Genomic DNA, 56888 nt, shown 5'->3' with positions numbered 1-56888 from the left:
GCTAGCCTGCCGGGGACGCCGGCCCGGCACTACCCTGCCGGATGACCCGGCACTGCTCGTCGCGCGGGCCTGGTGATCCTCGGCAGGACGCTGACGTGGCGCCGCCGGGCCGACTGAACTCGTTTGCGGCCCCCGCCGGGCCGATCGAGGATGGTCGCCGTGACCCGAGCGAAGATGCACGCCGACGAGGTGCTGACCGATGTCCACCTGGTCCGCCGGCTGCTGGCCGGGCAGTTCCCGCACTGGGCCGACCGACCGCTCCGCCTCGTTCCCTCGTACGGGACGGACCACGACATCTACCGGCTCGGCGACGACCTGGCGGTGCGGCTGCCCCGGATCGGCTGGGCCACGCGGCAGGCGGCCCGGGAGGCCGAGTGGCTGCCCCGGCTGGCCCCGCACCTGCCGCTCGCGCTGCCCGTGCCGGTGGCCATGGGCCGCCCCGCGGAGGGCTACCCCTTCGACTGGTCGGTCTGCGAGTGGCTGCCGGGCGAGAACGCCAGCACCGCCCGGTACGACCCGGACGCGGCGGCGGTCGACCTGGCCGCCTTCATCGCCGCGCTGCGGCGGATCGACACCACCGGCGCGTCCCCCCGGCCACCCCGCGCCCGGGGCGCCGACCTCGCCGAGCTGGACGACGGGGTCCGGGACGCGGTACGCCGGCTCGGCGACCGGGTCGACGGCGGCGCGGTGCTGCGGGCCTGGCAGGAGTCGCTGGATGCGCCGGCCTGGGACGGGCCGGGGGTCTGGCTGCACGGCGACCTGCTGCCCGGCAACCTGCTGGTGGTCGACGGCCGACTCTCGGCGGTCATCGACTTCGGCGGGTTGAACGTCGGGGACCCGGCCTGCGACCTCCAGCCGGCGTGGAACGTCTTCGCCGGCCCCAATCGCGCCCGGTTCCGGGCGGAACTGGCGGTGGACGACGCCTCCTGGCTGCGCGGCCGGGGCTGGGCGCTGCTCCAGGCGGTGATCGCCCTGCCCTACTACTGGGACACCAACCCGGGGATCGTGCGACAGACCTCCCACGCGCTGCGCGAGGTGCTGGCCGACGCGGCCGACGGTTACTGAGCGGCGTCCCGGTCGGCCGGGTCACCGTCGGCCGGGTCACCGTCGGTGTCCGGGAGGGTGGGCGCGTCGGTGGGGTAGAGGCCGGCGACGAAGCCGTACACCTGGTCCCCGGACCGGGGGATCTGGGCGAAGCGGCGGGCGAGCGCCTGCACCTCCGCCCAGAACGTCCGCACCTCCTCGAGGGGGATGCGCGCGTGGACGAGCGTGCACCGCAGGTCGTCGGTGGCGTGGGCCGGCGCGGCCTCGGCGGCCGCCTCGGCGAGGCCGTTGATGCGCGCCACGACCTGCTTGTCCTCGGGCCGGTTGAGCACGCCGACGTAGTAGGTGCGGGCGACCCGGCCGTAGAACCGCTCCTCGATCGCCCGCACCCGGCGGGTCCGCACCACCTGGAGCAGGCCGGCGTCGACCAGCAGGTTCACGTGGTAGGCCACGCTGCTCTTCGGGCGGTCGACCGCCCGGGCCATCTCGTTGACCGTGGCGGCGCGCTCCAGGAGCAGTTCCAGGAGGGTGGCGCGCAGCGGGTCGGCCAGCGCCCGCAACTGTTCGGGTGCGGTGACCACGAGCAGCTCGGCGAGGTCGTAGTCCGGGATCTGCTGATTGACCGACATTTCTCGACCGTTCTAGAATTCTGGATCATTCGATCGCTCTGGTTCGTTGACAGGAGTCTAGAGATGGCCGACATCGTTCTCTTCCACCACATCCAGGGGCTCACCGACGGCGTACGCGCCCTGGCCGACCAGTTGCGTGCCGGCGGGCACACCGTGCACACCCCCGACCTGTTCGACGGCGAGCGGCCGGCGACCATCGACGAGGGCGCCGCGCTGACCCGGCGCATCGGCGGCGAGGTGCTCGACGAGCGCGCCGACCGGGCCGTGGCCGACCTGCCGAAGGACCTCGTCTACGCCGGCGTCTCCTGGGGCGCCGCCACCGCGCAGCGGCTCGCCCAGACCCGGCCCGGCGCCCGTGGCGCCCTGCTCTACGAGTCCTGCCTGCCGGTCACCGGCGAATGGGCCGTCGGTCCGTGGCCCGAGGGCGTCCCGGTGCAGATCCACGGCATGGACAAGGACCCGTTCTTCGCCCTGGAGGGCGACATCGACTCCGCCCGCGAGCTGGTCGGGATCGTCGGACCCGAGCGGGGCGAGCTGTTCGTCTACCCGGGCGACGCACACCTGTTCACCGACAACTCCCTGCCGTCCTACGACGCGGACGCGACGGCGCTGGTGGTACGGCGTTCCCGCGACTTCCTCGACCGGCTGGCCTGAGCCCCTTCGGCCTTCCGGGTCTCATCACACCAGGAGGGCCGCGGCGACCGGCGTCTCCTGGTTCCTGACCGGCCTGCTCACCTGCTTCGTCACGCACGCGGGCATGCCGGTCGCCCCGCCCGCCGCACGGCGCCGGTAGGCGCTGGGCGATTCGCCCAGCAGTTCGGTGAAGCGGCTGCTGAAGGTGCCCAGCGACGAGCAGCCGACCGTGAAACAGACCTCGGTGACGCTGAGGTCGCCGCGACGCAGCAGCGCAGCCGCGCGCTCGATCCGCCGGGTCATCAGATAGGAGTACGGCGACTCGCCGTAGGCCAGCCGGAACTGGCGGCTGAGGTGCCCGGCCGACATGTTCACGTCGCGGGCGAGCGCCTCGACGTTCAGCGGCTCGGCGTACTCCCGGTCGATCCGGTCCCGGACGCGGCGCAGCCGGGCGAGGTCGTTCAGGCGCTGCGCGTGCGCGCGTGCGCGCCCCCACGAGGGGTGACACATGAGGGGAAGGTCCTTTCCTCGGTGCCCGAGGCGCCGGCCTTGACGGGCGGGACGGATGACCGGACGTGTCAGCGAAGTTCCTGGATGCGGACCAGGTTGCCGGCCGGGTCGCGGAAGGCGCAGTCGCGGATGCCGTACGGCTGCTCGGTCGGCTCCTGGACGACCTCGGCGTCGCTGGCCTGCACCTTCTCGAAGGTGTCGTCGAGGTTCCGGGTGGCCAGCAGGATCCAGCCGTAGGTGCCCTTGGCCATCATCTCGGCGATGGTGCGGCGCTCGTCGTCGGTGATCCCGGGATCGACGGCCGGCGGCGCCAGGAGGATGGACGTGTCGGGCTGGCCGGCGGGGCCGACCGTGATCCAGCGCATCTTGCCCTGGCCGACGTCGTTGCGGACCTCGAAGCCGAGGACGTCGCGGTAGAAGGCCAGCGACTCGTCGGGGTCGACATGCGGCAGGAAGCTCGTGTGGATGGTGATGTCCATGACGATCAGGCTAGGCACGGCGCCGTGCCCGGGCTTCTTGATTCCTGATCGATCCGCCCCGGTGTTTCGCGGACGAGCCGGCCGTGACGGCGAAACCGCCTTGCCCGCGGCACCGTCCGCTGCGACGCTTCGGCGGTGATCGACAAACCTGGCGTCGACGAGCGGCTGCTGGCGGCGGAAGTGGCGGCCGCCTGGGGCGTGGATGTCGCCGACCTCGTGTTCCTGCCGGTCGGGCTCGACGGCAACGCGTGGGCGTACCGGGTGGACACCTCCGACGGCGCGCGCTACTTCCTGAAGCTGCGCCGCGGCGAGTTCACCCGGTCGGCCGTCCTGCTGCCCGGCTTCCTCCGCGCGCAGGGCGTCCGCCAGGTCGTCGCGCCCATCGACCTGCCGGGCGGTGGAACCGGTCGCGAGTTCGGGGCTTACCAACTGCTGCTCTACCCGTTCCGCGACGGCGGCAGCCTGTGGAGCCGCGGCCTCACCGACCGCCAGTGGATCGAGTACGGCGAGTTCCTGCGCCGGCTGCACGCCGTCACGCCGAGCGCCGACATCGCCGCGGTCCTGCCGGTCGAGACCTACCGGTCGAGCGCGGGCGAGCGGCTACGGACCCTCGGCGGGGAGGCCGCGGCCAGCGAGGCCCTCGGCGCCTTCTGGGACCGGTACGGCGCCGCGCTGCACCGGCTGTCGGAAACGGTCGACGACCTCGCCTCCCGCGTGACGCGAGGTCGGCACGTCATCTGCCACGCCGACATCCATCCCGGCAACCTGATCGCCGACGGCGACGGGCCACTGCACGTGGTGGACTGGGACGCGCCGATCCTCGCGCCGCCCGAGCGGGACCTGATGTTCGTCCACAGCACGGACTTCGGCGATCATCCGATCGACGCGCGCCGCGCCGCGCTCTTCCGTCAAGGCTACGGGCCGGGGGAACCGGACCCGACCCTGCTGAGCTACTACCGCAGCGAACGGCACCTCGACGACGTCGCCGTGTTCCTCCGGAGCATCCTCGACCCCGGGGCCAGTCCGGAATCCCGGGCCAACGACCTGCACTGGTTGACGCGCATCGCCGAGACCGTCGCCGACCCCGGTTACGCGAACGGTGGAGCCCGGGCGACCTGACCGCCTCCCACGATCTCGGTCCCTATCCTCGGAACCGTGGCGGATGACGACGCGGAGCGGCTGACGCGGCGGCGGCTCAGCGTTCCGGCGCCAGGGCCGGTCGCGGCTGATCCGACGGCGCTCCGGCCGTGCGGCGCCACCAGCGGCGCGAGGCCAGCGCGGCCAGCCCGGCGCCGGCCGTGTTGAGCAGCACGTCATCCACAGAAGACACCCGGTCCAGCCGCAGGACGTACTGCGCGACCTCGACCAGGACCGAGCAGCCCGCCGCGAGCGCCAGGATCCGCGGCACCGACGCCAGCGCCGCGAACCGCAGCGGGGCGAGGAACCCCAGCGCCGCGAACACCAGCAGGTTGCCGACGATCTGGACCGTCACCGTCAGCGGCCCGGCCGCGAGGATCGTGAACAGATCCCGCAGCGGCACCAGGCTCACCCGACCGGGGACGGTGCCGGCCCCGTCGCCCGGCAACATGATCATCCATACCCACGGCACCGTGCCGTGGACGATGCCGACCTCGGCCAGCGACATCCGCCACGCCCCCGCGGCGCCCAGGACCCTCCGACGGCGGGCCAGAGCCCACACCGTCAGGGCGGCCAACGGCAGCGCGGCGACCGTGAGGAGCACGACGCCGTTGAAGGTGCCGAGCCAGCCGTGCCAGCCCCGGATCATGCCACCCCCGCTTCCGACCGACCGCCGCCTCGCCATCGGTCGGTGACAGCGGAACGGGAAACCGCAGGTGAGGAGTGAAGATGGTGGAGCCCAGGGGACTTGAACCCCTAACCCCTGCCTTGCAAAGGCAGTGCTCTGCCAGTTGAGCTAGGGCCCCGAGACGGGCGGAGTCGCCCGGTGTCGGCAGTCGGAGGAGGCGCGATCAGCGCAGGTCGGGCGCGGTGGTCGCCTCGTGCCAGAGAGCGCGCTCGTCGTTCGAGGCCTTGATCTTCTTGGCCACGACGGCGGCCGCGCCGACGACGCCGACCAGGATCAGGAGCTTCTTGAACATGGGCTTGACCCCTCGCGCTCGACTACCGTCGGACGATGTGCGGTGGGGCTAGCTGGAATCGAACCAGCGACCTCAGAGTTATCAGCTCTGCGCTCTAACCGACTGAGCTATAGCCCCGCGTAGCGACGAGCAAGGTTAACCCATCGCCGCCGTGGCTCCCAAATTGGGGGGCCGTGGCGGCGCGGCTTACCCGCGCCGCCTTCGAACCTACCCGGACACACGACGCCGGGGCGACCGCTTTACGCGGTGCCCCGGCGCCGTCGTCGGGGTTCAGTCGCGCTCGGCGAGCGTCAGCTCGATCCCGCCGACCAGGTCGGCGCAGACGTTGTAGACGAACGCGCCCAGCGTGGCCAGCGCGGTGAAGAGCACCACGTTGACCAGGCCGATCAGCGCAGAGCTGAGAATCACGCCCTTGGCGGTGATCCGGAAGCCGCCGCCGCCCTGCCCGCCGCCGGCGTTCACCAGGTCGGTCAGGCTGTCGTTGACGCTCTTGAACACGCCCATGGCGTCCAGAGCCAGGTAGAGCACCGAGGTGGCGACGACCACCACGATGAAGAGCACCACGGAGACCGCGAACGCGAACTTCATCACGGACCACGGGTCGATCCGCTTGAGGTTCAGCCGGGCCCGGCGCGGTCCGCGCGACGCGGCCGAGCTGACCGAGGTACGCGCGGCGCGTACCGCCTCACCCACGCGGGCGGCCCCGACGGCCGCCGCGCCGCTGATGCCCGGCGGCAGGCCGCCCCCGTTGGCGGGGCGGCCCGGGGTGCCGGGACGCGCGCCGTCCGGCGACGGCTTCGGCGCCGTGCCGAGGCCGGCGCCGACACGCGGCTGGGTACCGGTGGTGCCGGTGGACGGCCGGGCGGCCGCCGCCGGCTTGGCCGGCTGCGGGGCCGTGGCGGTCGTGGCGGGCTTCGCCGCGGCCGGGGCGGCCAGGCCGTCGGCCGACGTCGGGGCGTCGACCTTCGTCTCGGCCTGGTCGGACGGCCGCGAGTCCTCGCCGGGCTTTTCCGGTGGCGGTGCCATGCCGGGGGCCCGGGTGAACTTCGGGGCAGGCGCGTCGGCGGGGACGGTGGCCCGGCCCACGGCCGCGCGGCCGGTCGCTGGTGTACCGCCCTGCGCGGCCTCCTCGTCGACCGGGTTCGCCGAGGTCCCCTTGTTCCCCGACGCCGCCTGTGTCTCCGTCATCAACTAGTCCTGTTCGTCAGGCTCGTCGGCATTGCGAGCAATCGCCACGATAGTCACGCCGTCCGGGAGGTCCATCAGCTTGACCCCCATTGTGTTCCGGTCCCGCGTACGGCGTACAGGCTTCACCGGAGTCCGGATGACGCCACCGTTGCTGGTAATGGCGAACAGCTCGTCGTCCGGGCTGATCACCACAGCGCCGACCAGACCACCGCGTCGCTCGGTGATCTTCGCAGTCAGCACGCCCTTACCTCCCCGGCCCTGGACCGGGTATTCCTCGATCGGGGTACGTTTCGCGTATCCCCCGTTCGTCGCGACCAGCACGTCCATTTCCATGCCCTCGCGGACGACCTCCATCGCGAGCAGGACATCCTCCTCGCTGAACCGCATGCCGATCACACCCGAGGTGGCCCGGCCCATCGGGCGCAGCGCCTCGTCGCTGGCGTTGAAGCGGATCGCCTGGGCGTTCTTGGAGACCAGCAGCAGGTCGTCGGTCGGGGCGACGAGGGCAGCACCGACCAGCTCGTCCTCATCGCGCAGGTTGATCGCGATGACTCCGCCGGAACGGTTGGAGTCGAACTCCTCGAGCCGCGTCTTCTTCACCAGGCCGTTCTTCGTGGCCAGTACCAGGTAGGGCGCCACCTGGTAGTTCGGAATTTCGATGATCTGCGCGATCTGCTCGTCCGCTTGGAAGGCGAGCAGATTGGCCACGTGCTGGCCCTTGGCCACCCTACTGGCTTCGGGAAGCTCGTACGCCTTGGCCCGGTAGACCCGGCCCTTGTTCGTGAAGAACAGGATCCAGTCGTGGGTGGAGCATACGAAGAAGTGGCTGACGATGTCGTCCTGCCGCAGCGTCGCCCCGCTGACGCCCTTGCCGCCGCGCCGCTGGGAGCGGTAGAGGTCGACCTTGGTGCGCTTGGCGTACCCGGTGCGGGTGATCGTGACGACCACGTCCTCGCGGGCGATGAGGTCCTCCATCGAGACCTCGCCGTCGAACGGCACGATCTTGGTGCGCCGGTCGTCGCCCCACTTGGCCACGATCTCGCCCAGCTCCTCGGAGACGATCCGCCGCTGCCGCTCCGGCTTGGCCAGGATGTCCTTGAGGTCGGCGATCTCCAGCTCGAGCTTGGCCAGGTCGTCGAGGATGCGCTGGCGCTCCAGGGCGGCCAGCCGGCGCAGCTGCATGTCGAGGATCGCGGTCGCCTGGACCTCGTCGATCTCCAGCAGCCGGATGAGGCCCTGGCGGGCGTCCTCCACCGTGGGCGAGCGCCGGATCAGGGCGATCACCTCGTCGAGGGCGTCCAGCGCCTTGGCCAGACCGCGCAGGATGTGCGCCCGCTCCTCGGCCTTGCGCAGCCGGAACGCGGTCCGCCGGCGGATGACCTCGATCTGGTGCTCGACGTAGTAGCGGATGAACTGGGCCAGGTTGAGCGTGCGCGGCACGCCGTCGACCAGCGCCAGCATGTTGGCGCCGAAGGTCTCCTGGAGCTGGGTGTGCTTGTAGAGGTTGTTCAGCACCACCTTGGCGACCGCGTCGCGCTTGAGCACGAGCACGATCCGCATGCCGGTACGCCCGGAGGACTCGTCGCGGATGTCCGCGATCCCGGCGAGCTTGCCCTCCTTGATCAGCTCGGCGATGCGCTCGGCCAGGTTGTCCGGGTTGACCTGGTAGGGCAGCTCGCTGACCACCAGCGCCGGGCGGCCGCGCTTGTCCTCCTCGACCTCGACCACGGCGCGCATCCGGATCGAGCCGCGCCCGGTCCGGTAGGCGTCCTGGATGCCGGCCTGGCCGACGATCAGGCCGTGGGTCGGGAAGTCCGGGCCCTTGACGATCTCCAGCAGCGCCTCGAGGGTGGTGGCCTCGTCGGCCTCCGGGTGCTCCAGGCACCACTGCACGGCCGCGCCGATCTCGCGCAGGTTGTGCGGCGGGATCTTGGTGGCCATGCCGACCGCGATGCCCTCGGAGCCGTTGATCAGCAGGTTGGGGATGCGGGACGGCAGGATGGTGGGCTCCTTGGCCCGGCCGTCGTAGTTGTCCTGGAGGTCGACGGTGTCCTCGTCGATGTCCCGGAGCATCTCCATGGCCAGCGGGTCGAGCTTGCACTCGGTGTACCGCATGGCCGCGGCCGGGTCGTTGCCCGGCGAGCCGAAGTTGCCGTTGCCGTCGACCAGCGGGTAGCGCAGCGACCAGGGCTGCGCCATCCGGACCAGCGCGTCGTAGATGGCCGAGTCGCCGTGCGGGTGGAACTGGCCCATCACGTCACCGACGACGCGGGAGCACTTCACGTAGCCGCGGTCCGGCCGGTAGCCGGAGTCGAACATGGCGTAGAGGATCTTGCGGTGGACCGGCTTGAGCCCGTCCCGGACGTCCGGCAGGGCCCGCCCGACGATCACGCTCATCGCGTAGTCGAGGTACGAGCGCTGCATCTCGACCTCGAGCCCGACCGGCTCGATCCGGTCGTGCGCGACGACCGCGGCGAGTGTCTCCGGGGTCTCCGGCTCGTTCGGCGTGGACTCGGGAGTATCGGTCACTGTTAACCCTTATCAGACTCAGAGTCGTTTTCGTGCTGTGGATAACGGCTGTGGAAACCGGCCAAGCTGTGGATAACTCTGTGGACCGCCGGGCCGGCCGGTGGATGTCCGGCCAGCCCGGCGAGGCCCGTCAGATGTCGAGGAACCGCACGTCCTTGGCGTTGCGCTGGATGAACGACCGGCGGGCCTCCACGTCCTCACCCATCAACACGCTGAACAGCTCGTCGGCGGTTGCGGCGTCGTCGAGCGTCACCTGGCGGAGCGTACGGGTGGCCGGGTTCATCGTGGTCTCCCACAGCTCCGGGTAGTTCATCTCGCCGAGGCCCTTGAACCGCTGGATGTCGTCCGGCCTGGCGTTGGGCTTCTTCTGCTGGCGCAGCGCGATCAGCCCGTCCCGCTCCCGGTCCGAGTACGCGTACTGCGCGTCGTCGCCCTTCTTGTTCCACTTGATCTTGTAGAGCGGCGGGGCGGCCAGGTAGACGTGCCCCAGCTCGACCAGCGGGCGCATGAAGCGGAACAGCAGGGTGAGCAGCAGCGTCTGGATGTGCTGGCCGTCGACGTCCGCGTCGGCCATCAGCACGATCTTGTGGTAGCGCAGCTTCTCGATGTCGAAGTCGTCGTGGATGCCGGTGCCCAGCGCGGTGATCAGCGCCTGGACCTCGTTGTTCTTCAGCACCCGGTCGATCCGGGCCTTCTCCACGTTGAGGATCTTGCCGCGGATCGGCAGGATCGCCTGGGTACGCGGGTCACGCCCCTGCTTGGCCGAGCCGCCGGCGGAGTCACCCTCGACGATGAACACCTCGGACTCGCGCGGGTCGGTGGACTGGCAGTCGGCCAGCTTGCCCGGCATCGAGCCGGACTCCAGCAGCGACTTGCGCCGGGCCAGCTTGCGCGCCTGCTGGGCGGCGATCCGGGCCCGCGCCGCCTGGGACGCCTTCTGGATGATGGTCTTCGCCTCGGCCGGGTTCCGGTCGAACCAGTCGACCAGCCGGTCGTTGCAGACGCGCTGCACGAAGCTCTTCACCGGGGTGTTGCCCAGCTTCGTCTTCGTCTGGCCCTCGAACTGCGGGTTGGTCAGCTTGACCGAGATGATCGCGGCCAGGCCCTCGCGGATGTCCTCCCCGGAGAGCTTCTCGTCACCCTTGAGCAGCTTCTTCTCCGCGCCGTAGCGGTTGACCACGCTGGTCAGCGCGGCCCGGAAGCCCTCCTCGTGGGTGCCGCCCTCGTGGGTGTTGATGTTGTTGGCGAAGGTGTAGACCGACTCGCCGTACGACTCGTTCCACTGCATGGCGATCTCGACCGACATGCCCTCCTCCTCGGCGCCGAACTCGACCACCGTCTTGTGGATCGGGTTCTTGGAGGCGTTGAGGTGCCGGACGAAGTCGGCGATGCCGCCCTCGTAGTGGAAGGTCACCTCGCGCGGCTTGCCCTCCTCGGTCTCGGCGACCCGCTCGTCGAGCAGGTGGATGGTGAGGCCGCGGGTGAGGAAGGCCATCTCCTGGAGGCGCCGGTAGATGGTCTGGAAGTCGAAGTCGACGGTCTCGAAGACGTCGGCGTCGGGCCAGAAGGAGACCGCCGAGCCGGTCCGGTCGGTCGGCTCGCCCTTCTCCAGCGGGGTCGGCTTGGAGTTGTGGTACTCCTGGCGCCAGACGAAGCCGTCCTTGTGGATCTCCACGGCCATCTTGGTGGACAGCGCGTTCACCACCGAGACGCCGACGCCGTGCAGGCCGCCGGAGACCGCGTACGCCTTGCCGTCGAACTTGCCGCCCGCGTGCAGCACGGTCAGCGCGACCTCGACACCCGGCTTCTTCAGCTTGGGGTGGAGGTCGACCGGGAAGCCGCGCCCGTTGTCGGTGACCCGGACGCCACCGTCGGCCAGCAGCACCACGTCGATGGTGTCGCAGAAGCCGGCCAGCGCCTCGTCCACCGCGTTGTCGACGACCTCCCACACGAGGTGGTGCAGGCCGCGTTCACCGGTGGACCCGATGTACATACCGGGCCGCTTCCGGACCGCCTCCAGGCCCTCGAGAACGGTGATCGACTCGGCGCCGTACTTCTTGTTGTCCTCCGCTGCCACCCTCGGCCACTTTCTCGCACCGGCCGCGCCAGGGCGCGGGGCGCGGGTTCGGCGGACAGGACGCGACGTCGGCGCGCACGGACCGGTCCCCGGATGTCCAGGTCACGGATCGCGTACGCCGGTCGCCGCGGTTGCCCGCGGATCGCGATCGGCTCGACCCGATGCGGGACAATGATCAAGGGCCCTGGGGCCCTTGTCCGCCGCTCCGTGTCGGGTCTTTCGTCTCGCGGTCAATCTTACTCTGCGCAGCCGACCAAACCGCCACTCGGCACCCCTCTGGGGCGGCTGAGAATGCCGTAGCGGGCCGAATGGCGCTGTCCGCGACTCCCCCTACACGCAACGACCTGATCGAGGGCGCGGCCGGCACGGATCGGTACCGGCGGGTGACCGACCGGGGGTCGCGGCGGGACCTGCCGTGCCGTACCTTTTGCGGCGCCGCCGCCTGCGGTCTTGATCTTTCGGGGACGGAACCGGGACGATCGACCCGACCGGTCGGACAACGTGCTTGCTGAGAGGTGACGCCAGATGGGGCTGGACAACGTCGCGGTGCACTGGCCGCGGACCGGCCGCTTCTACGATCCGGTCGCGCCGGCCGAGTTCGTCGACTTCGGCGAGATCGTGGACATGCCACGCATCTCGGCACCGACCGCCGCGCTCGCCGAGCTGATCGCGAAGACCGGCACGGTGCGGGCGACCGCGTACACCGAGCTGGTCGACCTCATCCTCGGCCTGGAGAATGTGCTCTACGCCACGGAGAACTCGGCCGAGGACGAGGACCCGGTGATCGACCCGGACGGCTGCTCCTGGATCGCCGAGGGTGTGGAGAAGTTCGTGGCCCGGCACCGCCCGTTCGGCGAGGCGGTCACCTTCGAGTCGGTGAGCGAGGTGCTGCGCTCGCTGCTCGGCGACGGGCGCCTGGCCGAGCAGCAGCTCCGCTGGCTCGACAGCCGGCTCGACAAGCTGCGCGACGAGAGCGGCGAGCCGCCGCAGTGGAACTTCACCTGCGCCGAGCTGAGCGTGCTCGCCGCCTTCTACCGGCGCTGCGCCGAGCGTGGCTTCGCGGTCTACGCCGACGCCTGACCTGGCTGCCCGGCGGCCCCGGGCTCAGCTGTCGCGGCCCGGTTGGCCGCCGCGATCACCTCGGTGAGCACCGTGTGCAGGTGCCGCAGGTCCGCCAGCGGCAGGCCGAGCCGCTGCACGATCGCCGGGGGGATCCGCTCGGCCTGCTCCCGAAGGGCCTGCCCGCTGGCGGTGAGCGAGACGGCCAGGCTGCGCTCGTCCGAGGCGTCCCGCTCGCGTCGCACGTAGCCGGCCGCTTCGAGGCGCTTGAGCAGCGGCGACAGCGTGCCGGGGTCGAGCTGGAGCAGGCGGCTCAACTCCCGCACGGACAGCGGCGCGTGCTGCCAGAGCGCCAGCATGACCAGGTATTGCGGATGGGTGAGCCCCATCGGTTCCAGCAGCGGCCGGTAGACCGCGACGACGCCGCGTGCGGCCACGGAGAGCGCGAAGCACACCTGCTGCTCCAGCGCCAGGGGATCGCCCTCCAACTGGTCGGCCACCCTCGTCCTCCTCGTCGTCGTTGCGATCGTAGCAACGATTGGTGTACCAATTATTGGCGTACCAAGCATGCATGGTCGGTGAGGGAGAGGTCGGGCGGATGAGCGACGACGAGCAGGTGGGCGACGCTTCCGGCAAGGGCGGCCGCCTCATGGGCTGGGTGTTCCGCAACCTCGCCGGCCCCTCCCAGGTGCAGGGCGCGGTGCAGGGCGGCTCGCAGCTGGCCCGCGAGGCGTGGAAGCAGGACCTGGAGCGGCGCAAGCAGTGGAGCCGCGAGCAGCGGGAGCTCAAGCGCGCCCAGCGGGAGGCACGCCGCACCGACCGGTGACGGTCAGCCGTAGGTGTCGCGGGGGCCGCGGCCGCGCACCCGGCGCGGGCCGCGCGACCAGGACGGCGCGGCCGGGCCGTGGATGTGCAGCTTGCGCACCACGTTGTGGCCCACCTCGCTGGCGATCTGCTTGAGCAGCGAGCCGGCGAGCAGCCGCAACTGGGTGGCCCAGGCCGTCGAGCGCGCCTCCACGGTCAGCTCGCCGTTCTCCAGCTTCACCGGGCGGCTGTGCTGCGCCACCTCCGCCCCGACCACCCGCTCCCAGGCGCCGAAGACCGTCGCCTCCGCGGCCGGCTGCTGCCAGCCGCGGGCCTTCACCAGCTTGTCCAGCACGGCGCCGAGCGGCTGCGGGTCGCGCGGGTCCGGCCCCGGGCCGGAGTAGCCGCGCAGCCGCTTCTCGCCGTCGCCCCGGACCGCGCTGCGCCGCCGGGTGCCCGCGGCCGCCTGCCGCCGGGCCTTCGCGGCGTCCAGCACCGCCCGGGCCAGCTCCGGCCCGGCCGTCCCCTCCGGCAGGCCCGCGCCGGCCGCACCGCCCGACTCCGCCTCCGGCCCCTCAGGGGTACGCCCACCGCGTCCCGGCCCCAGCCGCGCGGGCGGGAGCTGCACCTCATCCGACACGGCGTACCGTCCCCTCGCCCACCGCGTACCGGGTGCCCCGCAGGGTCGCCGGCACGTCGTCGTCCACCGCGCACGTCACCAGGAGCTGGCTCGCGCCGCCCACCAACTCGGCCAGCCGTTCGCGCCGGCCGGCGTCCAGCTCGGCGAAGACATCGTCCAGCACCAGCACCGGCTCGATCCCGTCGGCGCGCAGCAGGTCGTACCCGGCCAGCCGCAGCGCCAGCGCGTAGGACCAGGACTCGCCGTGGCTGGCGTAGCCCTTGGCGGGCAGCGGGCCGAGGGTGAGCGCCAGGTCGTCGCGGTGCGGGCCGACCAGGGTGGTGCCCCGCTCGATCTCCGCCGACCGGCTCGCCGTCAGGGCGGCGGCGAGCGCCTCCACCAGCGCCGCCCGGTCCGTGGTCGACTCGGGCAGCTCCACCGACGGCCGGTACGCGATCCCCGCCGCGCCCCGGCCCGCCGCCACCGCGTCGTACGCCTTGGCCACGTGCGGGGTGAGCGCGGCGACCAGCTCCAGCCGGCCGGCGAGCAGCTCCGCCCCGTGGTGCGCCAGGTGGGTGTCCCAGACCGCGAGGGTGGACAGGTCCCCGCCCCGCGAGCCGCCCGTCTTCCGGGCCAGGTACGCCGTCCGCAGCAGCGCGTTGCGCTGCTTCACCACCCGCTCGTAGTCGGCGCGCACCCCGGCGTACCGGGGCTGGCGGGTGACCAGCAGGTCGTCCAGGTAGCGGCGGCGCTCGGCCGGGTCGCCGCGGACCAGCTCCAGGTCCTCCGGGGCGAAGAGCACCAGCCGCAGCGCGCCCAGCACGTCCCGGGCGCGGCGGGCCGGGGAACGGCCCAGCCGGGCACGGTTGGCCTTGCCCGGGACGATCTCCAGCTCGATCAGGAGTTCCCGGCCCTCGTGCACCACCGCGCAGCGGATCACCGCCGAGGCGGCGCCCATCCGGACCAGCGGGGCGTCCGTGGCGACCCGGTGCGAGTCCAGGGTCGCCACGTAGCCCAACGCCTCGACCAGGTTGGTCTTGCCGACGCCGTTCGCGCCGACCAGCACGTTCGGGCCCGGCTCCAGGTCGACGCCGACCCGCTCGTACGAGCGGAAGTCGACCAGTTCGAGCCGGCGGACGTACACAGGCTGTGGATACCGGTCAGCGCTTGTGGACGGCGTGGCCGCCGAACTGCTGGCGCAGCGCGGCGACGGCCTTCATGGCGGGCGAGTCGTCCTGCCGGGAGGCGAACCGGGCGAACAGCGAGGCGGTGATGACGTTCAGCGGCACGGCGAGCCGGACCGCCTCGTCGACCGTCCACCGGCCCTCGCCGGTGTCCTCGGTGTAGCCGCTCAGCTCGGCCAGCTCCGGGTCCTCGTCCAGCGCACGGTCCAGCAGGTCGAGCAGCCAGGACCGGACCACCGTGCCCTCGCGCCAGGACTTGAAGACGCCCGGCACGTTGGTCACCAGCTCGGAGGCGGCCAGCAGCTCGTAGCCCTCGGCGTAGGCGTGCATCAGGCCGTACTCGATGCCGTTGTGCACCATCTTCGCGTAGTGGCCGGCGCCGACCGGGCCGGCGTGCACGAAGCCGAACTCGCCCGCCGGCTTGAGCGCCTCGAAGATCGGCATGAGCCGCCCGACGTGCTCCTGGGCGCCGCCGACCATCAGGGCGTACCCGTTCTGCTTGCCCCAGACACCGCCGGAGACGCCGACGTCGATGTAGCCGATGCCCTGCTCGTTGAGGCGCTCGGCGCGCGGGGCGTCGTCGCTGAACCGGGAGTTGCCGCCGTCGATGATGATGTCGCCCGCACCGAGCACGCCGGCGAGCTCGTCGATGGTGGCGTCGGTGACGCCGGCCGGAACCATCACCCAGACCGCGCGGGGCGACTCCAGCTTCTCGGCCAGCTCCGCGAGGCTCGCGACGTCGCTCAGCTCCGCGTTGCGGTCGTAGCCGACCACCTCGTGACCGGCGGCGCGCAACCGCTCGCGCATGTTGCCGCCCATCCGGCCGAGTCCTACCAGGCCGAGCTGCATCTGCTCCTACCTCCGTACGTCTGGGTGGTGCTGCCGTCGATCAGCGGGACACGCGGATCGGCATGATGAGGTACCGGTACCCCGGGATGACCTCGCCATCCTCGCCCGCCGGGGAAATCACCGCGGGCTTGAAGGCGTCGACGAACGCCAGCTGGGCGTGCTGGGCGCCCAGGTTGGTGAGGCCGTCGATCAGGTACTGCGGGTTGAAGCCGATGGTCAGCGGGTCGCCCGTGAAGGTCGCCTCCATGGCCTCGCTGGCCCGGGCCTCCTCGGTGCCGCCGGCCTCGACCACCAGGCCGTCGGAGCTGAAGCTGAGCAGCACCGGGGTGGTCCGCTCGGCGACCAGCGCCACCCGCTTGACCACCTCGATGAGCGTGGCGACCGGAACCCGGGCCTCGGCGTTGTGGCTGGCCGGGAAGAGTGAGCGCACCGGCGGGTAGTTGGCCCCGTCGAGCAGCCGGCTGGTGGTCCGGCGCGTGCCGCCGGAGAAGCCGATCATGCCCTCGCCCGCGCCGCCCTGGGACAGCGCCATGGTGACGTGGCCGCCGAGCGGGCCGAGGGCCTTGGCGGTGTCGTGCAGCGTGCGGGCGGGCACCAGCGCGTTGAGGCTGATCTCCGGGTCGTCCGGGTTCCACTCCATCTCGCGCAGGGCCAGACGGTAGCGGTCGGTGGCGAGCATGGCCAGCGTGCTGCCGGACAGCTCGATCCGGACGCCGGTCATCATCGGCAGCGTCTCGTCGCGACCGGCGGCCACGGCCACCTGGGCGACCGCGGCGGCGAACGCGGCCGCGTCGACGGTGCCGGCGCTCTCCGGCATCTCGGGCAGGGTCGGGTAGTCCTCGACCGGCATGGTCGGCAGGGTGAACCGGGCACTGCCGCAGACCAGTTCCAGGTGCGCGCCGACCGCGGCGATGTCCACCGGCTTGGCCGGGAGCGCCTTGGTGATCTCGGCGAGCAGCCGGCCGGAGACCAGGGCGGCGCCGTCGGCGTCACCCTGCACCTCGACCGTGACCTGGCTGGAGACCTCGTAGTCGAAGCCGGAAACCTGGAGGTTGCCGTCGGTGACGCGGAGCATCACCCCGGCCAGCACCGGTACGGAGGGTCGGTTGGGCAGGCTCTTGGCGGTCCACGCGACCGCCTCGGCGAGCGCGTCGCGCTCCACTCGGAACTTCATCAATGCCTCCGCGTCGACGTCAGCGACAACTCTCTCATGCCGACCGCTGCCACCCGTCCCGCCCGACCGTGCGGGTACCCATCGCACCTTAGGGCGCGTGGGCATCGGCTGTGCGCCCGACCCCGTGGATCCAGGTGCCCGGGCGACTGCCGGCGGCAGTGCTCCGGCCCGATCCACAGGAAGTCCAACGGTGATGATTGGTTTTTGTTGTTTTAGAAGAGATAACTCATCGTCTTCATCGCACCTGTGCAAACTGTGGAGAACCCACGTCCGCCCAGGTCAGACAGGTTATCCACCGGTGGTTTCGCTGTGGAGAACCAGGGGTACAACCCGTGTCTGAGTCCACAGCCGTCGCCGGCCGCCGGGTTTTCCACGGCTGTCCACCGGTTGTCCACCGCTAATCCACCGGGTTTCTCCCCAGTGTTGTGGACAGCGCCGACAGCGTCGACCGCCGTCATCCCCAGAACCTTCAACAGGTCGCCCACAGGCCGACCGTCGTCGGTGGACAACCCGACCGTCGTCCCCAGGCGTCCACAGCGTCGTCCCCAGGGGTTGTCCACAGTCTGTGGGTAACCGGGTTGGCACCGAGCGTGGTTATCCACCGCCTGTGACACAGGGGATGTGGACAAGCGGACCGAGTTGTGGATGAACACGACCCCGATCGTGGGCCCTGAACCGGGTCGAGGGTCAAGCCCCCGCTTTCCACAGGCACGGAAAAGCCCGGCCGGTGGGGCCCGGCCGGGCGTAGTGTCCGCGTGCGGATCAGGTGGTCTGCTTGATCCGGTTGGTCAGCTCGGCGATCTGGTTGTAGAGCGAGCGCCGCTCCGCCATCTGCTGGCGGATCTTCCGGTCGGCGTGCATGACGGTGGTGTGGTCCCGGCCGCCGAACGCCTGCCCGATCCGGGGCAGCGACAGGTCGGTCAGCTCCCGGCACAGGTACATGGCCACCTGGCGGGCGTTGACGAGCACCCGGGACCGGGAGTGACCGCGCAGGTCCTCCAGGCTCACCCCGAAGTAGTCCGCGGTCGAGACCATGATCTGGTCGGCGGTGATCTCCGGGCCGGCGCCGTCCGGGATGAAGTCCCGCAGCACCTCCTCGGCCAGCGACAGCTCCACCGACGAGCGGGTGAGGCTGGCGAACGCGGTCACCCGGATCAGCGCACCCTCGAGCTCCCGGATCGAGTTCGACACCCGGGAGGCGATGAACTCCAGCACGTCCGGCGGGGCGAACAGCCGCTCCTGCGCCGCCTTCTTCTGCAGGATCGCGATCCGGGTCTCCAGGTCCGGCGGCTGGATGTCGGCGAGCAGGCCCCACTCGAAGCGGGTCCGCAGCCGGTCCTCCAGCGTCGCCAGCTGCTTCGGCGAGCGGTCCGAGGTGATCACGATCTGCTTGTTGGCGTTGTGCAGGGTGTTGAAGGTGTGGAAGAACTCCTCCTGGGTCCGCTCCCGGTTCTCCAGGAACTGGATGTCGTCGATCAGGAGGATGTCCACGTCCCGGTAGCGGCGCTGGAACGCGCTGGTCTTGTCGTCCCGCAGCGAGTTGATGAAGTCGTTCGTGAACTCCTCGGTCGAGACGTACCGGACCGAGCGGGCGTTGCCCAGCGTCGTGGCGTAGTGCCCGATGGCGTGCAGCAGGTGGGTCTTGCCGAGCCCGGAGCTGCCGTAGATGAACAGCGGGTTGTACGCCTTCGCCGGCGACTCGGCCACCGCCACGCTCGCCGCGTGGGCGAAGCGGTTGGACGAGCCGATGACGAACGTCTCGAACATGTACTTCGGGTTGAGCCGGTTGCCGCCGCTCTCCGCCCCGCCGGGCAGCCGCCGGTCGGCCTGGCCGCCGGGACGGTGGTCGGGGGCGCCGCGACCCGGGCCGCTGTCCGTGGCGCCGTCGCGGGGCAGGCCGCGCAGCGGCGGGGCGTCGGCCGGGCCGGGCGCCTCCCGGTAGCGGGGCTCGTAGCCGCCGGCGTCGGGGGCGGGCGTTTCGACCCGGGCCCGCTCGTCGAAGGCACGGCGCTCGGGGGCGGCGCGCAGCGGTTCGGCGAAGGCGGCGCTGAAGAGCGTGTCCTGCCCGTCCCGGCTGGCCGGGATCAGCTGCGGGCGGGCGCCGTCGGCGGTGCGCTGCCGGGGGGCCGGCTCCTCGGCCGGCGGCTCCGGGCGCGGGTCGGCGTACGCGGGGGCCTCCGGCCGGGCCGGCGGGAAGCCCAGGTCGGGGAAGCCGGGCGCGGTGTCCGCCGGTGCGGGCTGGTCGAAGCCGGCGAGCAGGTCCGCGGGGCCGGCGAGGGGCTCCGGGGCGCTGCGGTAGACGGTGCCGGCCGGACGGCCGCCCGGGTCCTCGGCGGCGCGGACGGTGACGGCGACCTGGATGGGCCGGCCGAGCCGGCGGCTCAACGCCTCGGTGATGGCCGGGCGGAGGCGGGACTCGATCACGTCCCGGGTGAACGCGTCCGGTACGGAGAGCAGCGCGGTGTCCTCGACGATCGCCCGGAGCCGGGTCAACCGGAGGTACGCCCGTTGCTGCGCGGAGATGATCTCGTCGGCGAGCTCGTCGGTCGTCGCCGTCCACACCGCGGCAAGGTCGTTCGATCCGGTCACCGTCGTGCCACCCCCCTCGCCTCTCCTCACGCCCGCCCGGACGGCTGACCGGTCGTCATCCACAAGTTATCCACAGCCTGTGTGTACCGACCGATTGTGGCCGCCCACCGGACGCGGGTCGGACCTGCCCCCTGGTTCCGGAGGCGCTGAAGCGGGTTCACCGTGCCGAACGATTCACTACCTTGTCCGGTCCTGCCGGTCAGCGACAAACTCGGACCCCCCGACGCTGACCGCAATCGGGCACGCTAACAGCGCGGACCCCGCGCCATCAACCGTCGACACCGGGGCAGCCTTGTCAACATCAGTGAAAACCGCCCCTTCGGTCGCGCTTGCGGCGCTGGTCGGGGGCCCTGGTGTGAGGTTTGACGGTCATTGCCGCCCTGCGTAGGCTGGAGCGGCTGCTCTCTCGCCCTCTGCTAGGGTGATGGGTGCTTGCTGTCCGCGGTCGCTTCCCCGCATCGCCGAGGTCCCGCGCCACCGGGCAGCACCGATCGGAGGCCACCGCAGAGGTGGCCTGGACCACCACACGACCCCGGGCGATCCCCCGCGCGGGGCGTACGACAACGGAGAGCCTGACGTGAGCAAGCGCACCTACCAGCCGAACAACCGCCGGCGCGCGAAGACCCACGGCTTCCGGCTGCGCATGCGCACCCGTGCCGGCCGCGCCATCATCTCGACCCGTCGCGCCAAGGGCCGCGCCCGCCTGTCGGCCTGAGGCCGACCGGTCCGGTCCGGGGACGTGGGCAGTCGTGCTGGCCGCCGCACAACGACTGCGGCGCAGTAGCGACTTCGCCGCAGCGGTCCGGGGTGGCCGCCGCGTCGGCCGTGGCGCCGTCGTGGTCCACCTGACCCTCCCCGAGCAGACCGGATCGACCGCGACACCCTCGCCGGAGCCGGCGCGGAGCAGCGGTGCGGACACCTCCGCACCCCGCCGCGCCGGCTTCGTCGTGTCCAAGGCCGTCGGCAACGCCGTGGTCCGGAACAAGGTCCGCCGCCGGCTCCGCCACCTGGTCCGCGAGCGGCTGGCCGACCTGCCCGCCGGCAGCACCCTGGTGGTACGCGCCCTGCCGCCGGCCGCCGAGGCGTCGTACGCCCGGCTCGGAGCTGACCTGGACGCGGCCCTCGCCGCCGCGCGCTCCCCCCGGGGTCGGCGGTCCCGGTGACCGAACACACTGCCGCGCCGCGGCCCACCACCGGTGCCCGCATGCTGCTGGCGCCCATCATCGCGTACCGTCGGTGGATAAGTCCGGCACTGCCGGCCCGCTGCCGGTTCTACCCGTCGTGCAGTGCCTACGCCGTCGAGGCGGTGTCCCGGCACGGTGCGCTGCGGGGAGCCTGGCTGACGGTCCGGCGGCTGTCGCGCTGCCACCCCTTCCACCCAGGTGGACACGACCCGGTGCCGGAGCCGGGCGGCCGCCGCCGTTCCGACGTGACTGGAGCCTGAGTGTTTAGTCTCGACTGGATCTACTACGCGATCTCGTGGATCCTGCTGACCTGGCACTCGGCCTGGGACGCCATCGGGGTTCCGGTCGATGCCGTGATCGGTACGAACTGGGCCTGGATCCTCTCCATCATCTTCCTGGTGGTGACGGTCCGGGTGATTCTCTTCCCGGTCTTCGTCAAGCAGATCAAGTCGCAGCGGGCCATGCAGGCGCTCCAGCCCAAGGTCAAGGAGCTGCAGGAGAAGCACAAGGGTGACCGGGAGACGCTCCAGAAGGAGATGATGGAGCTCTATCGGAAGGAAAAGGCCAACCCGCTCATGGGCTGCCTTCCGATGTTCCTCCAGATCCCGGTCTTCCTCGGCCTGTTCCACACGCTCAAGCGGCTCAACCCCGACAACCAGGGCAAGACCCTGTACGGCTGGACCGTCGAGCAGTTCAACAGCGCCTCCAGCGCGAAGCTCTTCACCGCCCCGATCTCCGGCCGGTTCGGCTCCACCGCGGACGAGCTGGCCAACCTGGGGGCCAACAGCACGACCGTCAAGATCGTCGCCGGCATCCTGGTGCTCATCATGATCGCCACCACCTACCTGACCAGCCGGCAGATGATCCTCAAGACCGGCTGGGCCGAGGACCCGCAGCAGCGCATGGTGCAGCGGCTGATGCTCTACGGCATCCCGGTCTCGCTGCTCATCTCGGGCTCGATCTTCCCGATCGGTGTGATCATCTACTGGGTCACGAACAACCTCTTCACCCTCGGCCAGCAGCAGTGGGTGCTCCGGAAGTTCCCGCCGCTGGTGCCGCCGAAGAACGCCACCGCCGGCAAGACCACCGGCGGCAAGGCGACCGCCCAGCCGGCCCGCACCGGTGGCCTGCTCGGCCGCAAGACCGCCCAGCCGGCCGTCAAGGCCCCGGCCGCCGCCCCGAAGGTGGCCGGCCCGAAGCCCGGCGCCAAGCCGGTCAACCCGAAGAAGAGCGGCGGCCGCCCCGCCAAGCGACAGGGCTGAGCCCACCGGGCCGCCGCCGGAGATCCGGTGGCGGCCCGTTCCGGCCCCCGAGCTGCCACCGAGAGGTCGGCGCCGGGCCGGAACCGCCGCGCGGAGCGCGGTCACGGGCGAAACTGGCCCGTACAGACCTGCCCGAGGGCACCGGCGAAACCTCCCGCCGGCCCCGGGAGACCAGCGGACCCGACGGTCCGGCCGAGCGAGTACGGAGATGAGACCGTGACCGACACCAGCATCCCCAGCGCCGACCAGTCCCTGGACGAGGAGAGCGCGCCGGCCGCCACCACCGAGGAGGCCGAGGAGACCCAGGGCGAGGCCCGGGAGAAGAAGGCCCCCGCCGACAGCGACCTGTTCCGGCAGAGCGAGATCGCCGCCGACTACGTCGAGGGCCTGCTCGACATCCTCGACTACGACGGCGACATCGACGAGCTGGTCTCCGGCGGCCGCCCGGTCGTCGAGGTGGTCGGCGGCCGCCTGCAGAACCTGGTCGGTCAGCGCGGCGCCACCCTGGAGGCGCTGCAGGAGCTGGCCCGGCTCGCGGTGTTCCGGCAGACCGGTTCGCCGAGCCGCCTGCTGCTCGACGTCGGCGGCTACCGCGCCGCCCGGCGCAAGGAGTTGGCCGCCGTCGCCAAGAACGCGGTGGAGAAGGTCAAGGAGCACGGCGAGCCCGTGCGCCTGGAGCCGATGTCCGCCTTCGAGCGCAAGTGCGTGCACGACGTGGTCAACGCGATGAGCGGCGTGGAGAGCGAATCCGAGGGCGTTGAGCCGAACCGCCGGATCGTGGTCCGGCCGGTGGCGGACTGACCCGGGTGGCTTCCGACGAGACGACGGCGGGTGCCGTGACCGGCCCGGGCGGCGCGCCGCCCGGGCCGTCGCCTGTCCACCCCGACCCTTCCGTCGACCCCGTCTTCTCCGCCGGCGAGGTCCCGGCCGATCCGTCGGTGCCGGCGGGGCCCGCCACCCCGGCGGACCCCACCTTCTCCGGCGAGCCCGGCCCGGAGCCGGTCGTCGCGGCGGACCCCGCCGCCGAGGTGACGCCGGCCTTCTTCAGTGAGCCCCCGCCACCGGGCGGGTCGGCGATGCCGGAGCCGGCCGCCCCGGTCGGTCCCGCCGACCCGGTGTTCGCCGAGCCGACCGCCGCCGCTGTGCCGCCTTCCGGTGACCGGAGCGTGGAGACGCGACAGTCCTTCGTGGACGGTGCGGACCGGTCCGCCGATGAGCAGCCGTCCCCGGTGGGGGCGACGTTGCCGCCCGAGTTGGCGGACGCCGCCCGTACCCTCTTCGGCGACCGGCTCGACCTGGCCGCCGCGTACGCCGAACTGCTGGCCACGGACGGGGTGGTGCGCGGCCTGATCGGCCCCCGCGAGACGCCTCGGCTCTGGGACCGCCACCTGCTCAACTGCGCGGCGGTGGCCGAGCGCATCCCGGAGGGGGCCAGCGTCATCGACGTCGGCTCCGGAGCGGGCCTGCCCGGTCTGGTGCTGGCCATCGCCCGCCCGGACCTCACGGTGACGCTGGTCGAGCCGCTCGCCCGGCGGACCTCCTTCCTGATCGAGGCGGTGCAGCACCTCGGGCTGACCCGATCGGTCCGGGTGTTCCGCGGGCGTGCCGAGGAAGCCGCCACGGGGTCGCGCGACCGGGAGCCGCTGAGCGCCGACATCGTCACCGCGCGTGCCGTGGCGGCGCTGGACCGGCTCGCCGCCTGGTGCCTTCCGCTGGCGGTGCCCGGCGGCCGGTTGGTGGCCCTCAAGGGCGCCTCCGCCGCCGAGGAGATCGCCGAGCACGCCGCGGCGGTGGCCCGGCTCGGTGGCGGCGAGCCGGAACTGCACCGGTGCGGAACCGGCGTGATCGATCCGCCCGCCACGGTGATCGAGGTGGTCCGCGAGCGGGTGGTCGGCCCGGCCAGGAAGAAGGGGCCGAAGCGCTCGCGGGGCGGCCGCCGCCGCGGCTCCCAGGGTCGGGACCGCTGACGCGGTAAGGCGTTCCGCGCGCCCACCCGGCCGTTGGACCGGGTGGGCGTGAGCTGACCGATCAGAACCCGACGTGGACCCGCTGCGCCCGTCGGCCGTAGGCTGGCCGCGCGTCGATAGTGTGGAGCGGCGGTGCCGGGCGGCACCCGAACCCGACCGTTCCCGCCGGGCCGGTGACGCCGCGCGGTGAGCGCGGGGGCCTGAATGACGGGGTGCGGACCGACCATCCGGAGCGGGCAGGGATGACAGGTGCATGACGACGGCAGGTACGACGATCGACGGGTGACCGGGCCTGGGGGGCAACCCTCTGCCACCGGCCCCGTTTCACGTGAAACCACCTACCAGGGCTGGCCGGCGAGCGGCGAGCCCGACGACCCGTCCACGCGTCCCCCGGACTGCGATCCGGTGGTGCGTCGGGAGGCGCCGTCGACGGGGGCCGTGCGGCCGGTCTCCTCCGTACCGGCGAACGTGCCGCTGGCCCGGGACCCGCACGACCCGAACGGCGGCCCCGGGAACGCGCCCGCCCCTCGTCCCGCTCCCGCACGCGGGAACGCGGCGGTCCCCGCGCGCTACGAACCGCAGCCTCCGGCGGTGGCCGTGCCGCAGCAGCCCACCCCGCAAGCCGCGCCGGACGTGGCCGCGGGCGTGACCGCCCCGGCCGACACGCCACCGGCCGCCGGCTACGACGACGAACCCCCCGCGAGCACGTACGTTTCACGTGAAACCCCGACGCGCGAAGAGGATGACCCACCGTTGGCTATGGAGGCTATGCGCGCCGTGCAGATCCTGAATCCCAGTGGCGAGGTCACCATGCCTCGTCCCGAACGGACCCGGGTGATGTGCGTCGCCAACCAGAAGGGCGGCGTGGGCAAGACCACGACCACGGTGAACCTGGCGGTGGCACTCGCCCTGCACGGCAACCGGGTGCTGGTGGTCGACCTCGACCCGCAGGGCAACGCCTCCACGGGGCTCAACGTGCCGCACCACACCGGGGTGCCGGACGTCTACGACTGCCTCATCGACAGCGTGCCGCTGGAGGAGGTGGCCCAGGCCGTCGAGGGCATCCCGAACCTCTGGTGCGTGCCGGCCACCATCGACCTGGCGGGCGCCGAGATCGAACTGGTCTCGGTGGTCGCCCGGGAGTCCCGGCTGGCCCGGGCCATCGCCGCGTACCCGGGGCACTTCGACTACGTCTTCATCGACTGCCCGCCGTCGCTCGGCCTGCTGACCGTCAACGCGTTGGTCGCCGCGCAGGAGGTGCTGATCCCCATTCAGTGCGAGTACTACGCGCTGGAGGGTCTCAACCAGCTGATCCAGAACATCAACCTGGTCCGGCAGCACCTCAACCCGAAGCTCGAAGTCTCCACCATCCTGCTCACCATGTACGACCGGCGCACCCGGTTGGCCGACGCCGTGGAGCAGGACGTCCGGAACCACTTCGGGGACAAGGTGCTCCAGGCCGTGATCCCCCGGAACGTACGAGTCTCCGAGGCGCCCAGCTACGGGCAGTCCGTGATGACCTACGATCCCGGTTCGCGGGGGGCCACGAGCTACTTCGAGGCCGCCCAGGAGATCGCCGAGCGAGGCGTCATGGAGCCGGTGAGCCGGAATGCGTAGTGCGGAGAAGTCGCTGGGAGGCGTCGCATGAAGAACCGTCCTCGCGGCGGACTGGGCCGGGGTCTCGGTGCCCTCATCCCCACCGGCCCCGCGCCGGGCAGTGCCCCGGCAGCCGCCGAAACCGAGAACGGTACGGCGGCAGCCGTCACGCCCGCCGGCGGTGCGGCGGCGGCCGTCACCGGAGCCGTCGGCGCCGGTGAGGTGAGCACCCCGGCCACCCCGGCCACCCCGGCCACCCCGGCCGCCCCGGCCGCGGAGCCGGAGCCGCAACTGAGCCCGGTCCCGGGTGCCCGCTTCGCCGAGATCCCGGTCGACAGCATCGTGCCGAACCCGAAGCAGCCCCGGCACGTCTTCGACGAGGAGGCGCTGGAGGAGCTGAAGACCTCGATCCAGGAGGTGGGTTTCCTCCAGCCGATCGTGGTCCGCCAGCTCGACAGCGAGAAGTACGAACTCGTCATGGGCGAGCGGCGCTGGCGTGCGGCCCAGGCGGTCGGCCGGGAGAGCATCCCCGCCATCGTCCGGGACACCAAGGACGACGCGATGCTCCGGGACGCCCTGCTGGAGAACATCCACCGGGCCAACCTCAACCCCCTCGAAGAGGCGGCCGCGTACCAGCAACTGCTGGAGGAGTTCGGCGCGACGCACGAGGAGCTGGCCCGCCGGATCGGCCGGAGCCGGCCGCAGATCTCCAACACCATCCGGCTGATGAACCTGCCCGCCCACGTGCAGCGCCGGGTCGCCGCCGGGGTGCTCTCCGCCGGCCACGCCCGTGCCCTGCTGAGCCTCGACGACGCCGACGCGCAGGAGCAGCTCGCCAAGCGCATCGTCGCCGAGGGCATCTCCGTACGCGCGACCGAGGAACTCGTCGCCCTGGCGCTCGCCGACGGCCCGGCGAAGACCCCGGCCGCGAAGCGCCGGCCGAAGGCGCACGCGCCCGCTCTGACGGACCTCGCCGACCGGCTCTCCGATCGCTTCGACACCCGGGTGAAGGTCGACATCGGCCGGAGCAAGGGGAAGATCACGATCGAGTTCGCGACGGTCGACGACCTGGAGCGGATCGTCGGGATCATCGGGGTGGGCCAGGAGGAGCAGCCCGCCGAGTGAGTACGGCCCTGTCGATCTCGGCCGCGTGGTCCCTGCGGGGGCGACGCGGCCGAGCCGTTTGGAGGGCTCGTCGGCCACTGCGGAACTCGTGGGCCGGTTGTTCCCCCGATGGTGCCCGGGTCGGCTGCTGCGGCCCAGTTGCGGAGACCCCGGGGACGCCAGCCGACGGCAGGGGCCGGGCGGGAGTCCTCGTTGGTGCTGCACCCCGCCGCGGTTCGCGGCGGGACGAGCGCTGCGCCTGGAGGCCCGCCTGGTGGTGCTGATGGGTTGTTGCGCGGGCTGCTTGCGGTGCGGCCGATGTTGATGCGGGGGCAGCGCGGGCGGCGCGTGTTTCACGTGAAACGGTGGTGGGAGGCGGGAACTCGGTTCCACGAAGAGGACATCCGGCCCCGGTCGTTCCCGCCGCTCCTCCACCGACGGTCGCACACGCTCGTCACCGCCGGTCGCACACTGGTCCGCGATTCCGGTCGTCGGGCACGTCGCCCGCTCATCGAAGAGCCCACTCCCGCCGGTCGCCACGAGGCGGGCGTCCCCATTCCGCCGGCTCCGTTTGTAACCGTCGTCTGCCCCGGGGCATTGGGCTCGGCCTGTGGTCGGCATTGCTCACTCCCAGGCCCGTCGCCTTCCTGTTGGCGGCGGTAAACCCTTGCGCGTCGGTATTCCTTGCCTTGGCGGCGGGTCTACCCGGCGCCGGCCTTCGTCCCGGCGCCGGCTTCGTCCTGGCGGCGCCTGGACGCACCCCTGCCGGTGGACCACCACTCGTCTCCTCCACCCGGTGACACCCGGCCCGCAGGCGCCGTTGCCCGGTGGCGAGCCTGCTCGCCGCCCTCGCCGAGGCGGCACGGCCGCCTCCCCGGCTGCACCGCCTCCCCGGCGGCATCGCGATCCGGCCCCGGCGGTGCCCCCGTGCGCCGGGGTGCCTCCCTGCGCCAGCGGTGCCCCCGCGGCGGCAGTGCCCCCTGCGCCGGCAAGCCTCCGTCCGACGGTCTCCGCCGGCGAGGGTCCGCCCGAGGGTTTCCGCCGGCGAGGGTCCGTCCGAGGTTCCGCCGGCGAGGGTCCGCCCGACGGTGTCCCGCCGGCGCTCGGTGTCCTCGCCCTGAGTCGGCAACCCGGGAGCCCTTTTGACGATGTCGTCTTTGCCGGTGCTCCCTCGCTCCGGTCGCCGTCGCCCCCTCCACTGCTCTCGGGAATCCCCTCTTGTCTTACAGACCTTCGTTGCGGGGGCTGTGTGACCTTCTGAAGCCGTGTGCCGCCGCCTTGGGTGCTGGGACCGGTCCGTTCCCCTCTGGAGCCGGCTCTGGGGCCCTGGACGGGCGCGACGGCCGCCTCCCATGTCACCGCGTGCATTTGGCCCCTCGTTGGCGGTCGCGATGACGTCCCGGTCCCTGAGTCAGCTCGCCGAAAGCCCGCTCCACCGCGTTCCGCCTCCAAGGAGTCCGGACCGTGAGCCGAGCCGGTGTGGCAAGCGCGGCAGACCGACGCATCGCAAGCGAGGCATCCGGTGCGCGCGCGAGGCGTCCCCGAGTCGCACGGCGCGCTACGGCCGGTCCGCCGCCTCGGGGCGATCCGGCTGCGCGTTTGATGAGCAGTAGAAGCATCTCGGTACCGGCGCCCCGGAGCGGCACGGCTGTGCCCAATGGCCGCGCGCCGCCGCATCTCTGTTTCACGTGAAACGCCGGGCATGCCGTCGCGTCGGCGAATGGACGCCTCCTGCACCTGGGCGACCTCCCCAGGAGCCCAACGGACCGACGGGACCGGATCGGCCGGCTGCTCGCTCGCGCGGGGCTGGGACCGTCGTCCGAGGCGGGTCGATCTCCTGGCTCGATCAACGGGAAGGCGACTGGGTGCAGCCGCCATCGGGGTGGCCCCAACCAGAGCGGTTCGAGAAGGCGGAGTCGAACGACCTTGAAGGTTCCGACCGGGCCGTATCCGGGCCACGAATGACTTCGCCTGACGGTGCCCGAGCGTTCCCACGACCCCACCGGAGGGGGAGCCGTTTCACGTGAAACAAGCGCCACCGCCGCCCTCCGATCCCTCCGGACGACCGCCTCAGGAAGAAGCCGGAGAACCGTGAAACAGGCCGGTGCGGATGGCCAGCTCGCTCGTTAGGAAGGAAGGACCGAGGCACCCCCGCAACCCCTGCACAACCGACCCGCGTTATCCACAGCGGTTTTCCACAGGCCCTCGCCGTTTCACGTGAAACACCGCGCGAAAACCCTTGCTGAGCAGTGGATGACGCGGTGTGGTGGCGATCGCAGCGCCCTGTGGACAACGTGGTGGACAACCCGTTGCGGATCGACGAGGAACGCTCGGCCTGCCGGTGGTCAGGTAGGGAGGACAGGCGTCGCCAACTCGGTTAGGGTCAGCCTCGTGCAGGACACCCCTCCCTCAGTCCCGGACTTCACCCAGTGGCCCTCCTTTCCCTTCGAGGGCGATCTCCGAGTCAAGCAGCTCGACGAGCCGGTACCGGTCGAGCCTCCCCGCCGCGGCGAGGGGGACCGGGAATGCACCGCTTGCAACGCGCCGGACGAGGCGTACATCTGGGTGGGTGAGCGATGGCGGGTCCGGGCGATGGACCGGCCCACGGGCCTCCCGATGGTGCTGATCCTGGAGTCCCGGTCGCACCTTGATCTCGGCGACCTGCCGAACCTGCTCGCCGCCGAGTTGGGCGTGATGACCGTGCGCCTCGAGCGGGCCATCCGCTCGCTGGACGGCGTGGCCCGGGTGCACGTCAACCGCTGGGGTGACGGGTCGGCGCACCTGCACATGTGGTTCCTGGCGCGGCCGTACGGGCGGCTGCAACTGCGGGGCACGTTCCTGTCCCTGTGGGACTCGATCCTGCCGCCGATCTCCGAGGCGCAGTGGCGGGAGAACCTGGCCATGGTGGCCGCCTGGCTCGCCGAGTTCGGTGGCCGTCCCCTGGCCGAGCCGCCCCGCATCCAGTGGCAGGCGCCGTCGAGCCTCACGGCGCAGGCGGCCGGCGAGGCGGCCGAGGAGCCCGAGGAGGAGACCGCCTCGGTGATCGAGGCGGCGGACGAGATCCCGGAGGCCGAAGCGGCGGAGGCGCCCGCGACCGACGAGCCGGCGAACGTGGACACACCCGAGAAGCCCGAGGAGCCGGCGAACGCGGGCACACCGGCGAAGGCCGGGTAGCCGACGAAGGCGAGGCCGCCGGAGAAGGCCGGGTCAGCCTGGCGTCAGGGGCGGCGGGCGGCGGCGCGGGTGACCAGAGTGCCGAGCGCCCGCCCGAAGTCCAGCCCGGCCGCCTGGACGGCCAGCGGCAGCAGCGAGGTCTCGGTCATCCCCGGGGAGACGTTGACCTCCAGCACGTGCGGCTGGCCCTCCGCGTCGACGATCAGGTCGACCCGGGAGAGGTCGCGCAGCCCGAGCGCGGTGTGCGCGGCGAGCGCCACCTCGGCCACCCGTTCGGTCGTCGCGGGGTCGAGCCGGGCCGGCGCATGCCAGGTGGTGCGGCCGGCGGTGTAGCGGGCCGCGTAGTCGTAGACGCCGTTGCGGGGCACGATCTCGACCGGCGGGAGCGCCTGCGGGCCCTCGCCCAGGTCGAGCACGGAGACCGCCACGTCCATCCCGGGCACGTAGCGCTCCACGAGCGCCGTCTGGTCGTACGCGAAACAGCCGACCATGGCGGCCGGCAGCGACGCGGCGTCCCGGACCACGGCGGCGCCCAGCCCGGAGCCGCCCTGCGCGGGCTTGACCATCAGCGGCAGGCCGAGCCGGTCGGCGATCCGGTCCAGAACGGCCACCGCGCCCAGTTCGGAGAAGCGGTCGTGCGGGAGCGCGACCCAGTCGGGCGTGGGGATGCCGGCCTCGCGCAGCACCGCCTTGGCGGAGGGCTTGTCCCAGGCGAGCCGGGACGCGCGGGCGTCGCAGCCGACGTAGGGCACGTCGCAGAGGTCGAGCACCCCGCGCAGCGAGCCGTCCTCGCCCGTGGCACCGTGCAGGGCGATCACCACGGCGTCCGGCGGGTCGGCGGCGAGGGCGGGCAGCAGCGCCACGTCGGCGTCCCGCAGTTCGGCCTCCACGCCGACGGCGCGAAGCGCGTCGAGCACCCGCCGGCCGGACCGGAGCGAGACGTCCCGCTCGTAGGAGAGTCCGCCGGCGAGCACCAGCACGTGCAGTTCCTCGGTGGTGGCGGGTCCGGTCACGGGAGTGTGTGCGGCAGGGCTGACGGCCATGCGGGAATCATGCCAAGTCGGGACCGGGCGCGTCCGACCCGCCCTGCCGGCGCCGCGGACCGGCGCCGCCGACCGCCCCGAAGACCTTGCGCATGGCGATCTCCTGCTCCATCACGCCGGCCAGCCGGCGGACGCCCTCCCGGATCCGCTCCGGGGCCGGGAAGGAGAAGTTGAGCCGCATGTTGCCGCTGCCGGTCCCGTCGGCGTAGAAGCCGGTGCCCGGCACGTACGCGACCCGGGCGGCGATCGCCCGCGGCATCATCGCCTTGGAGTCCAGGCCGTCGGGCAGGGTCGCCCAGATGAAGAGGCCGCCGGCCGGGTTGGTCCAGGTGGTGCCCTCCGGCATGAGGTCCGCGAGCGCGTCGAGCATGGCATCCCGGCGCTCCCGGTAGACCTCCCGGTAGACCTTGAGCTGCTGCCGCCAGGGCATGGTGCCGAGGTACGTCGAGACGGCGGCCTGCGCGTAGCCGCTGGGGCAGAGGATCTGCGCCTCGCTGGCGATGACCAGCTTGTCGCGGACGGCGTGTGGGGCGAGGATCCAGCCGACCCGCAGCCCGGGCGCGAACGTCTTGGAGAAGGTGCTCAGGTAGAAGACACCGTCGCGGCGCCGGGCCCGCAGGGGCGCGGGCGCCTCGCCCTCGAAACCGAGCTGACCGTACGGGTCGTCCTCCACCACCAGCAGCCCGGCACGCTCGCAGATGTCGAGCACCCGCTCGCGCCGCTCCTCGCTCAGCGTCACGCCGGTCGGGTTCTGGTAGGTCGGGATGGTGTAGAGGAATTTCACCCGCCGGCCCGCCCGGGCCAGGTCGGCGATGGCCGTCTCCAGCGCCTCCGGGATCAGCCCTTCGGAGTCCATCGGCACGTGCGCCACCTGGGCCTGGGCGGCCTGGAACACCCCGAGTGCGCCGACGTACGTCGGGCCCTCGGCGAGCACCACGTCCCCCGGGTCCAGGAAGAGGCGGGCCACCAGGTCGAGCGCCTGCTGGCCGCCGACGGTGACCACCACGTCCTCGGGCGAGGCGCCGCACGACGCGTCGATCCCGGAGAGCGCCATCACCTCGCAGATCCGCTCGCGCAGCTCCGGGGTGCCCTGGCCGATGCCGTACTGGAGGGTGGTGGCGCCGTGCTCGGCGCCGAGCCGGCCGAGCATCTCGCCGACCGCGTCGAGCGGCAGCGCCGCGATGTAGGGCGCCCCACCGGCGAGCGAGACCACCTCCGGCCGGCTGGCCACCGCGAAGAGTGCCCGGATCTCGGAGGCCGTCATCCCCCGGACCCGCCGGGCGTACCGGTCGGTGTAGTCGTCGAGCGTCGTGCCGGTCATGACATCACCTCGATCGGGTGTCGGCGGGGCTGCCGCCCCGTGTGGTACCCGCGATGCCGGCAACCATGGCGGCGCGCGGGACGCCGGTTGGTCGATCGTAGTCGCCGCCGTCCAGGACCGGGCCCACCATGTGGGTACGTCCACATCCCGGACCGGCCCGCTCCCCGGCTCGGGTGGGCGTTCGCGCGTCCACTCCCGTAGCGTCGGGTGGGGGCGTACGATCGCTCGTCGGGGGCAGGAAGGCGGCGGGTGACCGCGGTGGTCCCCGCTGGCGAGCCTATGGGTGGGGTGCTCATGTCGCGACGTCTGGTCAGTCTGACCCTGGACACGCTGGAGGACCTGCCCCGCTCCTGCCGGCAGTGCGTCTACTGGGAGCTGGACCCGGTCTCCGCCGAGCGCGCGTGCGCCGCCGGCGACCCGGGCCTGGAGAAGGAGGCCTGGGTCTCCCAGACGCTCCTGGAGTGGGGTTCCTGCGGCAAGCTCGCGTACGTCGACGGCATGCCCGCCGGTTTCGTCATGTACGCCCCGCCGGCGTACGTCCCGCGCTCGATGGCCTTTCCCACCTCGCCGGTCTCGGCGGACGCCGCCCTGCTCATGACGGCCCACGTGGTGCCCGCCTTCGCGGGCGGCGGCCTGGGCCGGATGCTCGTGCAGGGGGTGGCCCGGGATCTCACCAAGCGCGGCATCAAGGCGATCGAGGCGTTCGGCGACGCGAAGTTCGGCGACGACGGGGACGACCCGACCCGGGCCTGCCTCGCACCGGCCGACTTCTTCCTGTCGGTGGGCTTCAAGACGGTCCGCCCGCACCCGCGCTACCCGCGGCTGCGGCTGGAGTTGCGCACCGCGCTGAGCTGGAAGTCCGACGTCGAGTACGCGCTGGAGAAGCTGCTCGGGTCGATGAGCCCGGAGACGCTGCTCCGCCCGGTCCGGCCGGCCCCGGCCACCCGCTCGACCAGCTGACGGGCCCGGCGGGCTCAGTCCACCACCGTGCCGGCGGCCACCACCGCCCGCAGTTCGCTCACGTCGATCGAGCCGGTGGGCACGTCGCGCTCGATCGGGAAGTACATCCGCTGCACGGCGGCGACGATGGCCTCGACCACCCGGTCCCGGAACCGGGGGTCCACGAGCCGGCCCCGGTCGGCGGGCGAGGTCAGGTAGCCCACCTCGACGCGTACCGCCGGCATCCGGGTCAGCCGCAGCAGGTCCCACGCCTTGGCGTGGGTACGGCAGTCCCGCAGCCCGGTGCGGGCCACGATCTCCCGCTGCACCAGCCCAGCCAGTCGCTCCCCGGTGGCCGAGGTGACGCCGTTGTCGGTGCCGTAGTGGTAGGTGGCCACCCCGTCGGCCTCCGGGTTGGCGTGCCCGTCGGTGTGCAGCGAGATGAAGACGTCGGCGCCGAGGGAGTTGGCCAGTTGGGCGCGGTCCGCGTCCGGCAGGCAGGTCCGCGGGGACGGGCCCCGGGTGAGCTGCACCCGTACGCCGGCCGCGGCGAGCCGCCCCTCCAGGCGGCTGGCCAGGTCGTGCACGATGTCCGCCTCGGTCCAGCGCAGCGGGCCGTCGGGCACGACCACGCCCGGGTCGGTGCCGCCGTGCCCCGGGTCGATCACCACGGTCCGCCCGACCAGGGTGGGCCCGGCCTGCCGGATGGCGTCGGACTCGCGGAGCCACTGCGGCCGCCCGCCGACCACCTTGCGGCCGAGGCGGCGCAGCGCGTTGATGGTGTGTGGCCCGCACGCCCCGTCCGGTTTCAGCCCCATCTCCCGCTGGAACTGCGCGACGGCGCGGCTGGTGCGGACGCCGTAGATGGCGTCGGCGCGGCCCACGTCGTACCCCATCTCCAGGAGCCGTTCCTGGAGCGACCGGACGTCCTCGCCGATGAGCGGCTCGGGGACCGCGTGGTAGAGGGTGCGCGCGCCGAACCGCCAGCGGGCGGCGTCGAGCGCCTGCCAGGTCTCCGCGCCCACCCGCCCGTCCACGCTGAGGCCGCGGGACTGCTGGAACGCCCGGACCGCGCGTTCGGTCTCCGGGTCGAACTCGTCGCCCCCGCCGCCGGCCGGGAGCAGTTCCAGGCCGGTGAGTACGGTGCGGATCTCGGCCACGGCGGGTCCCCGGTCACCGGGTCGGATGGGACGCACGACGACCCCCTCTGCACGGACGCTGGCTGGCCGGACACCCCGACGGGGGTGCTTCCCGCCGCCGAACGCCTAACGGAGCGTACCGTGGCCGGTCACCGACCGGCCCGGGTTCGGGGCAGGTCAGGAAAGGCGGAACCCCCGTCACCCGGGGTCGGGTGGACGGGGGTTCCGGCGTGTCGGACGTCGGCTCAGAGCGCCGACTCGATGAGCTTGACCAGCTCGCCCTTCGGCTTGGCGCCGGCGATGGACTGCACCGGCTCGCCGTTCTTGAAGATGGTCAGGGTCGGCACGGACATCACCCGGTAGGTGCGCGCCGTCTCGGGGTTCTCGTCGATGTTGAGCTTGACGATGGTGACCTGGTCACCCATCTCGCCCGCGATCTCCTCCAGCAGCGGCGAGACCTTGCGGCACGGACCGCACCATTCCGCCCAGAAGTCGACCAGAACCGGCTTGTCGGACTTCAGCACGTCGCTCGCGAAGCTCGCGTCCGTGACCGCCTTGGTTGCTCCCACTATGAACCCTCCTCCGGAACCTTTTCGTGAATCTTTCAGCCTTGCAGGGTGGCGATGAAGCGCTCGGCGTCCAGGGCGGCGGCACACCCCGTGCCGGCCGCCGTGATCGCCTGCCGGTAGGTGTGGTCGACCACGTCACCGGCGGCGAAGACACCCGGAATGCTCGTCCGGGTGCTGGGCGCCTGCACCTTCACGTACCCCTCGTCGTCGAGTTCCACCTGGCCGCGGAACAGCTCACTGCGCGGGTCGTGGCCGATCGCGACGAAGACGCCGGTGACGTCGAGCACCTTGCTCTCGCCGGTGTGCACGTTGCGCAGCCGTACGCCGCTGACCTTGCCGTCCTCGCCGAGGATCTCCTCGATCACGCTGTTCCACTCGACCTTGATCTTGTCGTTGCCGAGGGCGCGGGCGGCCATGATCTTGCTGGCGCGGAACGAGTCGCGGCGGTGGATGATCGTCACCGACTCGGCGAACCGGGTGAGGAAGCTGGCCTCCTCCATCGCCGAGTCGCCGCCGCCGACCACCACGATGTGCTGGTTGCGGAAGAAGAAGCCGTCACAGGTGGCGCAGGACGACACGCCGTGGCCCAGGTACTCCTGCTCGCCCGGCACGCCCAGCGGGCGCCAGGCCGAGCCGGTGGAGAGGATGACGGCCTTGGCCCGGTAGGCGGTCTCGCCCACCCAGACGGTGCTGACGGCGTCGGAGCCGGTCTCGCCGGTGTCCTTGAGCTCGACCCGGGTCACGTCGTCGGTGAGGAACTCGGCGCCGAACCGCTCGGCCTGCTTGCGCATGTTGTCCATCAGCTCGGGGCCGAGGATGCCGTCCGCGAACCCGGGGAAGTTCTCCACCTCGGTGGTGGTCATCAGCGCGCCACCGGACTGCACGCCCTCGATGACCAGCGGGTTGAGGTTGGCGCGCGCGGCATAGACCGCCGCCGTGTAACCGGCCGGCCCGGAGCCGATGATGATCAGGTTGCGGACCTCGTCCACTGCCGTCTCCCGATGTGTGTGTTCGTCACCGGCGCGCACCGATGTCGATCCCGAGTGCCGACGGCTCAGCGGCGTCGGCGCCTGACTTGCAGAACGTCATCGTACGAAGCGGGGATTCCCGAGCCGGTCATCCGGTGGGTCACGTCACGTGGCGGGACACGCCGGGGTGACCGTGACCTCACCCTACCCGCGTGGTGAACCGGGTGTCCGCGCCGGATCCGGGAACCCCGCACTCGGGTCCGCTCACCCACGCCCACCGTGCGCCGCCCGCGTCCGTGAAGGTGACCACCAGCGCCGGGCTGCCCCGGAACCGGGCGTAGTCGACCAGGTCGACGGTGAGCGGGCCGGCGTTGTGCTCCCCGCCGATCGCGGACAGGCAGGAGGCCAGCGCCTCCGGGGCGGCGAGTCGGCCCAGCGTCGCGCCGGCACCGACCCGGTGCTCGTCCTCGCCCCCCGAGGTGTCCTCCTTGCCGCCGCCGAGCGAGGGCGAGGGCGCACCGAAGACGGCCAGCGGCTGGCTGAGCCCCTCGGGGGTGTAGTCGGTGCCGCTGTGCCGGGCCGGCCCGGTGGTGCGGAACGGCGCGGCGGCCAGCGGTGCGGCCTCGCGATCGGCCCGGCTTCCCGCGCTGTCGCCCGCCGCGGTGGTCCGGCCGGCGCCGGCGTCGACCAGGTGGCTGACGCCGAACCCGACCGCGGTCACCGAAGCGGCGGCCAGCGCGACCGGACCGGCGAGCCGGGCCCAGCGCCGCGAACGGCGCCCCGGTCCGGTGTTCCGGCCCGGCCGGCCCATCCCACCGGCCGCGTGGGTACCCCGGCTGGGCTGCGCGGGCACGGCGGCCTGGGAAGCGTCCGGGGTGGAGAACGGTCCGGCGCCCGCGAGCGCCGCGTCGATCCGGTCCGCCACGGTGGGCGGCAGCTCCGGTGCGGGCTCGGCGGCGCAGACGGCCAGGTCGGCGTGGACCAGCTCGACCGCCCGGGCCAGGGCGGCGTACGCCTCGGCCCAGGCCGGGTCCTGCTCGACCAGCCGGGCGACGGTGGCCTGCTCCGGGGTGCCGTCCAGCGCACCGCCGAGGTAGTCGGCGAGCAGGTCGTGGTCGACCTCGCTGAACTCCCGGGAAGTCACGTCTCCTCCTGGCTGGCGTCCCGCCGGGCCCACCCCGACGTGGATCCGACGCCCTCGGGCGGCCGCGGGTTCCCGCCGGTGACCGGGGGCACGTCCGCCGGCTCGTCGGAGCCGGTCCGCAGGTGCCCCAGGAGCACGGCCAGCCGGGCCCGCCCCCGCGCGCACCGGCTCTTCACCGTCCCCTCGGCGACCCCGAGCATGCGGGCGACCTCCGCCACCGGGTAACCCTGCACGTCCACGAGGACCAGCGCGGCGCGCTGCTCGGCCGGCAGCGCGGCGAGGGCCTGCCGGACCACCAGGGCGGTGTCGTGGTCCCGGGCCGGCGCGGCCGGCTCCACCCCGCCGGTGTGCCGGCCGGGCTCCCCGTCGGTGTGCACTCCGTCCGGCAGCGGGACCGTGGCGTGCGTCTGGCGCCGCCGGATCCGGTCCAGGCAGGCGTTGACCACGATCCGGTGCAGCCAGGTGGTGACGGCCGAGTCGCCCCGGAACCGGGCCGCGGCGCGGTGGGCCGACAGCAACGCGTCCTGGAGGGCGTCGGCCGCCTCCTCGCGGTCGCCGACCGTGCGCAGGGCCACCGCCCAGAGCCGGTCGCGGTGCCGGTGGAACAGCTCGGTGAAGGCGTCCCGGTCACCGGCCACGTGCGCCCGCAGCAGGTCGAGGTCGGACACCCCGGCCGGCGGGCCGTCCCCGGTCGCCGGCCCGGGCGTACGCCCACCGCGACCCGCCATCACCACGTCCGGCGGAGGCGGTGCACCGGGTGCGGCGAGCGGCTCACGAGCCCTGGACCGTGATTTCCTGGACGCCGAGCTTCCAGCCGCCGCCGCCGTCCTTCTCCGGCAGCTCGGTGATCCAGAAGAGGAGGTACTGGTACTTCTCCTCCGGGTTGAACCCGTCGAAGACCATCGTGGTGCCGTCGTGCTCCTCGAACGGCTGCCCGATTCGCTGCGTGTAGGCGGCGACGAGGTCCTTGTCGCCCTTCGAGGTGGACTGGAACTGGTCACTCTTGCCCGCGCGCAGCTCCGCGGAGGCGCCGGTGGACGACAGGGTGGCCTGGATCGCCTTGACCGTGTGCGGCGCGCCGAGGTCGATCCAGACCCCCATGCCCTTCTTGTAATGGCTGAAGTCCGCGGAGTTGTAGGTGTCGGTCTCCCAGCCCTTGTTGGGATCGCCGTCGATCACCTTCTCGACGTCGTTCAGCTCGTCGCGCTTGCGGCTGTCCGGGTCAATGATCCGGATGTCCTGGATCGTCAGCTTGCGGACCGGCGCGGCCGGTGCGCTGGTGCCGTTGCCGGCGGGAGCGGTGCTGGTCGGCTGCGCGACCGGCTCCTTGGTCTTGTCCTTGTCGTCGCCGCCGAGGGCGCTGATCCCGATGAGCAGCCCGACCAGGGCCACCGCCAGCAGGCCGGCGATGCCCAGGGCGACCTTGCGGCCGCCGGCCGCGGCCAGCGGCGAGGGCTCGTCCTCGGTGTCGGCGGTGAAGCGCAGCGGACCGGCCTGCTCCAGGAAGTGCTCGTCGGCGGGGATGTCGAGCCGGTTGAGCTCGGCCGACAGCACGTCCGACGAGGGCGGGGCGATCTCCGGATCGAGCAGGTCCATGGTGAGGTCGTCGAGGTACGCCGGCACCCCGGCCCGGACCTGGCGGGGCGCGGCGATGGCGCCGCCCGCGTCCCGGACCGCGTCGGGGAGGGCGGCGCGGCCGTGCCCGGCGGTGGCGCCGTGCAGCGGGGCCTCGCCGTGCGGCCAGTGCCCGGTCAGGGCGAAGTAGAGCACGCCGCCGACCGCCCGCAGGTCGTTCTCCTGGCTGTCCGCCCCGTCGGTACGCGCGTCGGCCAGGACCACGCGGGCGTCGTCGCTGATCATCACGGTGCCGGGGTGGACGTTGCCGTGCACCATGCCGGTGGCGTGGACGGCGGCGAGGGCGCTGGCGACCGCGCTGCCGATGGCGGTGGCCCGGGCCGGGTCCAGCGGACCGTCGGCGGCGACCAGCTCGCGCAGCGACTGGCCGTCCACCCACTCGCGGACCACGTAGGCCCGGTCGTCCTCGTCGATCGCGTCGTAGACGCCGACCAGGTTGGGGTGGATCACCCGGCTGGCGGCGACGGCCGCCTGGAGCATCTCGGTGGCGGAGTCGCCACCCGGATAGCGGAGAACCACCGCGACGGGACGGCGCAGCACCACGTCGACCCCGCGCCACACGAGCCGGCCCGCGCTGTCGTTGTTGATGTGCTCGACCAGCTCGTACCGCTCGGCAAGGACTTCACCGGCCGTGGGAGCACCGAAGGTCACGACCGGAGGAGAGGTCTCCTCCGCCTCCTGACCCTCGCCGACCTGGGTCACCCGTCCTCCCTCGGTGATCGTGTCGATCGATGGACCCGTGCTGCTGGGCATGTGGCTTCCCGCTCTGCCTTGGATGGAACCGGCAGACCGGTGTCGACGCCCACGTCGGCACCTGCCGTGCCCGTCGAGAGCGACCTTACCCGGGATGCCCGGTTCTCCGACATGTCATCTTCCCGCCGGAGCCGTTGGGACACCAGTGACCCCCGGGCATCGGCCGGGTAACGGCCGCGTCCGGCCAGGTCGCTGGGACATGCACGCCCAATCTAGAGGTTGACGGCAAGTAGTCGGCGCAGGGGCGACCGGTGTGGCGGCCGCCGGGACCGGGCGTGGGTTTCCCCTGCTCCGGCCTGGCCACCCTCAGCCGTACGGTTGGTTGTCCACAGGCCGAGAGGCCCATTGGGCGGCGGAACCCGGGGTTATCCACAGCCGTATCCCCAGGCTGGTGATCCTCGTTCACCGTCCGTCATCGGCGCCGGTCGAGGTCAGCGCCCGAGCCGGCGCCGGACCATCCCGACCACCTCGGTGATCTCGCCGATCCGCAGCGCCAGGGCCAGCCCGAGGTAGGTCACGCCGATCACCGCGCCACCGATCACCAGCTGGACGGCGGCGGCCAGCCAGCTCAGGTGCGCCGGGTCGCCGGGGAGCAGCTTCACCACCAGGAGGCCGACCAGGGCCGCGCCGAGCGCGGCGATCACCACCCGGCCCATGGTCCGCATGATCCCGCCCAGCCCGATCCGGCCCACCCGCGGCCGCAGCAGCAGCGCCGAGATGACCGCCGCGGCCACGTAGGAGATCGCGTTGCCGAGCATCATGCCGGCCGCCGCGAAGGTGGCCGAGAAGGCCAGGTAGAGACCGACCTGGAGGAGCACCCGGAGCGCCACCACCGGGATGTTGATCAGCGCCGGGGTGCGGGTGTCCGGCAGCGCGTAGAAGGCGAAGGTGAAGAGCTGGCTGATCGCGAAGGGCACCAGGCCGATCGCCGCCACCAGCAGCACGGTCGAGGTGGCCACGGCGTTGTCGCCGGTGAACGCGCCGTACCGGAAGACCACCACCGAGATCGGGCCGGCCAGCACCGCGTAGCAGACCGCGATCGGTGCGAGCACCGCGGTGACCATCCGGGTGCCCCGGGACAGGTCGGCGGTGACGTCGTGGAACCGGCCGTCGGCGGCGGCCGCGCTCATGCGCGGCATGAGCGCCGTGATGATCGAGACGGCGATGATGCCGTGCGCCATCATCAGCAGCAGGAACACGTTGTTGTAGATCAGCAGACCGGCGCTGTCCTCGCCCGCCGCCCGGGTGAGCAGGTTGACCACCACGAAGAGGCCGAGCTGGTTGACCGCGACGTAGCAGAACATCCAGGCGCCGAGCTGGGCCAGCTCGCGGAGCCCCAGCTCGCGGAAGTCGAAGCGCAGCTTCCACCGGAAGCCGACCTTGCGCAGCGCCGGCAGCAGGCCGGCCGCCTGGACCGCCACGCCGAGCAGGGCGCCCCCGCCGACCAGCAGGATCTGCCCCCAGCCCATGTCCTCCGGCCGGATCGCCTCCGCACCGTAGATCAGGATGTAGAGGCCGAAGGCGCCGATCACCACCAGGTTGTTGAGGATCGGCGCCCACATCGGGGCGGCGAAGTGCCCCCGGGTGTTCAGCACCGCGGCGATCAGCGCGCTCAGGCCGGTGAAGAACAGCATCGGCAGCATCAGGTACGACAGGTTGGTGACCAGGCCCGTGTAGTTCTGGTCCTTGCCGCTGGCGTAGAGCGCGGTGAGCACCGGCGCGCCGACCATCGCGATCAGCGCGGTGGCGGCCAGGGCGAGCACGGCCAGGGTGAGCAGCCGCTGGGCGTACGCCTCACCCCGGTCCGGGTCGGTCTTGCGGCGGCGGACCAGCACCGGGATCAGCACGCTGGTCAGCACGCCGCCGAGCAGGAACTCGTACACCTGGTTGGGCAGGAACTGGGCGGTGGTGAAGACGTTGCCGACCAGGTTGCCCAGCGCGGCGCCGACCATCAGGTTCCGGACGAAGCCGGTGCCCCGGCTGACCAGGCTGCCGATCGCCATCACCGCGCTGTTCGCCGCGGCGCTGGTCTCCGCGACCACCTCCTGCGGCGGCGCGGTCGCCTCGACACCCGGCTGGTTCAGCGGCTCCGCCGAGATGAAGGTGGCGCTGTCGTCCGGCGGCAGGCCGCCGCCGTGCGCGTTCGCGCTGCGGTAGAGCCCGCCGCTCATTTCCCAGCCTCCAAGGGGTACGTCGGAGCCGGGCCTAGCCGGCCCCGCCCAACCGAGACCTTAGTCAACCTCGGCCCGTTACCCGCGCCCGGCGCGGGAGATGCGGCCCCGGCCCGATAGGCTGGCCGTCCCATGTCCGAAGTCTCCGCCTCCCATGCCGCCGAACGCCGCGAGCTGACCGCCGCGCAGCGCAACGCCGTCGCCGAACTGCTCCGCGTCTCGCCCGTCGCCGACGAGCTGGGCCGGCGTTTCACCCAGGCCGGTCACGAACTGCACCTGGTGGGCGGTTCGGTCCGGGACGCCCTGCTCGGCCGCCTCGGTGACGACCTGGACTTCTGCACCGACGCCCACCCGGACGAGACCATCCGGCTCATTCGGGGCTGGGCCGAGTCGATCTGGGAGACCGGGCGGGAGTTCGGCACCATCGGCTGCCAGCGCGACGGGCTCCGGCTGGAGATCACCACCTTCCGCGCGGAGGCGTACGACCAGGTCAGCCGGAACCCGATCGTCGAGTACGGGACCAACCTGGTCGACGACCTGAAGCGCCGGGACTTCACCGTCAACGCGATGGCGGTCAGCCTTCCCGACCACCGGTTCACCGACCCGTACGGCGGCCTGGCCGACCTGGCCGCGAAGATCATCCGTACTCCCGGCACGCCGCAGGAGTCGTTCCGGGACGACCCCCTGCGGATGCTGCGCGCGGCCCGGTTCGCCGCCCAACTCCGTTTCACGGTCCACCCCGACGTCGGCGAGGCGATGGCCCGGATGGCTGCCGACCTGGACCGGATCACCGCCGAGCGGATCCGGGACGAGTTCACGAAGCTGCTCTGCGGCGCCGACCCGATCACCGGGCTGCGGCTGCTGGTCGACACCGGGCTGGCCGACCGCTTCCTGCCGGAGCTGACCGGGCTGAAGCTGGAGATCGACGAGCACGCCCAGCACAAGGACGTCTACGAGCACACGCTGACCGTGGTCAGCAACGCCATGTCGATGGAGGAGGACGGCTGCGACTTCGTGCTGCGGATGGCCGCGCTGATGCACGACGTCGGCAAGCCGGCCACCAAGGCGGTCGGCCCGGACGGCCGGGTCAGCTTCCACCACCACGAGGTGGTCGGGGCCCGGCTGACCAAGGCGCGGATGAAGGCGCTGCGCTACCCCAAGGACGTGACCTCGCAGGTGGTCAAGCTGGTCGCCCTGCACCTGCGCTTCTACGGCTACGGCCGGGGCGAGTGGACCGACTCGGCGGTGCGCCGCTACGTCACCGACGCCGGTGACCTGCTGTCGCGCCTGCACAAGCTGACCCGCTCCGACTGCACGACCCGCAACCGGCGCAAGGCGTCGCAGCTCGCCGCCGACTACGACGCGCTGGAGGAGCGGATCGCCCGGCTCGCCGCCGCGGAGGACCTGGCCCGGGTCCGTCCCGACCTCGACGGCAACGCGATCATGGAGCTGCTCGGCGTGCCGCCGGGCCCGATCGTCGGGCGGGCCTGGCAGCACCTCAAGGAGTTGCGGCTGGAACGCGGCCCGCTGGAGCGGGACGAGGCCGAGGCCGAGCTGCTGCGCTGGGCCCGGGAGCAGGGCGTCGTCGGCTGACGACGATACGCCGGCGTGTCGACCGAACGGTTGACGCGCCACGGTCGATGTCTCCCGCATGATGTTGGTCATCACCGGCCTCCCGATTCGAGGGTGAGGCTGTTCTGATCGCATCCGCCCGTCCCGTCCGGACGGTCGCTGGAAACGGGGAGAACACTTCGTGACACGCCACGGCGCGCTGCGCCGATCTGCGCTGGTGGGGCTCGCCCTCACCTCGGCAACCTCGATCTTCTGTGCCGCCACCGGCGGCCCCGCCCTGGCCGACCCGACCGGCCCGTCGCGGGCCGGGGTCCGGGGCGCCGGCACCGCGGATGCGGTGCCGGACCGCTACATCGTCGTGCTCAAGGACGGCAAGGCCACCCCCGCCGAGGTGCGGGCCAGCGCCTCGGCGCTCACCGACGAGCACGGCGGGTCGGTCCGCCGGGTGTTCAGCAAGGCACTGCACGGCTACTCGGCCAGCATGAACCGCCGGCAGGCGGAGAAGCTCGCGGCCGACCCCGACGTCGCGTACGTCCAGCCGGTCCAGCGCTGGTCGGCCACCGGCAGCCAGAGCGGCACGCCGTCCTGGGGCCTGGACCGGATCGACCAGACCACGGCGAAGGCCGACGGCGTCTACACCTACCCGGCCACCGGGGCCGGGGTGACCGCGTACGTCATCGACACCGGCATCGACATCGACCACCAGGACTTCGGCGGGCGGGCAAGCTACGGCTACGACGCCGTGGAGCAGGACAACGTCGCGCAGGACTGCGACGGCCACGGCACGCACGTCGCCGGCACCATCGGCGGCACGAAGTACGGCGTGGCCAAGGACGTCAAGATCGTCGGCGTACGGGTGCTGGACTGCGAGGGCAGTGGCACCACCGAGCAGGTGCTGGCCGGCATCGACTGGGTCACCGCGAACGCCGTCAAGCCGGCCGTGGCGAACATGAGCCTCGGCTTCGGCGGCACCGACCAGGCCGTCAACGACGCGGTCAACCGCTCCATCTCGGCCGGCATCACGTACGCCGTGGCGGCCGGTAACAACATGCAGGACGCCTGCGGTGTCTCCCCGGCGAACGTGCCGGCGGCCATCACGGTGGGCGCCACGGACAGCGTCGACTTCCGGGCCTGGTTCTCCAACTACGGCCGCTGCCTGGACACCTTCGCGCCGGGCACCGGCATCGTCTCCGCCGCCATGGGCACCACCAGTGGCTCGGTGGCGATGAACGGCACCTCGATGGCCTCCCCGCACGTGGCGGGCGCCGCCGCGGTGCTGCTGGAGGCGCACCCGACCTGGACCCCGCAGCAGGTGCGCGACTCCATCGTGACCACCGGCGTCGGCGGCGCGGTGCACGACACGATGGGTTCGCTGGACCGGCTCCTGCACGTCGGCGCGGTCCCGACCGCCCGCGCCTCGTACGGCCTGAAGGCGCGGGTCAACGGCCGCTACGTGACCGCGGAGACCGCGGGCACCAAGCCGCTGATCGCCCGGGGCACCACCGTCGGGGCGTGGGAGAAGTACGACGTGGTCGACGCCGGCAGCGGCCTGGTCGGGCTGCGCGCCCGGGTCAACAACAAGTTCGTGACGGCGGAGAGCGCGGGGGCGAAGCCGCTGATCGCCCGGTCCGCCTCGATCGGCGCCTGGGAGAAGTTCCAGATCGTCGACAACACCGACGGCACGATCAGCCTGAAGGCGGCCATCAACGGCCGGTACGTCACCGCGCCGAGCACCACCTCGCCGCTGATCGCCAGCAAGACCGCGATCGGCACGGCCGAGAAGTTCGACTTCGACGCGGCGGCTCCCGTGGTCGGCATCAAGTCGCTGGCCAGCGGGAAGTTCGTCACCGCGGAGAGCGGCGGCAGCCAGCCGCTGATCGCCCGGTCCGCCACCGTCGGGGCCTGGGAGAAGTTCGAGATCGTCAACGTCGGTGACGGCTACGGCTCGATCGGCCTGAAGGCACTGGTCAACGGCAAGTTCGTGGCTGCGGAGAGCGCGGGGGCGAAGCCGCTGATCGCCCGGTCCGCCTCGATCGGCCCGTGGGAGACGTTCGACTTCCTCGACTACAACCCGGACGGCTCGATCTACCTGCGGGCGGCCATCGACGGGCAGGCGGTCACCGCCGGCAGCACCGGCACCAGCCAGCTCATCTCCAGCCGTACCGTCGACTGGAACAGCGAGACCCTGGGTCTCGGCATCGGCGAGAAGTTCGTCGTCGCGGTCATCTGACCGGCCACACCACGGCGCCCGCCGGAGTTCCCCGGGAGGGGGATCCGGCGGGCGCCGTCGTTCTGTCCCGGATCAGTGCTCCACGGTGCTGCCGTCCGCCGCGGTCCGGCCGTTGCCGCCGCCGCCGGCCGCGCCGCCCAGCTTGGCGAGCAGCCCGGCCAGGTCGATGCCGGTGAGGTCGCTGCCGAGCTGGAGGCCCTGCGCCACATTGCCGGCGACCGACTTCGTCAGCGACGAGGCGCCGTCGGTGGAGATGACGGTCATCTTGTCGATCGCGCCGATCGGGGCGCTGGCCGCCTCGACCACCTGCGGCAGCACCTTGACCAGCAGGTCCAGCACCGCGGCCTCGCCGTACGCCGCGAACGCCTCGGCCTTGCGGGCCATCGCGTCGGCCTCGGCCTGACCCCTGGCCAGGATGGCCGCGGCCTCGGCCTGGCCCTCGCGCTCGACCGCCTCGGCGATCGCGGACCGCCGGCGCTGCTCGGCCTCACCCTCCTTGGCGCCCTCGATGGCGTTCGCCTCGGCCAGCGCGGCCCGCCGGGCCCGCTCGCCCTCACCGGTGAGGCGGGCCTGCTCGGCGGCGGCCTGGGCGGCGGCGATGGTGGCCTGCCGCTGCGCGTCCGCGTTGAGCACCGCCGCGTTGCGGGCCGCCTCGGCCTCCTGCTCGACCTTGTAGCGGGCCGCGTCGGCCGGCTTGCGCACCTCGGTGTCGAGCTGGCGCTGCTTCAGCTCGGCGTTGCGCTCGGCGACCTTCTGCTGCTCGGAGAGGATGGCCTGGTCCCGCTCGGCCTGGGCCAGCGGGCCGGCCGCCGCCGACTTCGCCTTGGCCGCGTCGATCTCGGCCTGGATGGCGGCCTGCTTGAGCGACAGGTTCCGGTTCGCCTCGGCGATCGCCTCCTCGGCGAGCAGCCGCTCCTGCTCGGCCTGCTGCCGGGCCCGCGCCTCGGCGATGGCCGCGTCCTTGAGCACCCGGGCCGCCTCGGGCCGGCCGAGGTCGGACAGGTAGGACCCCTCGGCCAGGATGTCCTGGAGCTGGAAGGTGTCGAGCACCAGGCCCTGGTTGGTCATCGAGTGCTCGGCCTCCTCGGCGACCGCGCTGGCGAACGCGGCCCGGTCCCGGATGACCTCCTCGACGGTGAGCCGGCCGACGATCGAGCGCAGGGCGCCGGCCAGCACCTCCCGGGTGAAGTCCTCGATCTCGTCCTGCTGGTGCAGGAACCGCTGGGCGGCCGCGCGGATGGCGTCCTCGGTGCCGCCGACCTTGACGATGGCGACGCCGTGCAGGTCGGTGCGGATGCCCTGCTTGCTGACGGCGCCCTTGATGCCGACGTCGATGCGCCGGCTGGACAGGTCGAGGGACTGGAGCTTCTGCACCACCGGGAGCACGAAGACCGACGCGCCGAGCACGACCTTCTGCCCCGACATGTCGGTGGAGCGTCCGCCGTCGGCGGTCTGGGTGGTCCGGCCCTTGCGGCCGGTGACGATGAACGCCTCGTTCGGGCCGGCCACCTTGATCCGGGAGAGCACGAAGAGGACGAGGACGACGGCGAGGAGGACCGCGCCGCCGACAGCGACGAGCAGGGGCATGGGAGTTCCCGTCTGTGCTGGGGGGAATCAGTAGGTCTCGACGTGCACGCTGGTCTCGCTGAGCGCTTCGACCACGAAGATCCGGGCGCCTACCGGGATGGGATGGTCGGCGCGGGCGTTGAGTTTGACCGGCTGGCCGGCGAGGCGGACCCGGACCTCGCCGTAGCCGCCGGCGGGGACCGGGGTCACCACCAGGCCGATCGCGCCGACCAGGTGGTCCCGGGTCGGCGTGGCGTCCGTGCGCATGTTCCGGGCCGCGCGGCTGAGCCGGGCCGCCAGCCAGCCGGTGGGCGCGGCGGCGAGCGCGCCGCCGGCCACCGCCGCCGCGATCATTCCGGGGGTACGCCCACCGAGCAGCTCGTTGACGATCGCGGCGCCGAAGCCGAACGCCCCGGTGAACCCGGCGACCGCCTCCAGCGACACCGGCCCCTCGACGTCCGGATGGCCGAGGTGGAGCACGCTCGACCCGAGCAGGGCGAGCGTCAGCACGCCGACCCCGGCCCCGCCGATGATCAGGAAGATGAGCGTCCCCGTGGCCACGACCTGCACGGTATCGACGTCGCGCAACATCAACGACCGCCCGAACGGTCAGCGGGGAGCGACACTCACCTCAAGGTCGACCAGCTGCTTCGGCAGCGGCTGACGGACCATTTCCCGGCCGGACGTGTCGGCGAGCACGAAGTCGCGTGACCCGTGCGGCCGCCGGTAGAGCAGCCGGTCGTCGGTGACCCAGACGACGTCGGCGGTGGGCAGCGGGTTCACCACCCGGCCGGTCGCCGTCTCGACCAGGAGCGGCTCCTCCTGCCCCTGGACGACCACGAGCCTGCCGTCCGGCGACCAGGCCCACGGGCCGGCCGGATCGCCGGGCACGGGGAGCAGCCTGGTGGGCCGGCCGTCGTCGGCGGAGAAGAGCTGCACTCCCCGCCGCTCGTCCCGGACAGCCTCGTTGTGGACGCCCCCACCCGTCTGCGGCAGCGCGACCTCCCGGGCGTCCCGCACCCAGGTGAAGTCGCAGTAGTCGGTGCAGAAGTACGCCCGCCGATCCACCCGGTAGGTGTGCTTCGTGCCGTCCATCTCCAGCACGATGAAGCCCTCGTGGTCGAGCTGGGTCGTGGTGAACAGCAGCCGCCGTCCGTCCGGCGACCAGCGCGGCACGGAGAGCGCCCGACCCACCTCGTACCAGCGGGTCTTTCCGCTGGCCAGGTCGAACAGGCCGATCTCCCGGGGGCGATCGTCGTCCCGCACCGCGACGAGGGATCCGGTCGGTGCCGGGAAGATGCCGTCGTAGCGGTCGGTGCTGAAGTATCGACCCCGTTTCCGGTCGAGCAGGACCCCGTTGCCGGAGCCACCGGTGCCCTGCGCCCGGGTCACCACCCAGTCGCCGGGCAGCACCAGTGGTTTCCCGGCCCAGTCCGCACCAGGCGTGGGCCGCATCGCCGGGGACGGAACAGCGGTCACCGGTGGCGTCGTCGGTGGCGGGGTGGGCCGGGGCCGGAACAGCACGAACGGCAGGGTGACGGCGACGACCGCGACCAGCGCGGCACCGGCCGCGGCCACCCGCCGCCGGCGGCGCAGCCGGCGACCCCGACCGAGCGCCCGGACGGCCAGGTCCGGCGCGGGGCCGGCGTGGTCCGCGAGCTCGCGTACGGCCGCCCGGAGGGTCTCGTCCAGCGACGTGCTCATCGGGTCACCTCCGCTCGACTGGTCCGCTCGTCCAGCCCCGGCACCAGCTGGCGGAGCTTGGCCAGCGCCTTGGCGCTCTGGCTGGCCACCGTGCCGGTCCGGCAGCCGAGCAGCGCGGCGGTCTGTTCGACGCTCAGGTCCTCCAGGTAGCGCAGGGTCAGCACGGCCCGCTGCCGGGGCGGCAGTGCCCGCAGCGCGTCCCGGAGCAGCAGCCGCAGGTCGCTGTCGTCCTCACCGGTCACCGCCCGCTCCGGCAGCTCCGCCAGCGGCACCTCCGGGCGCCGCGCCCGACGCCGCCAGCCGGAGACCTGGTCGTGGTAGAGGATCCGTTTCACGTACGGCTCGGCGTCGCCGCGGATGCGGGGCCAGCGGGCGTACGCCTTGGCCAGCGCGTTCTGGAGCAGGTCCTCCGCCGCGTGCTGGTTCCCGGCGAGCGCGTACGCGACGCGCAGCAGGGCCGCTCCCCGTTCGTTGACGAACGCGGTGAACTCCCCGTCGACCTCTGCCACCACCCACCTCCATACCGGAGACGCGGTCCGGCGGCGGAAGTTTGCCTCATTGACGAAAGAAGGTGGGCCCGGTGAGCCGTCACGTCGGGGCGTGACGAACTGTTCACAGTGTGTCGCACGTCGGGACCACCGATCGGGACGAGGACGGAGACCAGGAATGTCGTCGGACACCCGCACCACCGCCGGAATCCTGCTGATCACTGTCGTCGCGGTCGCCTACGGCGGGCTGAGCCTCCTCCTCCACCTGGCCCGACGCCGGCCCGGCTACCTGGACAACCCGGTCCGGCGGGGGCTGTGGACGGCCGGCCACGCGCACGCCGGCGTCCTCGTGCTGCTGGCCCTGGTCGCCCTGCCCTACATCGACCAGACGGAGGCGTCCGACGGGATGCGTACGCTGATCCGGACGCTGCTGGTCGCGGCGCCGGTGCTGATGCCGGCGGGCTTCTTCCTCTCGGTGCCCCGGCCCGGTGACACCCGGCCCAACCGGCTCATCTGGCTGACCGTCGCCGGCGGGGTGAGCCTGGTCCTCGGCGCCGTGCTGCTCGGGGTCGCGCTGCTGTGACCGGCCGTGCCGGCGGCCCACGTTCCCCCGAACCGCGGTGGTGGCGGTCCTGGCTCCGGGCGGGACAATGGGTGACATGCGTTGGACCGTGCTCGACTCGCCGATCGGGGAGTTCTCCGTCGGCACCGACGCCGACGCCGTCCGCGGGGCGCACTTCGGCCGGGTGACGTCGGCGACCGACGAGCCCGGCGACGAGGTCGCCCGGCTGGCGGTGGCCGAGCTGCGGGCGTACTTCGCCGGTGAGCTGACCGGGTTCACCGTGCCGGTGGTGGCGCCGCGTGGCTCGGAGTTCGAGCGCGCGGTGTGGCGGGAGATGACCCGGATTCCCTACGGGGAGACGAAGACCTACGGCGAGGTGGCGAAGGCGGTCGGCGATCCGGGGGCGGCCCGGGCGGTCGGGGTGGCCTGCAACCGCAACCCGATACCCGTGATCGTGCCCTGCCACCGGATCGTCGGGGCGGGCGGCAAGCTGGTGGGCTTCGGCGGCGGGCTGCCGCGCAAGGTGACCCTGCTGGAGTTGGAGGCCGCCGTGGCGCTGCGGCACGCCTGGTCCTGACGTACACCGAAAAGGAAGGCCGGGTCCGTGCGGACCCGGCCTTCCCCTCGTTGCTCAGCGCGTCAGCGCTCGACCTCGCCGGCGATGAACGCCTCGACGGCGGCGTGCGCGTCGTGGTCGGCGTACTGCTTCGGCGGGGACTTCATGAAGTACGAGGACGCCGAGAGGATCGGGCCACCGATCTTCCGGTCCAGCGCGATCTTCGCGGCCCGGACGGCGTCGATGATGACACCGGCCGAGTTCGGGGAGTCCCACACCTCGAGCTTGAGCTCGGCGTTGAGCGGGGTGTCACCGAAGGAGCGGCCCTCCAGGCGGATGTAGGCCCACTTGCGGTCGTCGAGCCACGGCACGTGGTCCGACGGGCCGATGTGCACGTCGCTCTTCTGCATCTCGTGCGGGATCTGGGAGGTCACCGACTGGGTCTTCGAGATCTTCTTCGAGACCAGGCGGTTGCGCTCCAGCATGTTCATGAAGTCCATGTTGCCGCCGAAGTTGAGCTGGTACGTGCGCAGCAGCTCGACCCCGCGGTCCTCGAAGAGCTTCGCCAGGGCGCGGTGCACGATGGTGGCGCCGACCTGGCTCTTGATGTCGTCACCGACGATCGGCAGGCCCGCGTCCTCGAACTTCTTGGCCCACTCCGGGTCGGAGGCGATGAAGACCGGCAGGGCGTTCACGAACGCGCAGCCCGCGTCGATCGCGGCCTGGGCGTAGAACTTGTCGGCCTGCTCGGAGCCCACCGGCAGGTAGGAGACGACCACGTCGACCTGCGCGTCGCGCAGCGCCTGGGCCACGTCGACCGGCTCGGCGTCCGACTCCTCGATGATCTCGCGGTAGTACTGGCCCAGACCGTCGAAGGTCGGGCCGCGCTGCACGGTGACGCCGGTCGGCGGCACGTCGCACAGCTTGATGGTGTTGTTTTCGCTGGCCACGATGGCCTCGGCGAGGTCCATGCCCACCTTCTTGGCGTCCACGTCGAACGCCGCGACGAACTTCACGTCGGAGACGTGGTAGTCGCCGAAGGTGACGTGCATGAGACCCGGGACGCGGTCGTTCGGGTCGGCGTTCCGGTAGTACTCCACGCCCTGCACGAGGGACGAGGCGCAGTTACCCACACCGACGATGGCGACGCGGACGGAGCCCATAACGTCTGCCTCCTTCTTCTTCATCACGGCCGCTTCGTCCTGGACTCTCCAGGCGGGGGCGGGCTGTCGTTTTCTCCTCGGCCGCCGGTCGTCCCGGGTTGGGGGACCGTCGGGGCTCGGCCGGAGCGCTCGTTGGCGATGAGCTCCTCCAGCCAGCGGACCTCGCGCTCACAGGCGTCGAGCCCGTGGCGTTGCAGTTCCAGGGTGTACGCGTCGAGCCGCTCGGCTGCCCGGCCGAGCACGTCACGAAGGCCTTCGCGACGCTCCTCGATCTTCCGGCGACGACCTTCCAGGATCCGGAGCCGGGTGGCCTGGTCGGTCCGGGCGAAGAACGCGAAGTGCACGCCGAAGCCCGTGTCGTCGTACGTCTCGGGTCCAGCCTGCGCTATGAGCTGGGCGAAGCGTTCCTTGCCCTCCGCGGTAATGGTGTAGACCACCCGACCGCGTCGGCTGGTCAGCGCGGGAACCTCCTCGGCGGTCGCGGGTGTCTCGGCGGCTTCGGTGATCCATCCGGCCGCCTGCAGCCGGCGCAGGGTCGGGTAGAGCGAGCCGTAGCTGATCGCCGCCCGGATCGCGCCGAGCTTGGCGGTCAACTCCTTGCGCAGCTCGTAGCCGTGCATCGGAGCTTCCTGCAGGAGGCCCAGGATGGCGAGTTCGAGCACGGCCATCCCTTCTTACCCCCGGCGCGGAGTGGTAACCGCCGCGATGTATCGAACCGATACATCGCACGTTAGCGGAGTCTCATGATCAGGGCAAACCCCCGATTACGAGGTTCTGTCGTCACGGATCGTGACGGTGGTCGCCTCGCCCCGCCGGACCGCGTACCCTTTCCCGCATGCGTACGCAGCGCCAGGTCGTCGACTACTCGCTCCAGAAGCGAGCGGTGCTGCGTGAACTCCTCGCCGGGCGGATCGGCACGTACGACGTCTGCGACGCCTCGCCGTACCTGAAGAACGCCGCCCGCTTCCACGGCGAGCCCACCGACCAGCGCTGCCCGATCTGCCGCAGTGAGAACCTCATCCACGTCCACTACATTTACGGCGACGAACTCAAGCAGTCGGCCGGCCAGGCGCGGACCCGGGCGGAGTTGCCCGTCCTGGCCATGACCCTGCGTGAGTTCCAGGTGTTCGTGGTGGAGGTGTGCCCCGGCTGTGACTGGAACCATCTCGTCGAGCAGTTCCTGCTCGGCCGGGACGGTCTGGCCGGCGGCACGGACGACGCGGCGGAGCAGGAGACCGCGAGCGGCTCCACCCCTCGGCGAAGGCGAGAGGCCCAACGGTGAACCCGGCTGTCCCGATCGATCCCGACCCGATCCCTGGGCGGGACGAGCGACAGCTGCTAGGTCCGAATGGTCCGAATAGGTCGGATTTGACGCCTGCGCCCCGGCACGCCCGGGGTGTAGCGTCTCGTGTTCCATCTCACGGCAACCCGGTGGCGGCGCGTCCGCGCCCCACCGCGACCGGCAGGGTGTGAGGAATGAACTACGGCGATCCCAGTTCTTCGCGTGGGCGGGCCCAGACCCCGGGCCCGAACGGCGACCCGCACGGGAACGGTTGGTCCTCCGGGTCCGAGGGCGCTGCCTCGGCCCGGGCCTCCGTGACGCCGCGCGGCTCCGCGTCCGGTGGCCGGGCCTCGGTCGGCGGCGCGGCCCCGGCACCCCGCGGCGCCGCGGGCTCGGCCTCCGTGGGCCGGGCCGGCGCGGGCCGGGCCTCGGTGCCGGTGTCGCCGGCGCCGGGCGGCGCCCAGGGCCGGGCCGGCGCCGGGCGGGCCTCCGTGCCGGTGTCGCCGGCCGGCCCCGCCGGGCGGGCCTCGGTCGGCGCGGCGAGCGTGGGCGGTGCCGGGCGGGCGAGCGTCGGCTCGGCGGCCGTGGGCGGCCGGGCCGCGGTGGCCCGCGCCGGCGTTCCCGGGATGGCCGGTGGCGGCCCCGGTGGGCCGGGCGGACCGACCGGCCCCGGCCGGGGTGGTCGCGGCGGGCGCGGGAACGACCCGGCGGCGGCCGCCCGCGCGAAGAAGCGCCGGCGGATCAACATGCTGATCGCCGGGTTCGCCGTGTTCGTCATGCTCGCCGGGATGGGCGTGGTCGGCTTCACCTGGTACTCGCAGAAGGTGCTGCTGCCCGAGGACACCATCCCGCCGCTGTCGACCACCATCTACGACCGCACCGGCAAGACCACCATCGCCAAGGTCGGTGACCAGAACCGGCAGCTCGTCACCATCGACCAGATCCCGGAGTGGGTGCAGCACGCCGTCGCCGCGGCGGAGGACCGGAACTTCTACCGGCACTCGGGTGTGGACTACAAGGGCATCGCCCGGGCCGCCTGGAACAACATCAGCGGCGGCGACAAGCAGGGCGCCTCGACGATCACCCAGCAGTACGCCCGCAACGCGTTCGACAACCTGAACCAGGACACGTACGGCCGCAAGGTGAAGGAGGCGATCCTCGCCTCCAAGCTGAACGACAAGTACGACAAGCGCACGATCATGCAGCACTACCTGAACGTGATCTACTTCGGCCGCGGCGCGTACGGCATCCAGGCGGCGGCGCAGACGTACTTCAAGAAGGACGTCTCCAAGCTGACGGTGGCGGAGGCGGCCGTGCTCGCCGCGCTCATCAAGCAGCCCGAGCCGAGCGCGACGCACCAGGGCTACGACCCGGCCATCAACCAGCAGGCCGCGCTGGACCGGTGGAACTACGTCATCAACGGCATGATCACCGAGAAGTGGCTCGACGCGCCGAACATGCCGCCACACCCCACTGAGTACCCGACCAAGTCACTCCAGAAGCCCACGAAGAACAACGGCGGCGGCTTCGGCATCGACACCCCGTACGGCAACGTGGTCAACTACGTCGCGCAGGAGATGCGCGAGATGAACCTCTGCACCGACAAGGAGGCCGAGGTCACGCTGGACATGCCGCTCTGCTCGAAGGCGCTGAGCCGGGGCGGCTACCGCGTCACCACGACCATCGACACGAAGATCCAGGCGGCGGCGATCGAGGCGGCGCAGCCGACCAAGAAGGGCTCCGAGCTCTACGACCAGCCGAAGAATCTGATGGCCGCCGTGGTGTCGATCGACCCGAGCAATGGCGAGGTGCGCGCCTACTACGGCGGCGACAACGGCACCGGCACCGACTACGCCGGCAAGAACAACGACAACGGCGTGATCAGCGGCGGACATTCGCCGGGTTCAAGTTTCAAGATCTACACCCTCGCGGCCGCCCTCAAGGAGGGCATCTCCATCAAATCGCGCTGGAAGGGTTCGGCGTTCACCCCGAAGGACATGAAGTTCAAGGTCAGCAACGCCGGTGCCGACAAGGTCTCCTGTGGTGACTCCTGCACCCTCGAGCAGTCGACGCTGAAGTCGCTGAACGTGCCGTTCTACTACATCACCGAGCAGATCGGCCCGGACAAGGTGGTCGACATGGCCAAGCAGGCCGGCGTCACCACCATGTGGCGCACCGACACCAACCCCGCCCAGGCGTACGACCTCACCAAGAAGAACCCGAAGGACGTGGCCCCGGACCCGTTCTTCCACGTCGTCGGCTACGGCCAGTACCCGATCACCGTGCTCGACCACGCCAACGGCGTGGCCACCTTCGCCAACCAGGGCGTCTACAACAAGGCGCACTTCGTCAAGAAGGTGGAGAAGCAGAACCCGGACACCGGCAAGTGGGACCTCGTCGGGTCCCCCAAGCTGAAGTCGCAGCAGCGCATCCGGAAGGACATCGTCGCCGACGTCACCTCGGTGCTGGAGCAGTACCCGGAGAAGTCGTCGCACCGTCCGCTCGACGACGGTCGGAAGGTCGCCGAAAAGACCGGTACCTGGGAACTCGGCGACCCGAAGCAGCCCAAGGCCAACGGTGACGCCTGGATGATCGGTTACACGCCGCAGCTCGCCACCGCCGTCTGGGTGGGCAACAAGGGCGCCCGCAAGGCGATCAAGGATGACGACGGCAACGACATCAGCGGGGCCAAGATGCCCGGCGCGATCTTCCAGCGCTTCATGAACGACGCGCTCAAGGGCAAGGAGAAGCTGGACTTCCCGCCCGCCGCGAACGTCGGCAAGGACGACGCCGGCAACGGCACGCCGCCGCCGCCGGACCCGACGCTGCCGGGCCAGCAGCCGGGCTGCGACCCGCTGGGCCTGTTCTGCCCGAACAACCCGGGCGGCGGCAACCCCGGCGGCGGGGGCCCGGGTGGCGGGGGCCCGGGTGGCGGCGGCCCGGGTGGGGGCGGTGGCGGCCTGCTGCCGAGCACACCACCTACCCGCCAGACCTACTGACGCCCACGGCCTGACGACGGCGGCCGGACCACCTGGTCCGGCCGCCGTCGGCGTTCCGCGTACCGGATTTTCTGCGCGCGAGGCGCGACGGCGGGGCCCGGCGTACGGCAGGATGCCTCTCCATGAGCACCGAGTCGACCGCAGGCATCGACGAGAACGGGTCCGACCGGCAACTCCAGCTCGGCGCGTCCGCGACCGCCGGGCGACCTGGGGCCGTCGTGGACCACCCGTCCCGCTCGGACGGCTTCGTCCGCGGCGCCGCCGGGCTGATCGGCGGCCCGCTGGGCGACCACGCCGCCGCCCTGGACCGGCCCGCCGGCCGGGAGGGCCGGTTCTGGACCGCGGCGCGGATCGTGCTGGCCCTGGTCTGCCTGACGCTGGCCCTGCACTGGGTGCAGAAGTCGCCCTGCCAGGACGGCGCCTGGCAGAACAACGTCCAGTACACCCGGATGTGCTACACCGACGTGCTGGCCCTCTACTACGCGGAGGGGCTCAACGAGGGCAAGGTCCCCTACGCCGACCACCCGGTGGAGTACCCGGTGCTGACCGGCTACTTCATGGGCGCGCTCGGCCTGCCGGTGCACGCCCTCGGCGTCGACAACCCCGGCATCAACCAGGGGCAGTGGTTCTACAACCTCAACGCGCTGGTGCTCAGCGCACTCGCCGTCGCCACCGTCGCGGTGATCCTCAGCCTGCGGCGCCGACGACCCTGGGACGCGGCCCTCTTCGCGCTCTCACCGGCCCTGGTGCTCACCGCCACCGTCAACTGGGACCTGCTCGCCGTGGGGCTGGCCGCCTTCGGGCTGTGGGCCTGGGCGCGCACCCGACTCGACCTGGCGGGTGTCCTGCTGGCCGGTCTGGCCGGGGTGCTGCTCGGACTCGGCGGCGCGGCGAAGCTGTGGCCACTGTTCATCCTCGGGCCGATCCTGGTGCTCGCGATCCGCGCCGGTCGCATCCTGCACGCCGTCGTGTCCGTCGGCGCGGCCGCGCTGACGGTCGTGGTGGTGAACCTGCCGGTGGCGATCCCCTACCCCGAGAGCTGGGGCAGGTTCTTCGACCTGAACACCACCCGGCCGATCGACTGGGGCACGCTCTGGTACATCGGCCGCTACCTCGACGGCCGGGTCAGCCCCTCCGCGCCCGGTGACCTGGGGCCCTTCGAGTGGCTGAACGTGCACATCTCCACCCTCAACTGGCTGTCGTACCTGCTCTTCTTCCTGGCCTGCACCGGCATCGCCGCGCTGGCGCTGCTCGCACCGCGCCGGCCCCGGCTCGCCCAGCTGGCCTTCCTGGTGGTCGCCGCCTTCCTGATC

The 56888-nt window shown here is 72.1% G+C and carries 51 protein-coding genes and 2 tRNA genes (1 of these 53 cut by a window edge); 22 read left to right on the top strand and 31 right to left on the bottom strand.

The annotated features are described in order from the left end of the window. Positions 1–159: 159 nt before the first annotated feature. A complete protein-coding gene (locus tag FXF50_RS17870) occupies positions 160–1065 on the top strand; it encodes an aminoglycoside phosphotransferase family protein (RefSeq protein WP_148429231.1) in 906 nt (301 codons plus the stop codon). Here FXF50_RS17870 and FXF50_RS17865 read toward each other — a convergent pair. Then, complete coding sequence (locus FXF50_RS17865; protein ID WP_148429229.1) at positions 1059–1673, bottom strand: helix-turn-helix domain-containing protein; 615 nt, start codon at positions 1671–1673, stop codon at positions 1059–1061. The two genes, FXF50_RS17870 and FXF50_RS17865, sit on opposite strands and share 7 nt — an antisense overlap. A gap of 63 nt (positions 1674–1736) precedes the next feature. Between FXF50_RS17865 and FXF50_RS17860 the strand changes: the two genes are divergently transcribed. Then, the gene (locus FXF50_RS17860; RefSeq protein ID WP_148429227.1) at positions 1737–2327 is read left to right on the top strand and encodes a dienelactone hydrolase family protein; all 591 of its coding nucleotides are present in this window, start codon (positions 1737–1739) and stop codon (positions 2325–2327) included. 24 nt (positions 2328–2351) lie between these two features. Here FXF50_RS17860 and FXF50_RS17855 read toward each other — a convergent pair whose 3' ends face one another. Together FXF50_RS17855 and FXF50_RS17850 are read right to left on the bottom strand one after the other, a co-directional pair. Then, positions 2352–2816 carry a helix-turn-helix transcriptional regulator gene (locus tag FXF50_RS17855; RefSeq protein ID WP_148429225.1) on the bottom strand — a complete coding sequence of 155 codons (465 nt, stop codon included), beginning with the start codon at positions 2814–2816 and terminating at the stop codon, positions 2352–2354. Between the two features lie 68 nt (positions 2817–2884). Then, positions 2885–3295 (bottom strand): VOC family protein, encoded by a 411-nt coding sequence (locus tag FXF50_RS17850; protein ID WP_148429223.1) that lies wholly within the window; start codon positions 3293–3295, stop codon positions 2885–2887. Between the two features lie 135 nt (positions 3296–3430). Between FXF50_RS17850 and FXF50_RS17845 the strand changes: the two genes are divergently transcribed. After that, a complete protein-coding gene (locus FXF50_RS17845; RefSeq protein ID WP_148429221.1) occupies positions 3431–4414 on the top strand; it encodes a phosphotransferase enzyme family protein in 984 nt (327 codons plus the stop codon). 76 nt (positions 4415–4490) lie between these two features. Here FXF50_RS17845 and FXF50_RS17840 read toward each other — a convergent pair whose 3' ends face one another. The 7 genes from FXF50_RS17840 to gyrB all read right to left on the bottom strand — a co-directional run bounded on the left by FXF50_RS17840 (position 4491) and on the right by gyrB (position 11206). Then, entirely contained in the window at positions 4491–5081 is a 591-nt protein-coding gene (locus tag FXF50_RS17840; RefSeq protein WP_148429219.1) for a VanZ family protein, read from the bottom strand. 81 nt (positions 5082–5162) lie between these two features. Continuing rightward, positions 5163–5238: transfer RNA gene (locus FXF50_RS17835), tRNA-Ala, on the bottom strand. 45 nt (positions 5239–5283) lie between these two features. Continuing rightward, positions 5284–5412 (bottom strand): DLW-39 family protein, encoded by a 129-nt coding sequence (locus FXF50_RS29570; RefSeq protein WP_222866068.1) that lies wholly within the window; start codon positions 5410–5412, stop codon positions 5284–5286. 43 nt (positions 5413–5455) lie between these two features. Further along, positions 5456–5529, bottom strand: a tRNA-Ile gene (locus FXF50_RS17830). Positions 5530–5682: 153 nt separating this feature from the next. Then, complete coding sequence (locus tag FXF50_RS17825; RefSeq protein ID WP_148429217.1) at positions 5683–6600, bottom strand: DUF3566 domain-containing protein; 918 nt, start codon at positions 6598–6600, stop codon at positions 5683–5685. A 3-nt stretch (positions 6601–6603) separates the two neighbouring features. Then, positions 6604–9129, bottom strand: coding sequence for a DNA gyrase subunit A (gene gyrA / locus FXF50_RS17820; RefSeq protein ID WP_148429215.1), 2526 nt, complete (start codon positions 9127–9129; stop codon positions 6604–6606). Positions 9130–9259: 130 nt separating this feature from the next. Next, positions 9260–11206, bottom strand: coding sequence for a DNA topoisomerase (ATP-hydrolyzing) subunit B (gyrB, locus tag FXF50_RS17815; RefSeq protein WP_091264897.1), 1947 nt, complete (start codon positions 11204–11206; stop codon positions 9260–9262). 525 nt (positions 11207–11731) lie between these two features. Here gyrB and FXF50_RS17805 point away from each other — a divergent pair. Then, positions 11732–12286: a hypothetical protein gene (locus FXF50_RS17805; RefSeq protein WP_091316247.1), complete on the top strand. Its 555-nt coding sequence runs from the start codon at positions 11732–11734 to the stop codon at positions 12284–12286. Here the strand turns inward: FXF50_RS17805 and FXF50_RS17800 are convergent. Then, positions 12271–12765 (bottom strand): MarR family winged helix-turn-helix transcriptional regulator, encoded by a 495-nt coding sequence (locus tag FXF50_RS17800; protein WP_148429211.1) that lies wholly within the window; start codon positions 12763–12765, stop codon positions 12271–12273. The genes FXF50_RS17805 and FXF50_RS17800 overlap by 16 nt on opposite strands. A gap of 71 nt (positions 12766–12836) precedes the next feature. Between FXF50_RS17800 and FXF50_RS17795 the strand changes: the two genes are divergently transcribed. Continuing rightward, complete coding sequence (locus tag FXF50_RS17795; RefSeq protein ID WP_370464124.1) at positions 12837–13091, top strand: hypothetical protein; 255 nt, start codon at positions 12837–12839, stop codon at positions 13089–13091. Positions 13092–13094: 3 nt separating this feature from the next. On the opposite strand, the gene FXF50_RS17790 is transcribed toward FXF50_RS17795, so the two are convergent. From FXF50_RS17790 to dnaA, 5 genes are all read right to left on the bottom strand, one after another. After that, positions 13095–13709 (bottom strand): DUF721 domain-containing protein, encoded by a 615-nt coding sequence (locus FXF50_RS17790; protein WP_148429209.1) that lies wholly within the window; start codon positions 13707–13709, stop codon positions 13095–13097. Next, positions 13699–14832, bottom strand: coding sequence for a DNA replication/repair protein RecF (gene recF / locus FXF50_RS17785; RefSeq protein WP_148429207.1), 1134 nt, complete (start codon positions 14830–14832; stop codon positions 13699–13701). Before recF ends, FXF50_RS17790 begins: the two co-directional genes overlap by 11 nt. Before the next feature lie 16 nt (positions 14833–14848). Beyond that, positions 14849–15721: a phosphogluconate dehydrogenase (NAD(+)-dependent, decarboxylating) gene (gene gnd / locus FXF50_RS17780; RefSeq protein ID WP_148429205.1), complete on the bottom strand. Its 873-nt coding sequence runs from the start codon at positions 15719–15721 to the stop codon at positions 14849–14851. A gap of 40 nt (positions 15722–15761) precedes the next feature. Further along, positions 15762–16895, bottom strand: coding sequence for a DNA polymerase III subunit beta (gene dnaN / locus FXF50_RS17775; RefSeq protein WP_148429202.1), 1134 nt, complete (start codon positions 16893–16895; stop codon positions 15762–15764). Positions 16896–17657: 762 nt separating this feature from the next. Then, positions 17658–19484, bottom strand: coding sequence for a chromosomal replication initiator protein DnaA (dnaA, locus tag FXF50_RS17770; protein WP_148429200.1), 1827 nt, complete (start codon positions 19482–19484; stop codon positions 17658–17660). A gap of 577 nt (positions 19485–20061) precedes the next feature. On the opposite strand from dnaA, the gene rpmH reads away from it, so the two are divergent. The 9 genes from rpmH to FXF50_RS17725 all read left to right on the top strand — a co-directional run bounded on the left by rpmH (position 20062) and on the right by FXF50_RS17725 (position 29771). Next, the gene (gene rpmH / locus FXF50_RS17765; RefSeq protein ID WP_013736606.1) at positions 20062–20199 is read left to right on the top strand and encodes a 50S ribosomal protein L34; all 138 of its coding nucleotides are present in this window, start codon (positions 20062–20064) and stop codon (positions 20197–20199) included. A gap of 34 nt (positions 20200–20233) precedes the next feature. Then, positions 20234–20647 (top strand): ribonuclease P protein component, encoded by a 414-nt coding sequence (gene rnpA, locus FXF50_RS17760; protein ID WP_148429198.1) that lies wholly within the window; start codon positions 20234–20236, stop codon positions 20645–20647. A 41-nt stretch (positions 20648–20688) separates the two neighbouring features. Continuing rightward, entirely contained in the window at positions 20689–20928 is a 240-nt protein-coding gene (gene yidD, locus FXF50_RS17755) for a membrane protein insertion efficiency factor YidD (protein WP_222866071.1), read from the top strand. Beyond that, entirely contained in the window at positions 20929–21930 is a 1002-nt protein-coding gene (gene yidC, locus FXF50_RS17750; RefSeq protein ID WP_148429194.1) for a membrane protein insertase YidC, read from the top strand. It begins immediately after the preceding gene. Between the two features lie 216 nt (positions 21931–22146). Beyond that, complete coding sequence (locus tag FXF50_RS17745; protein WP_148429192.1) at positions 22147–22731, top strand: R3H domain-containing nucleic acid-binding protein; 585 nt, start codon at positions 22147–22149, stop codon at positions 22729–22731. Positions 22732–23159: 428 nt separating this feature from the next. After that, entirely contained in the window at positions 23160–23897 is a 738-nt protein-coding gene (gene rsmG / locus FXF50_RS30280; RefSeq protein ID WP_370464126.1) for a 16S rRNA (guanine(527)-N(7))-methyltransferase RsmG, read from the top strand. A 249-nt stretch (positions 23898–24146) separates the two neighbouring features. Further along, positions 24147–25514: a ParA family protein gene (locus FXF50_RS29355; RefSeq protein WP_148429188.1), complete on the top strand. Its 1368-nt coding sequence runs from the start codon at positions 24147–24149 to the stop codon at positions 25512–25514. A 27-nt stretch (positions 25515–25541) separates the two neighbouring features. Further along, the gene (locus tag FXF50_RS17730) at positions 25542–26618 is read left to right on the top strand and encodes a ParB/RepB/Spo0J family partition protein (protein WP_148429186.1); all 1077 of its coding nucleotides are present in this window, start codon (positions 25542–25544) and stop codon (positions 26616–26618) included. A gap of 2370 nt (positions 26619–28988) precedes the next feature. Continuing rightward, positions 28989–29771, top strand: coding sequence for a hypothetical protein (locus tag FXF50_RS17725; protein ID WP_255510086.1), 783 nt, complete (start codon positions 28989–28991; stop codon positions 29769–29771). A 44-nt stretch (positions 29772–29815) separates the two neighbouring features. Here the strand turns inward: FXF50_RS17725 and FXF50_RS17720 are convergent, their stop codons facing one another. Beyond that, entirely contained in the window at positions 29816–30814 is a 999-nt protein-coding gene (locus FXF50_RS17720; RefSeq protein WP_148429184.1) for a D-alanine--D-alanine ligase, read from the bottom strand. A gap of 7 nt (positions 30815–30821) precedes the next feature. After that, complete coding sequence (locus FXF50_RS17715) at positions 30822–32135, bottom strand: PLP-dependent aminotransferase family protein (protein ID WP_148429182.1); 1314 nt, start codon at positions 32133–32135, stop codon at positions 30822–30824. A 294-nt stretch (positions 32136–32429) separates the two neighbouring features. On the opposite strand from FXF50_RS17715, the gene FXF50_RS17710 reads away from it, so the two are divergent. Beyond that, positions 32430–33095: a GNAT family N-acetyltransferase gene (locus tag FXF50_RS17710; protein ID WP_091316295.1), complete on the top strand. Its 666-nt coding sequence runs from the start codon at positions 32430–32432 to the stop codon at positions 33093–33095. Between the two features lie 14 nt (positions 33096–33109). Here the strand turns inward: FXF50_RS17710 and FXF50_RS17705 are convergent, their stop codons facing one another. From FXF50_RS17705 to murJ, 7 genes are all read right to left on the bottom strand, one after another. Then, entirely contained in the window at positions 33110–34270 is a 1161-nt protein-coding gene (locus tag FXF50_RS17705) for an N-acetylmuramoyl-L-alanine amidase (RefSeq protein ID WP_148429180.1), read from the bottom strand. Positions 34271–34458: 188 nt separating this feature from the next. Next, positions 34459–34782, bottom strand: a complete 324-nt coding sequence (gene trxA, locus FXF50_RS17700) for a thioredoxin (RefSeq protein WP_073836974.1) — start codon at positions 34780–34782, stop codon at positions 34459–34461. Positions 34783–34817: 35 nt separating this feature from the next. Beyond that, entirely contained in the window at positions 34818–35771 is a 954-nt protein-coding gene (trxB, locus tag FXF50_RS17695) for a thioredoxin-disulfide reductase (protein WP_148429178.1), read from the bottom strand. A gap of 178 nt (positions 35772–35949) precedes the next feature. After that, positions 35950–36894: a hypothetical protein gene (locus FXF50_RS17690; RefSeq protein WP_148429176.1), complete on the bottom strand. Its 945-nt coding sequence runs from the start codon at positions 36892–36894 to the stop codon at positions 35950–35952. Further along, positions 36891–37622: an RNA polymerase sigma factor SigM gene (sigM, locus tag FXF50_RS17685; RefSeq protein WP_148429173.1), complete on the bottom strand. Its 732-nt coding sequence runs from the start codon at positions 37620–37622 to the stop codon at positions 36891–36893. Before sigM ends, FXF50_RS17690 begins: the two co-directional genes overlap by 4 nt. Before the next feature lie 43 nt (positions 37623–37665). Further along, on the bottom strand, positions 37666–39282 hold the full coding sequence (locus FXF50_RS17680) for a protein kinase family protein (protein WP_148429171.1): 1617 nt from the start codon (positions 39280–39282) through the stop codon (positions 37666–37668). A gap of 431 nt (positions 39283–39713) precedes the next feature. Next, a complete protein-coding gene (gene murJ, locus FXF50_RS17675) occupies positions 39714–41453 on the bottom strand; it encodes a murein biosynthesis integral membrane protein MurJ (RefSeq protein WP_148429169.1) in 1740 nt (579 codons plus the stop codon). Between the two features lie 132 nt (positions 41454–41585). Here murJ and FXF50_RS17670 point away from each other — a divergent pair, with 132 nt between their 5' ends. Further along, a complete protein-coding gene (locus tag FXF50_RS17670; protein ID WP_148429167.1) occupies positions 41586–43046 on the top strand; it encodes a CCA tRNA nucleotidyltransferase in 1461 nt (486 codons plus the stop codon). 160 nt (positions 43047–43206) lie between these two features. Further along, positions 43207–45255, top strand: coding sequence for a S8 family serine peptidase (locus FXF50_RS30135; protein ID WP_148429165.1), 2049 nt, complete (start codon positions 43207–43209; stop codon positions 45253–45255). A 72-nt stretch (positions 45256–45327) separates the two neighbouring features. Here the strand turns inward: FXF50_RS30135 and FXF50_RS17660 are convergent, their stop codons facing one another. The 4 genes from FXF50_RS17660 to FXF50_RS17645 are packed head-to-tail and all read right to left on the bottom strand — an operon-like array spanning position 45328 to position 49037. After that, the gene (locus tag FXF50_RS17660; RefSeq protein ID WP_148429163.1) at positions 45328–46842 is read right to left on the bottom strand and encodes a flotillin family protein; all 1515 of its coding nucleotides are present in this window, start codon (positions 46840–46842) and stop codon (positions 45328–45330) included. 27 nt (positions 46843–46869) lie between these two features. Continuing rightward, the gene (locus tag FXF50_RS17655) at positions 46870–47412 is read right to left on the bottom strand and encodes a hypothetical protein (protein WP_148429161.1); all 543 of its coding nucleotides are present in this window, start codon (positions 47410–47412) and stop codon (positions 46870–46872) included. 18 nt (positions 47413–47430) lie between these two features. Beyond that, positions 47431–48525 (bottom strand): PD40 domain-containing protein, encoded by a 1095-nt coding sequence (locus FXF50_RS17650; RefSeq protein ID WP_148429159.1) that lies wholly within the window; start codon positions 48523–48525, stop codon positions 47431–47433. Continuing rightward, a complete protein-coding gene (locus FXF50_RS17645) occupies positions 48522–49037 on the bottom strand; it encodes a SigE family RNA polymerase sigma factor (RefSeq protein ID WP_148429157.1) in 516 nt (171 codons plus the stop codon). The genes FXF50_RS17650 and FXF50_RS17645 overlap by 4 nt, the downstream gene beginning before the upstream one ends. Before the next feature lie 154 nt (positions 49038–49191). Here FXF50_RS17645 and FXF50_RS17640 point away from each other — a divergent pair, with 154 nt between their 5' ends. Continuing rightward, the gene (locus FXF50_RS17640) at positions 49192–49596 is read left to right on the top strand and encodes a hypothetical protein (protein ID WP_148429155.1); all 405 of its coding nucleotides are present in this window, start codon (positions 49192–49194) and stop codon (positions 49594–49596) included. Between the two features lie 76 nt (positions 49597–49672). After that, complete coding sequence (locus FXF50_RS17635; RefSeq protein ID WP_148429153.1) at positions 49673–50152, top strand: methylated-DNA--[protein]-cysteine S-methyltransferase; 480 nt, start codon at positions 49673–49675, stop codon at positions 50150–50152. Between the two features lie 62 nt (positions 50153–50214). Here FXF50_RS17635 and FXF50_RS17630 read toward each other — a convergent pair whose 3' ends face one another. Further along, positions 50215–51294 (bottom strand): inositol-3-phosphate synthase, encoded by a 1080-nt coding sequence (locus tag FXF50_RS17630; protein WP_148429151.1) that lies wholly within the window; start codon positions 51292–51294, stop codon positions 50215–50217. A gap of 23 nt (positions 51295–51317) precedes the next feature. After that, positions 51318–51956, bottom strand: coding sequence for a PadR family transcriptional regulator (locus tag FXF50_RS17625; protein WP_148429149.1), 639 nt, complete (start codon positions 51954–51956; stop codon positions 51318–51320). Between the two features lie 173 nt (positions 51957–52129). Between FXF50_RS17625 and FXF50_RS17620 the strand changes: the two genes are divergently transcribed. The 3 genes from FXF50_RS17620 to FXF50_RS17610 all read left to right on the top strand — a co-directional run. Then, positions 52130–52576 carry a DUF5318 domain-containing protein gene (locus FXF50_RS17620; RefSeq protein ID WP_148429147.1) on the top strand — a complete coding sequence of 149 codons (447 nt, stop codon included), beginning with the start codon at positions 52130–52132 and terminating at the stop codon, positions 52574–52576. Between the two features lie 194 nt (positions 52577–52770). Then, complete coding sequence (locus FXF50_RS17615) at positions 52771–55575, top strand: transglycosylase domain-containing protein (RefSeq protein WP_148429145.1); 2805 nt, start codon at positions 52771–52773, stop codon at positions 55573–55575. Between the two features lie 122 nt (positions 55576–55697). Continuing rightward, positions 55698–56888, top strand: partial view of a glycosyltransferase family 87 protein gene (locus tag FXF50_RS17610; protein WP_148429143.1) — the 5' portion only. The gene runs 396 nt beyond the window's last position; 1191 of the gene's 1587 nt are visible here — the first part of the coding sequence; it begins with the start codon at positions 55698–55700; its stop codon lies off the right edge, out of view.

This window comes from Micromonospora sp. AP08 (genome assembly GCF_008085935.1).
In the GTDB taxonomy this organism is placed as follows: Bacteria; Actinomycetota; Actinomycetes; order Mycobacteriales; family Micromonosporaceae; genus Micromonospora; species Micromonospora chersina.
The sequence above is the reverse complement of the archived record's forward strand: the minus strand, read 5'-3'. Positions and strand labels throughout refer to the sequence as shown.

Coding starts and splice junctions, on each gene's coding strand:
- FXF50_RS17865 (WP_148429229.1), bottom strand. CDS start 1,673: ATGTCGGTCAATCAGCAGATCCCGGACTACGACCTCGCCGAGCTGCTC.
- FXF50_RS17860 (WP_148429227.1), top strand. CDS start 1,737: ATGGCCGACATCGTTCTCTTCCACCACATCCAGGGGCTCACCGACGGC.
- FXF50_RS17855 (WP_148429225.1), bottom strand. CDS start 2,816: ATGTGTCACCCCTCGTGGGGGCGCGCACGCGCGCACGCGCAGCGCCTG.
- FXF50_RS17850 (WP_148429223.1), bottom strand. CDS start 3,295: ATGGACATCACCATCCACACGAGCTTCCTGCCGCATGTCGACCCCGAC.
- FXF50_RS17840 (WP_148429219.1), bottom strand. CDS start 5,081: ATGATCCGGGGCTGGCACGGCTGGCTCGGCACCTTCAACGGCGTCGTG.
- FXF50_RS29570 (WP_222866068.1), bottom strand. CDS start 5,412: ATGTTCAAGAAGCTCCTGATCCTGGTCGGCGTCGTCGGCGCGGCCGCC.
- FXF50_RS17825 (WP_148429217.1), bottom strand. CDS start 6,600: ATGACGGAGACACAGGCGGCGTCGGGGAACAAGGGGACCTCGGCGAAC.
- FXF50_RS17805 (WP_091316247.1), top strand. CDS start 11,732: ATGGGGCTGGACAACGTCGCGGTGCACTGGCCGCGGACCGGCCGCTTC.
- FXF50_RS17795 (WP_370464124.1), top strand. CDS start 12,837: ATGGTCGGTGAGGGAGAGGTCGGGCGGATGAGCGACGACGAGCAGGTG.
- gnd (WP_148429205.1), bottom strand. CDS start 15,721: ATGCAGCTCGGCCTGGTAGGACTCGGCCGGATGGGCGGCAACATGCGC.
- dnaN (WP_148429202.1), bottom strand. CDS start 16,895: ATGAAGTTCCGAGTGGAGCGCGACGCGCTCGCCGAGGCGGTCGCGTGG.
- yidD (WP_222866071.1), top strand. CDS start 20,689: ATGCTGCTGGCGCCCATCATCGCGTACCGTCGGTGGATAAGTCCGGCA.
- FXF50_RS17730 (WP_148429186.1), top strand. CDS start 25,542: ATGAAGAACCGTCCTCGCGGCGGACTGGGCCGGGGTCTCGGTGCCCTC.
- FXF50_RS17720 (WP_148429184.1), bottom strand. CDS start 30,814: ATGGCCGTCAGCCCTGCCGCACACACTCCCGTGACCGGACCCGCCACC.
- FXF50_RS17715 (WP_148429182.1), bottom strand. CDS start 32,135: ATGACCGGCACGACGCTCGACGACTACACCGACCGGTACGCCCGGCGG.
- FXF50_RS17710 (WP_091316295.1), top strand. CDS start 32,430: ATGTCGCGACGTCTGGTCAGTCTGACCCTGGACACGCTGGAGGACCTG.
- sigM (WP_148429173.1), bottom strand. CDS start 37,622: ATGGCGGGTCGCGGTGGGCGTACGCCCGGGCCGGCGACCGGGGACGGC.
- FXF50_RS17680 (WP_148429171.1), bottom strand. CDS start 39,282: ATGCCCAGCAGCACGGGTCCATCGATCGACACGATCACCGAGGGAGGA.
- murJ (WP_148429169.1), bottom strand. CDS start 41,453: ATGAGCGGCGGGCTCTACCGCAGCGCGAACGCGCACGGCGGCGGCCTG.
- FXF50_RS17670 (WP_148429167.1), top strand. CDS start 41,586: ATGTCCGAAGTCTCCGCCTCCCATGCCGCCGAACGCCGCGAGCTGACC.
- FXF50_RS17660 (WP_148429163.1), bottom strand. CDS start 46,842: ATGCCCCTGCTCGTCGCTGTCGGCGGCGCGGTCCTCCTCGCCGTCGTC.
- FXF50_RS17655 (WP_148429161.1), bottom strand. CDS start 47,412: ATGTTGCGCGACGTCGATACCGTGCAGGTCGTGGCCACGGGGACGCTC.
- FXF50_RS17650 (WP_148429159.1), bottom strand. CDS start 48,525: ATGAGCACGTCGCTGGACGAGACCCTCCGGGCGGCCGTACGCGAGCTC.
- FXF50_RS17640 (WP_148429155.1), top strand. CDS start 49,192: ATGTCGTCGGACACCCGCACCACCGCCGGAATCCTGCTGATCACTGTC.
- FXF50_RS17635 (WP_148429153.1), top strand. CDS start 49,673: ATGCGTTGGACCGTGCTCGACTCGCCGATCGGGGAGTTCTCCGTCGGC.
- FXF50_RS17630 (WP_148429151.1), bottom strand. CDS start 51,294: ATGGGCTCCGTCCGCGTCGCCATCGTCGGTGTGGGTAACTGCGCCTCG.
- FXF50_RS17620 (WP_148429147.1), top strand. CDS start 52,130: ATGCGTACGCAGCGCCAGGTCGTCGACTACTCGCTCCAGAAGCGAGCG.
- FXF50_RS17615 (WP_148429145.1), top strand. CDS start 52,771: ATGAACTACGGCGATCCCAGTTCTTCGCGTGGGCGGGCCCAGACCCCG.